This window comes from Stenotrophomonas sp. X, from assembly GCF_055721025.1.
Map to the genome: position 1 here is coordinate 283638 of NZ_CM146756.1, position 56866 is coordinate 340503.

Here is a 56866-nt window from a genome sequence, read left to right on the forward strand (position 1 = left end):
GTCGCTGGTGCTGCTGCCCTGGTACCCGTCCGGGCTGACCTACTTCGTGTTCGGCTGCGTGCTGCTGCGGGTGAGCGGTCGCGGCGGCTGGTGGCAGTATCTGCTGCAGCTCACTGGTCTGAACCTCCTGTTCTGCAGCCTCGCCCTGCTGTTCCAGTACCCGTGGCAGAGCCTGGTCTGGATCCCCGCCGTGTCCTATATCGTCGGCCTGGTCGTGAACGTGGAGGCACTCAACCAGCAGAAGGATGCGGCACTGCAGCTTTCGCAGGACGAGGTGCGGCGGCTCGCAGCCACCGCCGAGCGCGAACGCATCGGCCGCGACCTGCACGACCTGCTCGGCCACACCCTGTCGCTGATCACGTTGAAGCTGGAACTGGCGCGCAAGCTGCACGACCGCGGTGATGCACGCGCGCGGCAGGAGATCGGCGAGGCCGAGGCCATCGCCCGCGAGGCGCTGGCGCAGGTCCGAAGTGCGGTCACCGGTATCCGCGCCAGCGACCTGGCCGGCGAGCTGGCATCGGCGCGGCTGCTGCTGGAGTGCCAGCAGGTCCACCTTCAGTACGCACCACCACCGGCGATGCCGGTGGATGTCGAACGCGGGCTGGCGCTGGTGCTGCGCGAGGCCGCGACCAATATCGTGCGCCATGCACAGGCGACGCAGGCACGGGTGGAGTTCATGCTGGAGGGACGCATGCTGGCGATGCAGATCCGCGACGATGGTCGTGGCGGCGTGCAGGCGGAGGGCAATGGGTTGTGCGGCATGCGCGAACGCGTGGCCGCCCTGGGTGGAAGCCTGCAGGTGCAGTCCGCAAAGGGCGAGGGCACGGTGCTGACCGTGCGCGTGCCACTGGCCGCTGCGACCACACCGCTGCCGCCAGGCGTGCCGCCGTCGCTGGTGCAGGACGGTGCCGCATGATCCGCATCCTGCTGGCTGAAGACCAGGCGATGGTACGCGGCGCACTGTCGGCGCTGCTGGGCCTGGAAGCGGATATCGAAGTGCTGGGCAGCGCCGCCGACGGCGAAACCGCGTGGCGCATGCTGCAGCAGCTGCAGCCGGACATCCTGGTGACCGACATCGAGATGCCGGGCCTGTCCGGGTTGGAGCTTGCACAGCGCATCGCGCGTCACGAGCTGCCGATCAAGGTGGTGATCGTGACCACCTTCGCCCGCGCAGGTTTCCTGCGCCGCGCGCTGGAAGCCGGCGTGCTGGGCTACCTGCTGAAGGACGCACCGGCCGAGAACCTGGCCGAGGCACTGCGCAAGGTGAAGCAGGGCATCCGCGCGATCGACCCGCAGCTGGCACTGGATGCGTGGTCGCAGGCCGACCCGCTGACCGACCGCGAGCGTCGCGTGCTGCGGCTGGCGGGTGAGGGCCGCACCGCCAGCGAGATCGCCGAGCAGTTGGGGCTGTCGCACGGCACGGTGCGCAACTATCTGTCCGAGTGCATCGGCAAGCTGGGCGTAGCCAATCGCATTGAGGCGTACCGGCTGGCGCGGCAGAAAGGGTGGTTGTAGCGGCGCCTTGCGTTTCCCGGTGATGTCATTTCCGCGACCGCGGAGGGGTGTCACTTTCTTTGCGCGCAAAGAAAGTAACCAAAGAAACGCTCCGCCGGCCGCGAGCCGCCGCTACGCGACGGTTCCCTGTGCTCCTCGGTCCGTCGAGGTACGGCGCGGGAACTCGCTGCGCTCAGACACCCGCGCCTCTTCGCCCTCGCCGGACCTGCGGTGCTCGGCTCGCTCAAGGCGGACTTGAAGGTCAAGATCAACAGCAAGAGCATCCACGCATGGCGTGGATCTACTGGGTGCAGCTTCCGCCTTTGACGTTGGTTCCGCCTTTTAGCGAGCCGAGCATCGCAGGGGAATCAGGGGCGCAGAGGCGCCGATGTCTGAGCGCAGCGAGTTCGGCGCCGGCCCCTGATTCACCGAGAAGCGCAGGGTACCGGCGCATAGCGCCGGCTCGCGTTCTGGCGGCGTGTTTCTTTGGTTACTTTCTTTGCGCGCAAAGAAAGTGACACCCCTCCGCGGTTGCGGAAACGATCCGCCGGGAACTCCCGGCGAACCCGCTCAATCCTTCCCGCGCGCCATCGCCTGGAACACCCCGTCCCGCCGCACCCACAGGTGGAACAACGCCGCACCCACATGCATCAGCACCGTGGCGAACAACACATAGGCCAACAGGCTGTGCGCATTGCGCAGCGCGGCATACAGCGCCGGGGTATGCGGCACGATCGGCGGCAGGTGCAGCCCTCCCCACAGCACGATCGGGTATCCGCCAGCCGACAGCATCGCCCAGCCGATCAACGGCATCGCCAGCATCAGCGCGTACAGCATCCAGTGCGAGGCCTTGGCCGCTACCCCCTGCCAGACCGGCAGGTCGGCAGGCAGCGCCGGTGGGCGATGGCGCAGCCGGTTGTACAGGCGCAGCAGCGCCAGCAACAGGATCGCGATGCCCAGTGGGCGGTGCAGGTCGATCAGCGCGGGACGCAGGTGCAGCGAGGCGACCATGGTCACGCCGATGAACAGCATGGCGACGATCATCAGTGCCATGGACCAGTGCAGCACCCGCGCCAGCAGGTTGAAGTGGCCGTTGCCGGTGCTCATCGTGCGGCCTCCTTCGGTTGTTCGACGTTGCCGCTGGCGCGCTCGCGTTCACGGCGGTTGAAGGACTGCGAGTACACCGCCGAGCGGGCCGCCAGGATCGGATCATTACTGCCGCGCACCCCACTGGGCAGGATCAGCGGATCGAAGTTGATCTGGCCGCAGGCGCCTTCTTCCTGCGACTGCATGCGGTCCAGGCTGAGTACGCCCGCCACTACCTGGTCACGCGACTCGGGCCACGGCACCGACGGATCATCGATGGCGTCGCCGGGCTCGGCAGTGGTCACGACCAGGTTCCAGCGTACCGGGCCGCGGGCCAGGCGCTGCTGCAGTTCCTGGCTGAGGAAATCGACGCTGGCCTGCTTGCGCGCTTCCGCATCCATCTCCACCACCGGCGCCAGCGGCTGCCAGCGCCAGCGCACCGCACGCTTCTGGCCCTGCGCATTGGTGAACCAGAAACTGTTGACGCTGTTGAAAGTGGTGTCGGCCCAGCTGCTGGTCCATGGCGCTGTCTTCGCCCACTGCTGGAACGCCTGCGCACTGGGGTATTTCGCCAGCACTGCCGCCATCTTCTGCGGGTCCGGCTTGCCGGTGGCCGGGTCGGGAATCGAGGCGCGCGTCTGCTCGTAGAACGCCTCGGCCGTGGGTACCGCGAAGAACGGGAAGCTGTTCATCGCCATGCGCCATTCCTGGCCATCATCGCTGACCATCTGCACCGCCAGGCTGCGCACGCGTGCGGTGTTGTCGGCGCCGTAGGGGTCGCCGCCACCGATTGACAGGCGGCCCATCACCGGCACCCGCGTCTGCGAGAACACCCGGGCACTGGACAGGGTAGGGGCCTGCGCGCTGGGTTCGAACCAGCCGCTTACGCAGATGCCCTTGCTGTGTGCACGGCGGAAGCCCGGATGGGCCGGGCCGGTGGCCTCGATGGTGTCGGTGAAGCGCTGCGCGGTGAGGCGGTCGCCCATCCAGCCGGCCAGCCAGGCGAAGGCCAGCACCACGGTTCCCAGGATGAGCGCGATCAGCGCGATCCAGAGCAGGGGGGAATGCTTGCGCGGTGCGCCCGGCGTCTGGCCGGAACGGGTGTAGCCGAAGAGCGACATGGTCGGAGTCCTGCCTTCACGGAGCGTGTGGGTGGTCGACCCACACATCCTCGCAGAACCCGGCCGAGGCCGAAATTCAATTTTTCGTCAGATTTGCCGGGGACGGCGTGCCGACCAAGGTCGGCATCCACCCGATCAGCTGTAACGCGCCTTCAGCATCGCCCAGGCCGAGCGCAGCGCCAGCGCTTCGCCACCGGCCGGACGGCCCGGGCGTTCGCCGTCGTTCCAGGCGTACACGTCCAGGTGCGCCCAGCGCTGGCTGTCTTCCAGGAAGCGCTCCAGGTACAGCGCGGCGGTCACCGAGCCGGCCATGCGCGAACCGGCATTGGCCAGGTCGGCGATGCCGCTGCTCAGATAGCGCAGGTAGGGGCGCCACAGCGGCATGCGCCAGACCGGGTCACGGGTTGCGTCGCCGGCCTGCAGCCACTGCTGCGCCACCGTGTCGTCGTTGCTGAAGAGCGCCGGCAGATCCGGACCCAGCGCGATGCGTGCGGCACCGGTGAGCGTGGCGAAATCCAGCACCAGGTCCGGCTTCTGCTCACCAGCGAAGGTCAGCGCGTCGCACAGGATCACGCGGCCTTCGGCATCGGTGTTGTCGATCTCCACGCTCAGGCCCTTGCGGGTGGCGATCACTTCGCCCGGGCGGAACGCATCCGGACCTATCGCGTTTTCCACCGCCGGCACCAGCAGGGTCAGCCGCACCGGCAGTCCGCGCGCCATCACCAGGCCGGCCAGGGCCAGCGCATGCGCGGCGCCGCCCATGTCCTTCTTCATGTTGCGCATGCCGTCGGCCGGCTTGATGTCCAGGCCGCCGGTATCGAAGCACACGCCCTTGCCGACCAGCACCAGTGCCGGGTCGGTTTCCTTGCCCCAGCGCAGCACCACCAGACGCGGCGCGCGGTGCGACGCGCGGCCCACGGCGTGGATGGCCGGGAAGTTCTGCTTCAGCAGTTCATCGCCGGTGATCGCCTCGACCTGCGCACCATGTGCATCGGCCAGTGCACGCGCGGCGTCTTCCAGCTGCTGCGGCCCCATGTCTTCGGTCGGGGTGTTGACCCAGTCGCGCACGCGCAGGCTGGCGGCGATCAGGTCGGCCACTTCGCCGGACGGTGCGGCCACCAGCTGCGCCGGGGCGCGGTTGCGCTTGCGGTAACGGTCGAAGCGGTAGCTGCCCAAACCCCAGCCCAGCTGCAGCAGCGCCTGTTCGGCAGCAGGCAGTTCATTGGCCAGCTGCCAGACACTGCCTTCCGGCAGCGCGTGCGGCGCATGCGCATAGCTGTAGGCATCGGCGCGATCACCGACACCGATCACCGCGCCGGCCAGGCCCTCACTGCCGGGCAGCAGGGCCACGCTGTGCGCACCGGCAGTGAAACCCTGCGAGGCCAGCCAGGCCTGGGTGGCGGCCGGTTGGCCTTGCTTCCAGGCGGCGAACTGCTCGCGGTCCAGCACGTACAGCGGCAGCGCTGCGGCGGTGTCGGCGGTGAAACCAGTGATCTCGCTCATGCGTCAGGTACTCCGGGATGCGGCGGCGTCGAGGTTGGCGTCCAACCAGTCGGCCAGGCCGGTGAGGGTGTCGAACTGCAGGTCCGGCTGCAGTTTCGGATGGGTCCAGGTGGCTGCTTCGCGGTTGATCCAGCACCCACGCAGGCCGGCGGCGATCGCCCCGGCCACGTCCATTTCGGCGTGGTCGCCGACATGCAGCACCTGTGCCGGCGCCACACCCAGTCGGGTGCAGGCGGCGTGGAAGATGCTTGCCTCCGGCTTGGCCGCGCCGTGTTCGCGCGCGCCCAGCTGGAAGGCGAAATGATGGGCCAGGCCGATCCGCTCCAGATCGGCGTTGCCGTTGCTCAGTGCTGCCACCGGCACCCGCGCGGCAATCCTCGCCAGCGCATCGATCGCATCGGGATAGCACTCGACCTGGTTGCGCGCGGCGTAGAACGCTTCGTACGCTGGCTCCAGCAGATCGAGGCTGGCGCCGCTGGCGTGCAGCGCTTCGTGCAGGGTCAGCCGACGCAGCGCGCTCAGGTCGTGGTGGAGGTGCGGATGGGCGTGGTACAGGCGCTCGCGCAGTTCGCGCATCGCCGCCACCGGATACATCGCGGCGGTGGCGGGGCTGTGTTCACGCATCCACTCGTGCAGGACCAGGTCGATGCGGGCGCCAATCGGAGCGAACGGCCACAGCGTGTCGTCAAGGTCGAGAGTGATGGCTTGGACGGGGAAATTCACCCCTCCATTCTACGCCTGCCCGCGCGGGCTTTCATTCCAGCAGCCGTGCCCAGCCCTGCATGCCGTCCAGCCGTGCCAGTACCAGCTTGATGCAGACCAGCAGCGGCACCGCCAGCAGCAGGCCGATCATGCCCCAGGCCCAGCCGAACACCATCAGCGCCAGGATCAGCACCAGCGGCGACAGCTTCATGCGCCGGCCCAGCACGATCGGGGTCACCATCTGCCCTTCCAGAGTGTGCAGGGCCAGGTACGCGGCCGCCGGCAGCAGCGCCTGCAGCGGGTCGCGGAATTCCACGAAGCCCATCAGCAGCATCAGTGCCACGCCGATCAGCGGACCGACGTACGGGGCAAAGTTCAGCAGCGCGGCCACCGTGCCCCACAGCAGCGCCTCCTGCAGGCCGATGCCGAGCAGCATCAGCACGCCAGCGAACACCAGCCCGACCAGGGTGTTGATCACGCTGATGGTCAGCACATAGCGCGAGACCTCGCGCTCGATCGACCGCAGGATGTCGGCGGTGAAGCGCTGCTGCTGGCGGTTCGGGAACAGCGCGATCGCCGCGCGCTGCAGGCTCTGCCCGTAGATCATGAAGAACAGGGTCAGCAGCACCACGGCCAGCACCGAGGCGGCAAGCCGTGGCGCGCGGGTCAGCATGCGGTACGGGTCGTCGAGCTGGGTGCGGATCACCTGCACCTTATGGTTGCTGTCGCCGCCGGCGACGCGCGCGAAGTTCTCCGCCGCCTGGTTGGCCTGCTGCACCGGCTTGGTCAGGTCCTGCACCTGGCGGGCGACCTTGCGCAGCTGCTGCGGGGCTTCCTGCGCCCATTCCATCGCCGGGCCGATCAATTGCACCGCCAACGAACCGGTCACGCCCAGGCCGGCGCCGAGGACCAGCAGCGCGCCCAGCGCGCGCGGAATCCACAGTTTCTGCAGAAGGCGCAGGATCGGGTTGCCGACCAGCGCGAAGAACATCGCCAGCAGCACCGGCAGGATGATGTCCTGCGCCGCCCACAGCGTGTAGCCCACCGCCAGGGTCGCCAGCACCACCAGCGACATCGGCCCGCGTGGGCGAGACGGAGGCGGCAGCGGTGCCTCCGGGTCCTGCGGATCGGCTGGTGACAGGGACAGGGAGGACTCGCTCATCGACGCATCAGCCGGAAGGGGGAGCGCATTATCCGCCGGCCGCCATCGGCGCGGCGGATTCCATGGATCAACGTTCGGACAGTTCGGTGGCCGCCTCGGCCGGGCGCGGTTCGCGCAGGTCCGGTTCCGGCTCCGGCACAGCTCGCGCTGCCGGTGCGGGCCGTGCTTCAGCGGCGGAGGCCGCCGCCTGTGCCTGTTCACTGGCGTTGTCGGCTTCTTCGGCCGCATCGTCGGCGGTGGCCGCCGCCTGCGCCGCCATCGCCGTGGCGAACGCCGCCTGCGCACTGGCGAACAGGTTCGAGACCGAACCGACCATCTGCAGCCAGCGCGCACCGTTGACCTTGCCCGGCATTTCCAGCTTGCCGGCAATGAAGCCACCGGCAAGGCCCACCACCACGATGCGCAGTGGCGACCAGCCCTGGCGCCAGACCTGGCTGAGCGTGGACCAGTGGTCCTGGGTCTCGACCAGGCGTACGGTCACCACCTGTTCGCAGCGCTTCACCCGCCGCTGCAGCGCACCGAACTTCATGGCTTGCCCTCTGGCAGCTGCACATCGGCATCGGGGTCGTCTTCGCTGGGCTCGTCGAACAGGCCCAGGCGGGACAGCTGGCGCCGGGTGGCGTGCATGCCGGTGTGGTGGAAGAAGTAGGACACCCGCCAGATCGCATAACCGGTGACGGCCAGGCTCAGCAGCGAGGTGATCAGCAGGGCCTGTAGCCAGCTCAGGCCCCAGCTTTGCAGCAGGGCGATGAGGGTGGCGGCCATCAGCAGCCAGGCCGACGCACCGAATACGATCGCTACGCCGGCCCAGGCCAGCGCGCGGCCGAAGGCACTGCGTGCCAGCGCGAAGTCGGCCGAGGCCAACCGGCGCAGCGAACGCAGCGAGTGCTTGGCCGAGTCGGCAGCGGCACGACCGGCCGCGCCGACCTGGCGGATGCTCTCATCCAGCGGCGGGGTAGCCGCCGGATCAGGGGCTTGCGCGTTGTCTTCGCTCACGCCGCGGCTTACTTGTCGCTGCTGCCGCGGGCCAGCTTGGCGATGATCCAGCCGGCAGCGAAGGCCACGCCGAACGAGGCCAGCGGACGCTCACGGATCAACTCGGCGGCGCTGTCGATCAGGTCCTTGCCCTTGTCCATCAGTGCATCGACCTGTTCCTTGGCGGCGGCACCACCAAACTCGGCAGCGGCCAGGCCGGACAGCGCGCTATCGGACAGTTCAGCCTTGACGTTAGCCTTGCCGATGCGCAGTTCGTCGGTGGCGGCACCGGTGGCGCCCTTGATCGCACCGCCGGCGGCGCTGGCGGCCTGCTTCAGGTGGGAACCGGCTTCACCCAGGTGTTCCTTCAGGTTCTCGGTATTGGTGGGGCTCATCGAATCACTCCTGTTGCGATGGGGGAACGGGTGTCGGCGGTGCCGACCTGGACGGACAGCAATAGCATTGCCGGGGTATAGGGGGTGTTACGGCAGGGCGATCAGCGCATCACGAGCTGGCCCTGCTGCTGGCCATTGTTGCGCAGCACGCGCACCACCAAGGTCGGCGGGCGCTGCTGGAAATTGGCACGCCAGCTGGCCAGGTCGGCGAATTCGCCCACGGTGGCGTCGGTGATGATGTCGCCCTGCTGCAGGCCGTTGCTGGCGGCGCGGCTGCCGCGCTTGACCTCGCTGACCAGCACGCCGCCGACCCCCGACTGCCGCAGTGACTCGGGCAGGTCGACGAAGGTGGCGCCGGTCAGCCGCGGGTCCAGGCTCTCGCCGGTGACCGCACGTGCCTGTTCCTTCAGCGTCGCCTTGATCTGTAGTGGCTTGCCTTCGCGGCGTACGTCCAGCGTCATCGCGCTGCCGACGGCCGCCAGGCCTTCCACGTTGTGCAGGGCCTCGGCGCTGTCCACGCGCTGGCCGTTGGCCGACACCACCACGTCGCCCGGTTTCAGCCCGGCTGCGGCGGCGGCCGAACCGGCCAGCACGCGGGTGATCAGCGCACCGCGGGTTTCGCCCAGGCCCAGGCCCTGCGCGATCTGCGCGGTCAGGTTCTGGCTTTCCACGCCCAGCGTGCCGCGCACCACAACGCCGTGCTTGACCAGCTGATCGACCACGCTGCGCGCCAGGTTGGAAGGAATCGCCAGGCCCAGGCCGATGTTGCCGGCCATGCTGCCCTGCGGGTTGAAGCTGGCGGTATTGATGCCGACCAGCTGGCCCTGCAGGTCGACCAGCGCGCCACCGGAGTTGCCCGGATTGATCGACGCATCGGTCTGGATGAAGTTCTGGTAGCCCAGCCCGCGGATGCCGCTGCGGCCCACCGCCGAGACGATGCCGGACGTGACCGTTTGGCTGAAGCCGAACGGGTTGCCGATGGCCACCACGAAGTCGCCTACGCGCAGCTGGTCGCTGTTGCCGAGCTTGATGTCGGTCAGGTTCTGCGCCGGAATGCGGATCAGCGCGATGTCGGTATCGCGGTCCGAACCGAGGAATTCGGCCTTGACCGTGCGCCCGTCCGCCAGTGTCACCTGCACGTCATCGGCGTTGTCGATGACATGGTGGTTGGTCAGCACCAGCCCCTCCTTGGCGTCGATGATCACGCCCGAGCCCAGCGATTCGTTGATGCGTTCCTGCGGGATGTCCGGGAACAGGCGGCGGAAGAACGGGTCGTTGAAGAAGGGGTTGCGCACGCGCACCACTTGCTTGGTATTGACACTGACCACCGCCGGCATTGCCTTTTCCAGCATCGGTGCCAGCGACGGTACCGCCTGACCGGCCACCGAAGCCGGCAAGGCCGCCGTGGTCGGCAACATCGCCGGCAGCGGCGCGGCGTCGGCACGGTTGTCCATGTGGGCATTGATGCCGGTGGCAACGAAGCCACCGAAGGCGGCGGCGATTGCGAGCGTGAGCAGGGTAGGAAGCGGTCGCATGGGAGTCGGTTCGCTGGCGTGGGTGGGGGCGGTACGGCCCTACGGTAGAACAAGCTGAATGAGTGTGTCGCGATCTGGATAAATGCGCCATGAAAACGGGTGCCTCGAAGGGGGGGCGCAGGGGCCAGAACGCGGTTGTGGCGACACCCGGGCAGGTGATGGGTGCGCCACTCAAGGCCAACGCGCGCCGCACTGGCACAGGCGGATACGTGCGCAGTTCCGCGCAGGCGGGCGCCGCAATGCGCCACGACGGATGCCGGACGCTGCCTCCGTGCACGTGCGCGCGACGACGGTCAGACAATGCTGGGTTCGCGTAGCGCAGCACTGAAAAAAAGGGGTTTGCTGCGAACCGAAGGTGGCAACAGGGGCTGCTGCGTACACCATCGGCGTCGCAACAGATGCGATTGCTGGCACATGCCCCGTTCCACGATCGTCAATGTCGGTATAGCATCGCCCCGTTTTGATACTTAAGGCCCGCAGGAGGGCAACATGAGCAACGGTAATGGTGTGTCGGTCGTGACCGACGCTGTCGAGAACGTCAAAGAAACCGCCACCAACGTCGGCGAGACCATCGCCCACGCTGCCGAAGACGCAGTGAAGTCGGTCAAGAAGACCGTCAAGCGCGCCAGCAAGGCTGCCGGTACCCGCGTTGCCAAGGCCAAGAAGGCCGTGGCCAAGGTCGAGAAGACCGTTGCCAAGAAGGCCGAGAAGGCTGCCAAGTCGGTCGGCAAGACGGTTGCCAACGCCAGGAAGAAGCTGGAAGCGGCCAAGAAGAACGCCAAGGCCGAAGCTGCTGCCCTGAAGAAGGAAGTGGCGAAGAAGAAGGCGGCTGCGGGCAAGGCCGTGACCAAGAAGGCCGCCGCTGCCAAGAAGACCACCAAGGCCGCCACCAAGGCTGCCGGCAAGAAGGTCGCCACCGTGAAGAAGGCCGCCACCAAGAAGGCTGCTGTCGCGAAGAAGACCGTTGCCAAGAAGACCGCGGCCGCCAAGAAGGTGGTTGGCAAGAAGGTCGCCACCACCAAGAAGGCTGTGGCCAAGAAGACCGTCGCCGCCAAGAAGGCCGTGGCTGCGAAGAAGGTTGTCGGCAAGAAGGTTGCCGCCACCAGGAAGGTCGCCACCAGGAAGACTGCCGCCGCCAAGAAGGTTGTGGGCAAGAAGGCTGCCGTCGCCAAGAAGGCCGTCGGCAAGAAGACCGCCGCGGCCAAGAAGGTTGTCGGCAAGAAGACCGCTGTTGCCAAGAAGGCAGTTGGCAAGAAGGTTGCCGCCACCCGCAAGACGGTCGCCAAGAAGGCTGCGCCGCTGAAGAAGGTCGCCGCCAAGAAGGCTCCGGCCAAGAAGGCCGTGCGCAAGGTCGCCAAGCGCAAGTAATCGCGCCGTGACCGAAGGCCCTGCCACCCCCGGGGTGGTGGGGCCTTTCGCGTTTCTGGGACGCGGTCTGGGGCAAGATGCAGGTTATTCCCGCCGGAGCCCCGGGCATGCGTGGTATCGACTTCAGTTCCTGGCAGGGCGTGCTGTCTACCTTGGCCGGCCTGGTCCTGATCACCCTGCTGGGCGTGGGCATCCGCTTGCTGGTGATGCAGACCCTGCAGCAGCGTCGCGAGCGCGAGAACCGGCAGATCAACGAGCGGCTGCGCACACTGATGGCGGCCTACAAGACCCTGGGCGGTTCATTCACTGGTGAACTGGGCGTGGATCCTAGCCATCGCCGCGATCTGCGCCAGCGCGAAGCGGCCGAAGGCATCGCCGAACCGCGTTCGGATCGAACGCGCCGCATCCGCGATGCGGTCGAGGCCGCGCTCTCGGACATCCTGTTGCTGGGCACCGACGAACAGGTGCGGCTGGCCGCGCGTGCCGCCAATGAACTGGCACAGGGGCGGCCGGTACATACCCACGAACTGGTGGTCTCGCTGCGCGACTTCGTGCGCGAAGCGCTGGATCTGGCGCCGATTCCGGCCGACCTGCAGATACCGCCGCAGGGGCCGACCCGGCCGGGTGCCGCCAGTGGCGGCGGCAAGGGCCGCAACGAGGGCGATGCCAAGGGCGGTCGTGCGGGTGGAGGAGGTGGCGGTGGCGGAATGGGCGCTGGCATGGGGGGTGTCGGCCTCGGCGCCGGCGCCGCTCTGGGCGCCGGCCATGCGTCTGCCAGCGATGAAACGGACGCGCGCTGAGCACGTCCGCCCGGTTCAGCGCGTCAGCTCGTAGAGCGGCACGAAGCCGCCGTAGATCATCCGCGCGCCGTCGAACGGCATCGGATTCTTCGCAGGATCAAACCGCGGGTCTTCCATCATCTTCTTCATGCCGGCGTCGCGGGTCGGCTTGTCCGGCCATTCGATCCAGGAAAACACCACCGTCTCGTCTGGCGTGGCTTTCACTGCGCCGAAGAAGTCGGTGGTCTTGCCGTGCGGCACGTCATCGCCCCAGCACTCGACCACGCGCAGTGCCCCGTACTCGATGAAGACCGGATTTCCTGTGCGTGCATGGGCGAGGAACTTCTCCTTGTTGGCGGTGGGCACCGCCAGGACGAAACCATCGATGTAGCTCATTGCCAGCCTCCGGATGGACCGTGCCACATGCACGGCCTTCAAGTACACGACGAACCAGGGGATCGGGGATCGACAGCGGTGGATCGTGAAGAAACCTGAAAATGCACGCGCGCCGCGCGCGTATGCCAGAGACAGCCTGAATCAAGCCAAAAAATTCAGCAATGCGAAGAACGCTGTTTTCAGGGAGCGTTGTGGCGAATAACGGAGAATTTACATTCCCGATGCGATGGCGCCTTGGCGCTGCTGCACACCATAAGAAAGTAAAAGGTGTACCCCCATGAAGAATTCGCTGATTGCTCTGGCCCTGGCCGCTGCCCTGCCGTTCACCGCCTCGGCTGCTGAGAACCTGTCGTACAACTACGCCGAAGCCGACTACGCCAAGACCGACATCGACGCGTTCAAGGCCGACGGCTGGGGCGTGAAGGGTTCGTACGGCTTCGTGCCGAACTTCCACGCTTTCGGTGAGTACAGCCGCCAGGAAATCGACCACACCAACATCAAGCTGGACCAGTGGAAGATCGGCGCCGGCTACAACGTTGAAATCGCCCCGACCACCGACTTCGTTGCCCGCGTTGCTTACCAGAAGCGCGACCAGAAGCACGGCCTGGACTTCAACGGCTACAGCGCTGAAGCGGGTATCCGCACCGCCTTCGGTGCCCACGCCGAAGTCTACGGCATGGTCGGCTACGAAGATTTCTCGAAGAAGCACGGCATCAATCCGGAAGGCCAGTGGTACGGTCGCCTGGGTGGCCAGGTCAAGCTGAACCAGAACTGGGGCATCAATGGCGAGCTGAAGATGAACCGCGACGGCGACAAGGAATACACCGTCGGCCCGCGTTTCAGCTGGTAATAGCTTCCTCGGCGCGCCTGCGCGCTGAAGATGCCTCGACAGGCCCGGCGCATGCCGGGCCTGTTGCGTTGTGACGACCCGAAACCGCAGCTGAGCATGTTCCGGGGCCGCTGCTGCGTTGCAATAAATTGGATTCCGCTGCTCCCCGCGCGGGCCTACGGTGGGCACTTCGTACCGTCGGATCCATGTGATGCCGCCTGCCGTTCCCGCTCTGCCCCTCGATCGGCCCCGCCGCCTGGCAATGCTGGCGCCGCATCCCGTGCTGCGCCTGGGGGTGGAGGTGGTGCTTTGCCAGCACGGTGGCGTGCAGGTCTGTGGCAGCTTCACCCGCGAAGGTGATCTGCTCGATCTGCTGCAGCGCCAGCCGGATGGCATCGACCTGTTGCTGATCGACCTGCTGGCGCCGTGCGGACCCGAACAAGGCCTGGCCCTGTTGCGGCTGTTGTCGCGGCGCTGGCCGCTGCTGCCGGTGCTGGTGCTGTCTGCGCACTGCAATGCCAGCACGGTCACCATGGCGATGCAGGCCGGCGCGCGCGGCTTTCTGTCCAAGGGGACCACGCCGGAGATGCTGCGGCGCGCAGTTGACGTACTGGCGCGTGGCGGCCGCTTCGTGCCCCCGGAGTTGCGCACGCAGTTGAGCCGATCGCGCATGCGGCGCACACAGGCGCCGGTGCTCACGCCCTTGAGCCGACGCGAGCGCGAGGTGCTCCGGCTGGTCCTGCAGGGCTGCACCACCGGGGAGGTGGCGCGGCACTTCGGGCGCACAGCCAGCACGGTCAGCACGCAGAAGCGGACGGCCTACCAGAAGCTGGGCATCCACAGCGATGGTGAGCTGTTCCGCATCCGGCACCTGCTCGAATGCGGATAAGCCGGCTTATTCGCCCTGGTACTGCTTTTCTTCCACCAGGGCCGAACCGGCCACGCGGTTGATCTCGTTCTTCACCTGCACGCGCTCGCCATTGGTGCCATAGACACCGCGTGCCAGCTGGATGAATGCATCGTCGAACACCTGGGCCGCTTCCTTGTCGCGCAGCTGGTCCTGGATGTCCCACATGCGCTCGTTGATCGCCTTCAGCTGCTGCTTCAGCGCGTCCAATGCCGGCTGCGCCTGCAGCTGCTGCTGCAGCAACGGCAGCAGGCCGTCCAGCTCGGTTCGCACGTTGCTCAGCTTGGCCGCATCGTCGATGCGCTCGGCCTTGATCTCGAGGATGGTGATCTTGTCGATCAGCTCGCCGATCGATACCGGGGTCAGGATGGCGTCCACGTGGTTGGTTCCTGGAAACGAGGCGCCATGATACCGCGCGGCTGGCGCGTAGCCTCCATCCACGGGATTTACGCCGAATTTGCGCCGCAGGCCGGGCAGCACCCTCGATCCGTTACGGCGGCGCACCCGACACTGCCGTCCCGGCGGCGCGACCGCCTTCGACGAGGAACACAGTGCAGTGAACAGCAAGGGGATGATGGCGGCGCTGGTGGCCGCCCTGGCAGGGCTGCTCGGGATCGGCAGCGCGCAGGCACAGGTGCAGGCCAGTGGCAGTGCCGCATTGACCAGCGACTACGTGTGGCGTGGCAGCTCGCAGAGCGATGGCGACCCGGCGGTGCAGGCCGGCGCGAAGGTCTCGATCCCGTCGGGATGGTACGCCAGCGTGTGGGGGTCCAACGTTTCGTTCAAACCGGACAATGGCGCGCGCAGCGAGTTCGACCTGGTGGCGGGCTGGTCCGGCGCACTGGCACCGGACTGGAGCCTGGATGCCAACCTGACCCGTTACGTGTACCCGGGCACCGGCCGCGCGCTGGACTGGACCGAACTCAATACCACCGTGACCTGGAAGCAGCGCGCCTGGTTGCAGGTCGCCCATTCCAGCGATGCATTGGCCGGCGGCCATCGCGGCACCTATGCCCAGCTCGGCGTACGGGTGCCGCTGCATGAACGCTTGCGCCTGGAAGCGGCGGTCGGCCAGTACTGGCTGGCGACCGCGCAGGGTCCGGATTACCTGCATGGCCAGCTCAGTGCCATCGCCTCGCTGACCCCGGCCTGGGAACTGCGCGCCACCGTGCATGACACGGACAACGCAGCCAAGCGCCTGTTCCCCGGCAACGCCGGTGGGCGATGGGAGCTGGCGCTGCAGGGCAGCTTCTAGTCGGCCAGCGACGCCTGGCGCGCGCGCAGCGCGCCGGGCAGCCACAGCAGCAGGGCCAGCGCAGCCACGGCAGCGCCGGCCACGCAGACGCCGGTCCAGCCGAAGCGCTGGTAGACCTGCGCAGACAGCAGCGAACCCAGCGAACCGCCGATGAAATAGCCGGTCATGTAGCCGGCATTGAGGCGGTTGCGTGCCGCCGGTTGCAGCGCGTAGATCAGGTTCTGGTTGCTGACGTGCAACAGCTGCGCGGCCAGGTCCAGCACCACCACGCCTATCAGCAATGCCAGCAGCGAGTGTGCGGACAGCCCCAGCGGCAGCCACGACAGCAGCAACAGCAGCAGTGCAATGGCGGTGGCACGCCCGGTCTGGCCACGGTCGGACATGCGGCCAGCCAGGCCGGCCGCCAGTGTGCCGGCCGCGCCGACCAGCCCGAACAGGCCGATGGTGGCGTCGCTGTAGGCATACGGCGGCTGTGCCAGCAGGAACGCGAGCGGGGTCCAGAAGATCGCGAACATGGCGAAGCTGCAGGCGCCCAGCAGCGTGCGCTGGCGCAGCACCGGTTCCTGCACGAACAGCACGCCGATCGAGCGCAGCAATGCGAAATAGCCAAGGCCGGCGCTGTGGTGGAATCGCGGCAGGCCGCGCTGCAATGCCAGTGCGGTCAGCACCAGGGTGGCAGCGGCGATCGCATACACCAGGCGCCAGTCGCCCAGGCTGGAAAGCAGGCCGGCCACGGTACGCGCCAGCAGGATGCCCAGCAGCAGGCCACTCATCAATGTTCCGACCACGCGGCCGCGGTGTTCCGGCGCGGCCAGCGTGGCGGCGAACGGCACCAGTACCTGGGCCACCACCGAAAACAGGCCGGTGATCGCAGTGCCCACCAGCAACCAGGTCAGCGACGGTGCGCAGGCACTGATCACCAGTCCGCCCGCCGACAGCAGGCTCATCACCACGATCAGGCGGCGGCGTTCGAACAGGTCACCCAGCGGCACCAGCAGGATCAAGCCGGCGGCATAGCTCAGCTGCGCGGCGGTAACCACCATGCCGACCTGGCCGAACGGCACGCCGAAGGCGTCGGCGATGGTGTGCAGCAGCGGTTGCGCATAGTAGTTGCTGGCCACGGCCACGCCGGTGGCGACCGACGTCAGCAGCACCTGCCAACGGTGCAGAGGGGGAAGGGACGGGCTCACGCGATGTTCCAGGAAGCGGGGGGCACAGTGTCCGCCTGCTGCGAGCATGATGGAAATGAATCATCATCATCCATGCCATCTGAAAACAAGATCGTTGTATGAACCTCAAGCAGCTCGAGTTCGCCGTGGCGCTGGCCGAAGAAAGCAATTTCACCCGTGCCGCCGAGCGCTGCCACGTGGTGCAGTCTGCGCTCAGCCACCAGATCGCCCACCTGGAACAGGAACTGGGTGCCACGCTGTTCGAGCGCCTGCCGCGCCAGGTGCGGGCCACCGCCGCCGGCGAGGCGTTGCTGGTGCACGCACGCCAGGTGCTGGCCAGCCTGCGCCACCTGCGCGCCGACGTGGCCGCCGTCAGTGGCGAAGTGCGTGGGTTGCTGGCCATCGGGCAGATTTCCTCGCTGACCGGAATCGACGTTGTGGCGATGCTGGCGGCCTTCCAGCGCGTGCACCCGCAGGTGGAGTTCCAGTTGCGCGTGGACAAGAGCGAGGACCTGATCGCGCAGGTACAGTCGCGCGCGCTGGATGTGGCACTGGTCGGCCTGGCGCCTTCGGCAGCGCTGGACGGTGTCTGCCATCAGGTGCTGCGGGAGGAGAATCTGGTAGCGGTACTGGCGCCATCGCACCGGCTGGCCGGACGCAAGCGGCTGCCATTGGCCGCACTGCAGGATGAAGCACTGGTCGACTTCCCGCGCGGCACCGGCGCACGCCGGCAGACCGATGATGCTTTTGCCGCAGCCGGACTGCCGCACACGGTCCGTTTCGAGGTCAACCTGATGGAACTGGTCGAGCGCTTCGTCCGCCATGGGTTGGCGGTCGGCATCGTGCCGGCATTGATCGCCGATGGGTTCCAGGGTGTGGTGCAGATTCCGCTGCAGCCGACCCCGACCCGCCGCGTGCACCTGGTCTGGCAGCGCCTGCCGACACCAGCGGCGCGGGCGTTCGTCGACGCCGTGCTCAGCCGCGCAGGCGCAGGCTCAGGCCCTTGAGGAAGTTGCGCAGCATCTGGTCCAGGCAACGCCGGTAATTGGCGTGCCCGGGTTGACGGAACAGCGCGCCCACTTCTGACTTGGAGACATTGAAACCTGCGCTGGCAAAGATCTCCATCAGGTCCACGTCGCGCAGCTGGAACGCCACGCGCAGCTTCTTCAGCACCAGGTTGTTGTCGATGCGGGTTTCCACTGCGCGCTGCGGCTGGCTCTCGTCGCGGCCACGCAGGTGCACGATCAGGCCGTCGAGGAAGTGCGCCAGCGCGCTGTCGTTCATCGCCTCGAAACCGGCTTCGTCCTCGCGGCGCAGCCAGGCCTTCACCTGCCCGGTATCCACGGCAAAGGCCGGGTCGGCCATCTGGCACAGGGCGACCACGTGCTGGTCACCCAGGTCCAGGGAATAGCGCACGCTGCGCAGGACATCATTGTTGATCATGGCCCATTGTACCGGCCCCTGGCGTGTCACCGGACTGTCATCGAACTGCAGCATCGTGAGCACTCGTTCGCTGGGACCCTTGCATGCGCCGGTATCTGTTTTCCGCACTACTGCTCACCGGCAGCTTCGCTGCCTTTGCCCAGGACCGCTTCGTACCCGTCGAGCGGCGCCTCAGTGCATCCCAACTGGCCGAGGTCGGGCTCAGTCCAGCGCAGTTGCAGGCGTTGAACCGGGTACTGCGCGAGGCAGAGAGCACGGCCGCCGCGTCGACGGCAGCGGTGGCCCCGGTCGCTGCGCCGCTGCCTGCCAATGTGCCGGCACCGGCAGCAATGCATCTGGGCCTGGATGACGAACCGGTCAGTGCCCGTGTGGTCGGAGAGGTCGCAGGCTGGCAGCCCGGCACGCTGTTCACCCTTGATAACGGCCAGCAATGGCAGGTGATGAAGGGACAGATGAAGCTGCGCACGGTGTTGCAGTCGCCGCAGATCGCCGTTGTTCCAGGAATTGCCGGGCGCTGGTTCCTGCAGGTCGACGAAGACCTGCCCAAGGCCAGAGTGTTTCGCGTGCGTTGAGCCGGGGGGACGACTGGACGGCGGGCAACTCAGGACGGGCCGGGAATGCCAGAATGGGCGTCCGGTTTTTCCCCCTGGAGTTGCCTGATGACCCGCACTGTCCTGATTACCGGCGCCACGTCCGGCTTCGGCGCCGCCGCCGTCCACCGCTTCGCCCAGGCCGGCTGGAAAGTGATCGCCACGGGCCGCCGCAGCGAACGCCTGCAGCCGCTGGTCGAGCGCTACGGCAAGGACGTGGTGCACGCCGCCGCCTTCGACATCCGCGACGCGGTGGCGATGGAGGCGGCCCTGCTGGCGCTGCCGCCGGCCTTTGGCGAGATCGACCTGCTGGTCAACAACGCCGGCCTGGCGCAGGGCACCGCGCCGGCACAGAGCGCCACGCTGTCGGACTGGACCACGATGATCGACACCAACATCACCGCGCTGGTGACCCTGACCCATCGCCTGCTGCCGCAGCTGGTGGAGCGCAAGGGCGCGATCATCAACATCTCGTCGGTGGCCGGCGTCTACCCGTACCCGGGTGGCAACGCCTACGGTGGCACCAAGGCTTTCGTCAGCCAGTTCTCGCTGGGCCTGCGTTCGGACCTGCACGGCACCGGCGTGCGCGTGACCACGATCGAGCCGGGCATGGCCGAAACCGAATTCACCGTGGTACGCACCCATGGCGACCAGAACGCCTCGGACAAGCTGTACAGCGGCGCCAACCCGATGACCGCCGAAGACATCGCCGAGCAGATCTTCTGGGTAGCCAGCCTGCCGCCGCACCTGAACATCAATCGCCTTGAACTGATGCCGGTCAGCCAGTCGTTTGCCGGCTTCCAGGTGGCCCGCGAGGGCTGACCTGCTTCGCGGGTCCTGTAGAGCCGAGCCTATGCTCGGCTTCGTCTGGATTCAGCCGAGCATGGCTCGACTCTACAGAAACAAGAAAGCCGGGCACTGCCCGGCTTTTTCATTCACATCGGCAGGCTTACTGCGCCTTGATCGCCATCGCCTGCAGGCCGGTGCCATCCAGCTTCTGCTTGGCTTCGGACAACTCGCCGGCACTGCCATACGGGCCCATGCGCACGCGGTACACGGTCTTGCCGTTGATCTGCGCCGACTCCACGCGTGCCGCCAGGCCCATCATGGCCAGCTTGGCCTTGGTGGCTTCGGCGTCACCGGAAGCACCGAAGGCTCCTGCCTGCAGGATGTAGCGGGCGTTGTCGGCGGCCGCCGGTGCAGCTGCGGATGCCGGCGGTGCAGACGCGGCGGGCGCGCTTTCCGCGCGCGGCGCCGGAGTGGCGGCCGCCGTGCTGGCCGACGGGGTTGCCGCAGCCGGGCGCTCGTTCAGCGGTGCCGGCAGCGGACGGTTGGTCGCGGTTACCGGCGCGGTGCTTGCGACGCTGGCCGTTGCGGTCGGTGCCGGCGTGGCCGTGCTCGCCGGAGGTACCGGCTTGCCCTCCAGCGCGGCCTGCGCGCGCGACGCTTCGGCCTTGGCCCGGCGCTGGTCTTCGGCACGCGCGCTGGCGGCCAGTTCGGCGTCGGACATTTCCACTTCCTTGCCTGGCAGCAGGGTGTAGAAGTCGTACTGCGTCGCGGCGGGCTTCTCCGGTTCGGCCGGCTTCGGCGTGGCCGGCTGCGCGGCCGGCTGGCTGCCGACATCGCTGTCGGCATCAGCGACCGGGGCCGGCTGCGCATTCGGGTTCGGCTGCGGACCGGCACGCAGGAAGCCATCGCCTTCGCCCTTGAACAGGTTCGGCGCCGCCAGGAACACCACGGCGGCGATCGCCACACCGGCCACCAGCCACACCCATCCGGGGGTGCCCTGGCTGCTGCTGTTGCGTCGTGCCTGGGTTTTGCCGCGTCGTGCTGCCATGTGTACTGCGTCTCCTGATGCTTACATTTTTTCCGGGGCACTCACGCCCAGGAGTTCGAGGCCGTTGGCCAGCACCTGGCGCGCCGCGCAGGCCAGGGTCAGCTTGGCGTTGCGATCGGTGGCGTCGTCCACCAGCACCGGCGTCCCGTGATACCACGTGTGGAAGGCATGCGCCAATTCACGCAGGTACTGCGCCACCAGGTGCGGCTCCAGCGCCACGCCGGCCGCTTCCACCACTTCCGGATACCGCGAGATCTCGTTCATCAGCCCCAGCGAGGCATCGTCGGCCAGGCGGCCCAGATTGGCCAGGCCATTGCCCTGCTCGTACACCAGGCCCTTTTCCTGGGCCTGGCGCAGCAGGCTGCAGACGCGGGCGTGCGCGTACTGCACGTAGAACACCGGATTGTCGTTGCTCTGCTGGCGGGCCAGGTCGATGTCGAAGGTCAGTTGCGAATCGGGCTTGCGCGCGATCAGGAACCAGCGGGTCGCATCGCGGCCGGCCTCGTCGATCAGGTCGCGCAGGGTGAAATAGCTGCCGGCACGCTTGGACAGCTTCACTTCCTCGCCGCCGCGCATGACGGTGACCATCTGGTGCAGCACGTATTCCGGCCAGCCCTGCGGGATGCCCACTTCCAGCGCCTGCAGGCCGGCGCGCACGCGCGCCAGCGAGCCGTGGTGGTCGGCGCCCAGTTCGGTGATCGCGCGCTCGTAGCCGCGCTGCCACTTGGACAGGTGGTAGGCCACGTCCGGTACGAAGTAGGTGAAGGTGCCGTCGGACTTGCGCATCACGCGGTCCTTGTCGTCACCGAAATCGGTGCTGCGCAGCCACAGCGCGCCGCCTTCCTCGTAGGTGTGCCCGGAGGCCTGCAGCTTGGCCACGGCCTCGGCGACCTTGCCATCGGCGTACAGCGAGCTTTCCAGGAAGTAGATGTCGAAGTCGACGCCGAAGGCGGCCAGGTCCAGGTTCTGCTCGTTGCGCAGGTAGGCCACGGCGAAGCGACGGATCGCCTGCATGTCGTCCGGGTCCTTGGCGCCGACCACCAGCGTGCCTTCCAGGTCAACGCTGGCGCCGGCCATGTAGGCGCGGGCAACATCGGCGATGTATTCGCCGCGGTAGCCGCCTTCCGGCCAGCCGTCCTGGTCCGGCGCAATGCCCTTCACGCGGGCCTGCACCGACAGCGCCAGGTTCTCGATCTGCACGCCGGCGTCGTTGTAGTAGAACTCGCGCTTGGCGTTCCAGCCGTTGGCATCGAGCACGCGGGCCACGCAGTCGCCGATCGCCGCCGCGCGGCCATGGCCGACATGCAGCGGGCCGGTCGGGTTGGCCGACACGTACTCCACGCCCACCGTGCGGCCGTTGCCGGACAGGTTGCGGCCGTAGTCGTGGGCTTCCTTGATGACCGACGCGGCTTCGCGCTGGTACGCAGCCGGAGCCAGGTGGAAGTTGATGAAGCCGGGGCCGGCGATCTCGACCTTGCTGACGTCCTCGCTGCGCGGCAGCGCCTCGACCAGCGCCTGAGCCAGTGCGCGCGGATTGCTGCGCGCGGCCTTGGCCAGCAGCATCGCGGCGTTGGTGGCGAAGTCGCCATGGTCACGGGTCTTCGGGCGCTCGACCACGAAGTCCGGCGGCAGGGAGTCGGCGGGCAGGGTGCCATTGGCGCGCAAGGCTTCGATGCCTTGGCTGATCAGGGCGCGGAGGAGATTTTTCACGAGGCCTGCTGTGAGAATGAGCGGCGGAATCGCCCATTTTAGCGCAGATGCCCGCGCCCACGCTGACCAGAACATGCCTGCGGGGGGTCCTGCCCGGCCCTGGTCAGGCCCGCTCAGCCGAACAGGCGTGGCTGGGGCGGGGACAGCAGGCCCCGTTCAGCAAACGAAACGGGGCGGCCTTCGCCGACCACGAAGTGGTCCAGCAGGCGTACGTCCACCAGTGCCAGCGCCTGCTGCAGTTCATCGGTGATCCGGGTATCGGCGCCGGAGGGTTCCGGGTCGCCGGAGGGGTGGTTGTGGCTGAGGATCACCGCTGCCGCGTTGTGCAGCAGGGCTCGCCGCACCACCTCGCGGGGGTAGACCGGGGCGGCATTGATGGTGCCGGCGCACACATTAGAACGAGAGGTATGGACGTTCGGTATGCAATTGATTTATATGGGAATTTTTTCTTTTTGATCTTGTCCATCCCTGTCCTTCGCAGTCAGCCCAGAATGGTCGCTAGCGCGCGCTTGGAGCCCCTGTCGCGCAGAGAGGCACCTGTAGGGGGTTCATCTGTGAACATAGTTGCCATTCAAATAGGATGTTCCCATGTCTGAGGAACTCTATCGAACCGGTGGGATCTTCACTGCCTTTACAGTCTTACGGACCAGTTCTGCAGCTTCTGCAGAGGTGATCCCTAGCGCTGACGCGATAAGGCAGAACTCGAGGATATCCAAGCGGCGAGAGCCGGACTCAATTGAGGAAATCCGTTGCTGTGGCCAACTCAGATGCGCAGCGAGAGCGGTTTGACTGATACCCATCAACTCGCGTCGCTCACGAAGCTTACCGACCAAGCGAAGGTACGGGCTTTGATAGATCGTCTTCGTAGCCATCCAGTCCGCCTCAGGAAGCGGAAGGCAATCTATGTCCGACACTCGATCTACATGAAAATCATGTAGACGGCAGCTCCCCGCCTTGCTAGCATTCCGGCTGGTTCATATGCCGGGGATCGAGTGATCTATGGCCGTAGCCAACAGACCCTCCTTCCCTCGTGGCCCGAGCTCGACAATCTTGTCGTTTCGCTCGGTCCTTTCTATACCTGCGCCTGGTGCGCGCTTGAACGATCCACGACGGCTTGTGCCCCGGTCGCAGCGGACCCAGAGGTAGCTCACCAGCTGTTGCTCTTTCTAAAAAGCGCAGGGGTGATTTCTGAAAAGTCAGCGGACTCGGCTGTAAACCGTTCTCTCTATGATCCTGTGGGTTGGACTTACAGCGAGAGCTGGAGGCGGCCCGCAAACCTCGAGAGCACTCTCACGCAAACGCTTCATGCTTGGCGTTCCAATCTCGACTCTCAAGACCTGCTATGGGTATGGCGGCAGCTATCTGCTCATGAAGCAAGAGCATATCTGTGCTCTCAGCTACGCCGACACCGAATCGGAACTCAACTCGTCGATGAAGTGTTGAATGCCCTGGGTCAGGATTGGAGCCGACTTAGCTTGGGACGTAGAAGGTATGTGATCTGGTCGTCCGTTCGAGGAGCGGCAAGTAAGCTTCTGCGCTCGGGAGGCAACGAAGCCGCTGCTATTCAAGTGCTGTCTCGAGAAGTTCAGAGCAGAGCCCGCTGGCTTGAGCAGAGGGAATCTACAGGTGCTCTGAGCAGAACTGACTACTGCTTTCTTCCGAGTAGCGCTTGGCGAAGGCCACTAATCGTTGAGGTGGCGCTGGAGACCATCCTCAGGATCGGGGATACCTACTGGTTGGATCCACCTTCGTCACCAGCCTGTAGAGCTAAAGAACAGCGAGGCATTTTGAATGCGTCCGACCATCCTGGCACTTGATCTAGAAGGAACCCTGATCTCCAACGCGGTCAGCCAAATTCCTAGGCCAGGGCTGTGGAACTTCCTTGAACGAGCACAAGCAAGCTTCCAGCAACTTGTGATGTTCACGGCCGTGGCCCGTCCCGTTGCCAGAAGGGTCGCTGCACTGCTTTCCGATGAAGGCTTTGCGCCCGTTTGGTTCAGAGATATTCCCTGTATCGATTGGACGGGTAGTACCAAGGATCTTCGTTTCGTGTCCCCAATTCTCGGCGAAACACTTCTGCTGGATGACCAAATCTCCTACGTGCGAGAGGATCAACGGGCCTTCTGGATAGAGGTCCCAGAGTTTGAGCCCCCATATCCGCCCAGCGACGCTGGGCTAGAGATAGCGTTGAGCCGAATAGAAGCGAGAGTCCTGCAGCTTGTAAGCCCGGCTGATCAACGTACCCACGATGGGCCAAACAAGGATATCTAGCCGTGCAGAGGACCAGCCTGTCTCATCCACTGCAGATAGCGGAGCTATCCGTTGGAACCGCTGGAGGAGCAATTGGAGTGACGTTCGCGCCGGGAAAGTGCCAGCAGATGGCAATGACCGGTTCATGGGACAGAGATCTAGACATAGATCTTCGCTCAATCGTGGTTTGGGGAGCAGAGTACCTACTTAGCCTCCTGGAACCCTGGGAGTTCGAGGAACTCCATATACAAGAGTTGCCGCAGCGGGCCAAGGCTCTCGGCCTTATCTGGCATGGCCTTCCAATTATCGACGGCGCTGCACCAGACTCTCGCTTCATGTCGGCATGGGAGAGTACTGGGTCGTTTCTTTCCAATGAGCTCCTGCAGGGGCGAAAAGCTGTTGTTCACTGCAAAGGAGGCCTTGGCAGGGCCGGGACTGTGGCAGCGATGTTGCTTCTGCAGACTGGCTCAGCATCGAGTGCGGAGCAAGCGATTGCTAGAGTGCGACAGGCTCGTCCTGGGGCGGTGGAAACAATGGAGCAGGAGGACTTTGTCGTGAAGTGGTCAACCTGTGCCCGCGCGGGCCACAACTAACTGGCGGGCTGGCTGCTTCGAAGCGATGGTCAAGCAGCGCCACTCCGTTGCATACCATGCGCTCTGATCCTTGAGTATCTCACCTAAGCGGTTTGGCGAAGTACAGGAGCGCGATCGGCCGGCCATCGCTCGTCTTCACCACCATCAACTCCCTGTGTATTCGCAAAGCGCCCGACGATTCCGCATCACCCACCCCAAGAACATACCGAAGAGGTTCGCTGATGCTAAGAACACGATCGACACAGCAATACCGAAGAAGGTAGGCCACTGCTGTGCCAGACTGAATTCCGACACCAGTTTCAACAAGAGATTTCCTTCAATTGTCCTCGCATTGGGGTAGAGAGCAGCCTGTCATAAGAACCGGGAAGAGCTTCACGCCGCGATACCGGCCAGCACTGCGACGCCTTCCGTCGAGTAATACTCACCTTCGTTGGGAACGGCTATTCTGCAGCTCTGGCCTGAACCGAGGGATCGGCGGTGATTACCAACAATGTGTACTCCAGGGTGTTCCAGTTGAAGGTGGGCCACTCCACAGGCACGATCTTTGTCATGGAGCATGAAGATCGACAGTATTGGGTTACGGCCAAGCATGTCATCTCGGACTGGGACCGAGAACAGCCTTTAGATGTCATGCGATCAGATGGGTGGTGGCAGATTAGGTTGCGACTGGTTGGTGAGCACCAGTCTGCCGACGTGGCGGTGTTGGCGGCGAACTTCGCCGTCAAGGTGTACGAAGCCGAGGCATCCATGAAGAACTTCGCGATATCTCAGGAAGTATTCTTCCTTGGCTTCCCCTTCGGGTGGTCTGCTCACGTTCCCGCACACGTCAATCGCGAGTTTCCACTACCATTCATTAAGCGGGCGATCGTGTCGGCAGTGTGCCCTGCCGTTGCTGGAGAGCGGGAGATGCTGATACTTGACGGGCACAATAACCCCGGCTTCTCGGGAGGTCCGGTGGTCTTTGAAGACAAGTGGCAACCTGGAAGTGGGCTTCGCATTGCTGGCGTCGTTTCCGGCTACCGATTCGAGCCCGAGGATGTATTTGCAGGAGAAGAACCGATCGGCGCATACGTGAAAGCGAACACGGGACTGATGTTCTGCGAGACGATCAAGCGCGTGCACGAAGTAATCGAAGAGAATCCAATTGGAGTTCCATTCGTATAGGCGCTCGGCGGTCCAAGCCGGACGTCAGGGGTTGCATGCCAGGGGGGGGGGCTGTTCCTAAGCCCCGCCCGCGGACCTAGATCCTGGGAAAGTCGAGGTTATCGGATGTTTGAGGTCGTTGGCTCGGATATCGAGCGTCTTTCTGATGCAGAACTTACGCTCCCTTGTACTGCGCTTGGCGAGCAGTGAGCTGCGCAAGCAAGGATTGCCAATCTCCGCGGTCACTGCCGGCGGGCATCAAGATGCACCTGACGGCGGCTTGGACGTGCGAGTTGCGTGTTCAGTTGCAATGGCCCGGGCTGACTTTGTCCCGGGGGCGAACACTGGCTTCCAAGTAATGAAGCCCGATATGGCGGCAGGTGCCATCCGCAAGGAGATGTGCCCAAAGGGCGCGCTAAGACCAGTAATAGCGGAGCTGGCACAGCTGCAGGGTGCATACATAATTGTCAGTGCTCAGGGTTCAGTCGCCGACAAGCCTCTTCAAGAGCGTCGAGAGGCCATGCGTGGCTCCAGGTGATGCCATGGATCGCATCAGCGAAGCTGTGCAGATCTATCCTGAGATCGCCGATTGCGGATCACGAAAACGCTGGGAATGGATTGGAAGCCAGCAGCGCTGAGGCTGACGATGAGAGTGGCATGCACGCCTGGAAGAGAGCATCTCTGATGGCGCAAGGTGTCGGTATGCACGTCCAAAATTGTTGTCGCCCATGACAAACATTCATCACTTACTCGCAGTTTATGTCGCTAAATTCCCATACGTCATTGATCCATAAAGCTCACGCGTACCGCGCCAAGTAAGAGACAGAAACACTTGTTATCCCAGAACGCCCTCTGCTCTCGATCCTTGAACTGCTGAGGTTTGATCGCCGCCTCCAGAGCGTGATGGCGGCGTTCCCCCACTTTTGAGTATCAGGCCGATCTATACATAAAAGCGGACGGTCTCCACCGTCCACTGACCACCGTTGGCGCGGCGAGGCCGCAGTATGGGGTTGGAAGGGTTTGTGGCGAATGGTGGAGTGAAGCCGAAGCTCTAAGGCGCGGTCCAACGCGGGAGAGTACGAGCGGAAGGTTTTGTAGAAGACGACGACCGTACTCGATCCACAGAGCATCAGGTCGCCGCTGTGCATCTTCCCGGGGCGATTTACATCGGCTGGAGTCGCTTGCGAGAGATCGGCGTGCTTTTTCGTGGGGTCGTCGCCCCGGCCCGAATATCGGTGAGCGTACACTCTGCCCATTTGCCGCTTCTGCCCGAGACCGCGTAAAGGGCGCCAAGCTCGTTCCCAAGGCCGCTGCACCATACGCTACGCTAAGGGCGATGGTGGCTGGCGGTTCGATCGTCAAGTTGTCTATCAACAAATCCGATTCCGCTCCGGCCATGGCGCGGGATATGGCGGCGTCACGCAATAGACTGGCCTGGGAGGCAAGGAAACGCGTCCGAGTTGCCGGGCGTCTCCGCTCAGGGATAGATCAGCACCACCTGCGTGACCGCGATGACCGTGCCACTGCCTGCCGGGCGAGTGCCCAGGCGCCAATAGGCCACGCTCAGATCCAGTTCGGCACGGTTGGAGGTCACGGGCACGGTGCGCGCGCTGTCGCTACCGTCTGCGCGCAGCGTGCGGCCGTCGGCCGATTGCAGCTCGATGGCTATGCCGGGCGCGTTGCCCAGGTTGAGGTAACGGTAGGGATCGTCCGGGTCGCCGTTTCCACTGAAGGAAAAGCTCACTTGGGTGACTCCGGGCGAGCAGTTTTCCAGACGCAGCTGGAAAGGTGTTTGGCCGGCCGCGCCGCTGGCCGGCAGATCGCGCAGCTCGATGGCGTTCAACTGGACGTTGTGCTGGCCATCGCCTACGGCCCAGGCGCAGGTCGGGGGCAGGATCTCACCAGTCATGGCGAAATCGATCGACTGCGCGCACACCGACGGAACCGCCAGCAGGGCGACAGCGATCAGCGCTGCGATTGACGGGGGGCGATTCATGGCGAGACTCAGTTGTAGGTGACCTGGATCGTCACCGGCGAACGCACGGTGCCGGCGGCGACCACAGCCGCGGTTTGGCGGAAACGCGCGCGCAGCATGTAGTTGGCCGCGCCGCTGGCCGCGGTGAAGTTGATGTTGGTGCCGGCAGGGCGAATGGCCGTGCCCGTGCCACTTTGCAGTTCGATGCCGATACCGGCGACGCCGCGGAACTGGCTTGCATCAGCGACATCGGCCGTGCCGGAAATACCCATGTGGATGACCGTCACCAGCGGGTCGCATCCGCTGGAAGCAACTGGCACGTTCACCCACGCCTTGGTCGTGCCCACCGCGGTGAACTCGGTGGCATAGAACGTGCCCAGATCTACGTCGGAGACGGAAAACCGGCACACACCCGGCAGGATGTTGCCGGTCAGGTTGAAGGTGAGGGTCTGCGCGCCGACATTGCCGGCGGCCAGCGACAGGCCCAGCAATGCCAGCAGTTTGATCGAGACGGAACGCATGAGCATATCCTCAGTTGTAGGTGAAACTGATGGTGATGGGAGTGGTGACCGAACCAGAGGTGAGGGTCGGACGGGTCTGGACGAAACGGGCGAACAGGTTGTAGCTGGGACCGATGCCGGAGCGGGACCAGGTGAACGTGGTGACGTTTGGCGTCACCCGCTGGCTGGCGCCGTTGACCAGCTCGATCGCCACGCCGCTTGCGGTGGTGTTGCGCACAGCAAAGTAGGCACTGTTGTTGCCATCGGCCACGCCGCTGAAGCGCATGTGGATGTGGGTGATGTCCGAGCTGCAATTGCTGGACGTCACCGTTACTTGGCGCCAGGGTGTGACCGTATTGCCGGTGAAAGTGTTGGCCTGGTAGCTGCCCAGATCCACGTTGGGAACGGAGAAGTTGCACGTGCCCGGCTGGAAGCGGCCGGTGAAACGCACGGTCAGGTCTTGGCCCAATGCAGGCAGGGCAAGGGCTCCCAGCAACAGGACGCCGCACAGCTTTCCGAAGTGGGTGATGGCACGCATCGCGGACTCCGTCCTATTCGTAGATGAGGGTCACGGTGGCCGCGCCGTTGGCCTGTCCGGAGGTCGGTGTGGCGCCGGTCTGGTAGTAGCGCGCGCGCAGATTGAAGGTGTAGCTGGCGTTTTCGGTCTGGGTCAGCGTCAGTCCCGAGGCCCGGTTGCTGCCGTAGGTAATCGGATTGCTGTTGGCGTCGCCCATCTGGATGCCGATGCCGGTCGCGGTCTGGTTGACGCCGTCCGGTTGCAGCGCCATCACGCCCTGCGATGGAACCACAATGGAGGTGATCGGGTCGACGCGGTAGCGGATCTGGTTTGCGATCCTTCTTGGCGCCGTTACACCGTCATCGTTGGTGAGGTTGTTGCGGAACGCATCGTAGAAGCCAGGGCAATTGTTGAGCCGGATCGGCACGTTCACCCAGTTGGTGCCGGTGCCGACGCCCGACAACGCGCTCATCTGGTGGGTGCCCAGATTCACCGATACATCCGGCGTCGAGCAGGTGCGCGAGACGATGTTGAGCGAGCCGGTAAAGCTCCCAAGCAACATGCGAATGGTGTTGTCGCCGATTTCCACGTACTCGAACGTAGGTAGATCGGAGCCACGGATCGTTCCCGCGCCGACATCTCCAATCTTGATCAAGCTGATGTCAAAAGCGGTCGCTGCGGTAAGTTCCGTATGGACATTGAATACGTCGGTCGTGGTGGTCGGCAACGCGTTGCCGGCTACCCAGACCACCGCACCCACACCCGGAACCGAGGTACGGTAAACCCGGCTTCCGTATGTGGGATGCACGTAGCTGGAGAGCGGATAGGGATTGTTGATGTATCGACGCGTACGGGTGTACGTGCCTGGCTGGCAAGTGACGCGTGCCAGTCGGTTGGTATTGAAGGTGGCCCGATAGATCTCCGAGCCGACGGGAAGGTCGCGCCCCACGGTGATCGAACCGGTGATGCTGGTCACTGCCTGCAAGAAGGTGGGAGCCTCCGGAACATAGCTGCAGGTACCAGCACGAACTGCCGGGCTCTGGAAACACATGAATCCGAGCAAGGCGGCGCCCAGCCAGGTGACCTTTCTGCCAAGCTGGTGTTGTGTCCGAAGCATCATGATGCTCTCCGCATGGGGGTATTGGCCTCTTCGCCGTCAGGCGTCGCGCCGTGGTTGTCAATCACGCAAGGCAGGTCGAACTTCTCGTGTTCCACCTGCCTGCCTTTTCCGGTATCGGGCAGATGAACATCCAACCGGCAGGACTCCGCTGACGCCTCGCCCCAGCGCACGAACAACTGCCCTGAGCCCTTCAGCCCATTGACGAACAGACGGCTGGCTTGCCCAGCGACGCCGACCGGATTGCCCTGCGCATCCAGTACCTCCGCGCCGAACGGCACGGGACGGCCATCGGGCAGGCGGGTCTGGATGATCAGGGCGCGACCGGCGGTGGTGTCGTACTTCAGCAGCACGACCGCGCCGGCGCGGGGCGCCACGTGGCGCGTGGTCTCGGCGATTTCAACGCCGGCATCGGTACCCTTGGGGTCCAGCGTGATAGTGTTGAGTTCATAGGGCATCAGGTTCGGCACCACCGCGTAGCCGCGCCGGTCCACCCGCGCGCCCTGGCCGTTCTCGATATGCGCGCCCGCCGCGTCCGGCGCGTGCACCAGGCCGATGGTTTCGCCCAGCGGCGGCGACAGGGTCGCGCCGCCGCGATGCAGCACCAGGCCACCGGACACGCCCGCGCTGAACTGCTGGTAGCCGTCGCCGCGGCTGTAGCCGGCGGCCAGGTGCGAACTGCGGCCGTTGTACTGCGCGGTCAGATCGAGTGCGCGGTTGCCGTTGGTTTCACCCAATGCGGCGCCGTAGGCGAGGCGGTTGTCGCGGCCGCCGGCGCCGGCAATCGACAGGCTGCGGTTGTCGCCGCCGCCGCGCGAGCGGTTGAACATGCCGGTCGCGGTGGGGGCGCCGGAAGTGCGGCCCAGCGGCAGCGAGACCGTGAACGACAGGTGGGTGTCGCGGCGGGTCGCGGTCGGCGTGGTGGCCGGGAGCGGATTGAAGGGCAGGCCGAATCCGTCCTTCTCGCGCAGCGACAGCACGTCGTCGCGGGTGCGCTGAACCGACAGGCTGTAGCTGATTCCGCGCCAGCTGTTGTTGTAGCCGGCGGAGAACTCGGTCTCGTGGCCGCGACTGTTCCAGAAGTCGCGGGTGGAGCCGGTGACGAACAGCAGGCCCAGGCCTTCGCCCAGCCGCTGGTTGACGCTCAGGTCCATGCGGCTGCGCTGGCGGCGCACGTCGTCCGGGTGGTAGCCGCGCGCGATGCTGTCGCGCAGCGCCGCCGAGTCGGCGAGGCTGACGAAGCCGCTGGTGGAATAGCGGTACGCCGCGACCGAGAAATCGGTGCCGCTATCGATGAAGTTGCGGCTGTAGCCCAGGCGCGCGCTGACGCCCTGGGTGCCGGCCAGGCCAGGCGCGTGGTTGCGCGCCTGGGTCAGGTCGGCGGAGATGGCGCCGATGGGCGTGTTCCAGGCGCCGCCCAGCAGCGCGGAACGATAGCCGTCGCCGAGAATCGCGCCGCCGTAGCCGGTGGTGCGGTTGGTCAGGCCACGTTCGTAGGTGCCTTGCAACAGGCGCGGCGCATCGCGAAGTTCAAGCTCGTCCAGGCGGCCGGCGGTCAGGCTCCAGCGCACCGCGCCGGGACGCAGCAACTGGGTGACGCTGGAGAAGGGCATGGAAAAACGCTTCACCCGGCCATCGGCCTCGGTGATCTCCACGTCCAGATCGCCGCCGTAGCCGGTCGGGTACAGGTCGTCGATGGCGAACGGACCGGGCGCCACCGGCGTGTCGTACACCACATAACCGCGCTGGCGGATGATCACCCGCGCATTGGTTTCGGCGACGCCGCGCACGACCGGCGCATAGCCGCGCCGCGATTGCGGATCCATGCGGGTGTCGCTGGCCAGGCGGAGGCCGCGCACGCGCACGCTGTCGAACAGCTCGCCGGAGGTGAAGGTATCGCCCAGCGACAGCTGCGCGCGCCAGGCCGGAATGTCGTGTTGCAGGAACGAGCGGGTGGCCTGGTAGCGGCTGCCCTGATCCGGGCTCCAGCTCATCGAACCGGCATGGAACGCGCGCCACGCACCGACGCTGAAAGCCGCCTGCACACCGAAGTAGCCGCTGGTGCCCTGCTGTTGGCCGAGGGTGCGGTACAGATTGGCGCCGTAGCCGATGGACGCGGCGGCGACGCCGGCATCCCATTGCGAGGGATCGACGTAGCCGCGCGCGTTGCGCGAGGTGTAGATCTGCGGCACGGTGAGGGTCAGCACCTGGGTGCTGGTATCGAACACGACGGTGGCGCCGGGCACGTGATCACCAAGCGCGCCGCAGAAGCGACCCGTCGGAGTGGCGAATCCGGCCGCGGCTAGCTTGGCCCAGTCCACGCCGTAGGCGGCCAGGGTGTCCGCATCGAAGCAGGGCTGCGGCTGATCGCCGCCTTCCACGTCCTGGAACACGATGTCGGTGCGCGCGCGCCATTGCCCGTTGAACACCACGTCGCCGCGATAGGCACCGGGCGCGACGTAGCCACTGCGCGCGAAGCGGGACAGATCCATCTTGGGCGCGGTGCCAGCCGGGAAGAAATCCATGTCGAAACTGGCGGTGTCATCCGACGTGTCGGCCGTACGCGCCTGGCCCGCCAGCGCCAGCGCCACCAGCAGGGGCAGCGTGGCCAGCCGGGGCAGGCGTGCGGAACGGGCCGTCGATGGAAAACGCGACACGGACATGTGGAAATTCCTGGAAGACACGCAAGAGCCACCCGCCGCCGGGCGGTGCACGGCGGGGACGACGGACGAAAGGCGAATCAGGGCGCCAGCGGCGCGGTCAGCGGATTGAGTGCGCCGTAGTCGTTGATGACCGTGAACTCGGCCATCGCGCCGCCGGCCGGACGGCTGACGTCCTTGAGCGGGAATACCGCGGTCGCCTGTGGTGCGACCATGCCGCCGCCCTGGCCACCGATGCTGCGCTCACCGACCTTCAGCCCGACCTGGGCGAAGTTGACGTGGTAGGCGGTTGGGTTGGTCACCTGCAAAGCGACGCCCTGGCCGCCTTCGCCGGCTATCAGCTTCCAATTCAACTTGGACGGAGCGGTCGCCGCGTCACCGGCCAATCCGGACGGGCGGTAGAACAGCTTGATGCGGGTGCGGAAGGCGAATTGCAGTAGGTTGCGCTCATCGCTGTTGTCCGCCTTGGGCGGTACTTCCAGTAGGTTGATCCAGAACAGCGATTCGCGATCGGCCGGCAGCGGTTCGCGGGTGTAGACGATGCGCACGGCCTGCCCTTTTTCGGCATCCATGCGAAAAATGGGGGGCGATACTGTGAATGGTACCTGGGCGGTGTCGGGTGTGGACCGTTCGTCACCGTCGTCCAGCCACACTTGCACCAGCGTGGGACGATCGCCTTCGTTGGTGAGCTTGACGGTGATTTCTCGTTCTTCGGCGGGGTACACCATCCGAGTGCCACCAATGACCACGCTGGCTTCGCTGCGCGCAGCGACGAGCGCGGACATCGTGGCGGCGGCCAGCAGCAGGCCTCGCAGCAGCTTGTTCATGATTCACCTCCTGACGGCGCGGCGGCAGGCGCCGCCGCGCGCGATGATCCGATACGGATCAGTTGTAGACGACCGAATACACCACGTTGGTGTTGACCAGCCCCGGGGTGGCGGCGCCGTTGACGGCCAAGTAGTGCGCCTGGAACTGCAGCTTGCCGGTGTTCGGGGCGACGCTGCCGATGGTGGCGTCCCATGACTGGCCGGGGACCGACAGGTCGATCAGCTGGGCGGCGTCATCGGCCAGTTCGATCTGCACGTTGGTGGCTTCGCCAACCAGCACGTTCTTCAGCGCGCCGGTGACCGGATCGATTTGGGTGCTGGAGGGCAGGAACGACATGCTGGCGATCTTGCCGTCTTCGCAGGTGCCCTGGCCCGGGCCGCCGATGATCACATCGAACACCTTCGGATTGGCGGTGTTGCCGGCGGCACCCAGCAGGTTCGCATTGACCGGATCCAGCGCAACCGAGAAGTTGCCGGTGCCACCGTCGGTGCCCGAACCGCCGGAGACGGTGCAGGTCGCGTCATTTACCACGCCGGTGAAGGTGATGGTGCCACCGGTAGTCGACGCGGCCTGGGCCGAAGAAGCGAACGCCAGCGCGGCGGCCACGGCGGAAGCGAGGGTGAAATACTTCATTTGCATGTTTCCTATGGACAGGTTGAAGAATCTCCGCCAGAGCGGACGCCTCTTCGCCGTTCTTCGTTGAAACGGCGAGGAAGGTGATGCGTGTGCGTGGATGAAGCCATAATCCGGGGGATTCGCGCACACGGCCGCACGGTGCTCGCGGCATGAGGTAAGGATAGGAAGCGAAGTCGACCGCCGATATACAAGAAGTTGCAAATGCAAGTTTGAAAGTCGTTCCAATGTGTCGGACGCGCGGCGTGGAATGCGACGCTGGTGATGGGTACCGAGGAGATGAGCATCGCGCCCCCCTTCTTTCCCCCTTCTTTCAAAGGCGGGAATGTGGCGAGTTGGGTGAAGGGGAATGTTCTTCTTGCCGGAAGAGTCGAGACAAAAAAAGGCCCCGCCGGTGCAGGCGGGGCCACTTCCAAGAGACAGGGAAGGAATACGGGAACGAACGCGAGTTCCTTGCTCTCGAGTAATGAAGAGCCGCAGCGGCGTGCGGTCGCCGTCGCGGTAAGGGCGTCAGTCGCCCAGTACCACGCCCACGCCGACGCGGAAGATCGGCCTGTCGCCCTGCGCGACGGACACACCGGCGTTGAGGTTCACCCGGCCGTTGTCGCTCCAGCGCGATATGCCGACACCCAGCGCGGTTTCACCGCGATAGCTCGCCATGCCGGCGTTGAGCACGGTCTTGCCCGGCATATACGGGGTCACCGGAATCATCGCCGAGGCACTGGCGATGCCACGGTTGGCCTGGCGGCTGGCGTGGTCGATGCGGTCGTTGACGCCCTGCCACACATCGTCGATGCGCTGATCGGTGTAGGCATTGGCTTCAGCCATGCGCTGGTTCAGCTGTGACACGTTAACCGCGTCGGTATCGCGCACACCGGCCTTCACATTGGTAATCTGGCGCTCGTAACCACTGCGTCCCACCGACACGGTGTCGTCGCGATCGGCTACCGATCCGGCCCCCAAGGCCACCGCGTTGTCGGCTTCGGCCTTGGCACCGGCACCGACCGCGACGCTGGCGTTACCCGAAGCGACCGCGCCATTGCCCGCAGCGACCGCGCTGGCGCCTCCGGCCTGCGCACCACTCGACGGCAGGCCCGGCGCGCTGCTGTTGTCCGGCACGTCGCTGACCGGATTGCCGTTGGCGTCGAAGTACGGGTCGTCGCCACCGGAACCGCCACCGTTCTGTTCGATATGCGTCACGCGATTGTCGATGTTGCTGATCTGGCTATGCAGCTGGTCCTGCAGCGCGGCGATCTGACCGCCGTTGACCGCGTCGCGGCTGCCGGCGGTGATGCGACCGTCGGCCACGTTGGTCAGCAGGGTGCCGTTGACGCCAGCGAAGGTCACCTGGCCACGGTTGCTGTCGGCATCATAGGTCACCGCGTCCAGGGTCTGGCCGCCTTCGCCCACCAGGCCGGCGTCCTTCAGCTGGCGCAGGTTGACCGCTTCGTCGTCCTCGGTCGCGTCGGCCACGTTCTTGATCTTGACTGCGGCTGTTGAATCCTTGCCACCCAAGGTGATGCTGTCGAGCGCGTCGCTGTCGTACACCACCGCGTTCATGGCGGTGCCGTCCTCGCCGATCAGGCCGGTGGCCTTCAGCTGCGAGACGTTGACCGCATCATTGTCGGCCACGCCGACGGCGACGCCGCTAACCACGCGATCGCCTTCGGTGCCGGCCAGATTGACCCGGGTGCCGTCGGTATGCGCGGCCACGGTGATGTCACGGCTGTCGGCGTCCTGGCGAACCAGACCGATGCTGCCGTCATCGAAGCCGTCTTCGAGCTGGGTGACGCGGTTGTCGATATGGGTGACGCGGCCGTCCAGTTCGGTGATCAGGGTGGTGTTCTGCTCGACCTGCTGGTTGGTGGCATGCAGCTGCGAGCCGTTCACGGCGTCACGGCTGTCTTCCGAGACCTCACCAGCGGCGACGTTCTTCAGCACGGTTCCGTCGGCGCCGCCGAAGCTGACCGAGCCCTTGTCGGCGCCGTCGTACATCACCGCGCCTTCCAGCGAATCGCCAATCAGGCCGGTCATGTCGTCGCGGATGCCCTGCTCCGTGGACTTCAGCTGCGAGACGTTGACCGCGTCGCTGTCGGCCACGCCACCGGCCACGCCGCTGACCACGCGATTGCCTTCGGTGCCGGCCAGGTTGACCCGGGTGCCGTCGGTATGCGCGGCAACGGTAATGTCGCGGTTGTCCGCGTCCTGGCGGACCAAACCGATGCTGCCGTCGTTGAAGCCGTCTTCCAGCTGGGTGACGCGGTTGTCGATGTGGGTGACTCGACCGTCCAGGTCAGTGATCAGGGTGGTGTTCTGCTCGACCTGCTGGTTGGTAGAGTGCAGCTGCGCGCCGTTCACGGCGTCGCGACTGTCTTCTGAGACCTCACCGGCAGCGATGTTCTTCAGCGTGGTGCCGTCGGCGCCGCCGAAGCTGACCGTACCCTTGTCGGCGCCGTCGTACATCACGGCATTGTCCACGGTGTCGGACAGATCACCAATCGTGGTGTTAACCGTGGTGAACTGGTTCTGCACGTTGGTGGTCAGGGTGCTCACGTCGCCCTGCAGTGTGGTGAGATTGGTCGTGTTACTGGTGGTGCGGCCGTCGAGATTGCCCAATGCGCTGCCAACATTGTTGTGGTTAACACCGCCGACCGTGTAGTTCGGGGCCGTGATCTGGCCGGCCGCGTCCACGGCCGCGCCGCCGCCCAGCGCGGCGGCCACGCTGCCGGCCGTTGCCTTCAGCTGGGAGAGATTGACTGCGTCGGTGTCCAGGGTGGCCGCGGCGACATTCACGATCTGGCGTTCGGCGCCGACGGCACCGACGGAAAGGGTGTTCGCGCGATCGGCGACCGAGGCCTGGCCGATGGCGATTGCGTTGACGCCGCTGGCTGTCACCCGGGCCGTGCGGCCGATGGCAGTGCCGTACTGCGCATTCACGTCCACCGTGGCGCCAGCGCCGAGCGCGACGGAGCTATCCGCCGCCGCGTTGGCGCTGCTGCCGAGCGCGATCTGGTTGGCACCCAGCGGATTTCCGTCCGCATCGGCGGCGCCGGCAGTCGCGTTGAAACCGAGCGCCACGGAGCTGGAGGTCAAGGCGCGGGCCTGGGTGCCGGTCGCGATGGTGTACGACTGATTCGCCTGCGCGGCGTAGCCCGTGGCGATGGAATAAAGCGCGCTCGCCTGAGCGTCGCGGCCCGTGGCGATCGCATCCTGCGCGGTCGCCTTCGCCCCATTGCCCAGGGCCGTGGCGAATAGCGCGCTTGCCTGTGATCCGTTGCCCAGCGCGGTCGCGTTGGAGCCGGTGGCGGCGGCGTCGGTTCCTACGGCGGTGGCACGGGAACCCACGGCGCTGGAGCCGCCGCCCAGGCTCAGGGTGTAGTTGCCGTTAGCGGTGGCGTTGTAGCCCATAGACACCGCATTGGAACCGGCGGTGTTGGCGCGATCACCGATGGCGACGTTGGCGATGTTGGTGGCCTTGGCGCCACTGCCGATCGCGACTGCGCGTGCCCCCGCAGCCTCCGACGACGGGCCTACCGCGACCGCGTCGGTGCCGGTGGCGATACCGCCGTCCAAGCCACCCATCAGGCCGATGCCCGACGGCGACGCGACGGTCTCCTCGATCACGCACACGCCCCGCTCGTCGCGGGTGCCGGCTTCGCCTTCCGGGGTGGTGCAGGCGTCAGCCGCCAGCGCGCCTGCGGCCGGGAGTGCCAACGTGACGGCCAGCGCGGACAGACGCAAAGCGGCCTTCTTCTTGCGGCCCTTAGCAAGCTCGGAGACGACCATCCAGCGGCCTGTAGCGGCATTCCACACGATGCGATAGATCCTGTTCATGACAATTCCTCGTGGTTGATTCAATCGAGGCCCGGCCGCTTTGGTGATAGGGCGGCCACAAACACGGGAACGAGCCCGGTTTCGTGTCCTCGGCGAACCGCATCGGGAATCAATGCGACGCTCCGGAGGGCGTTCCGGAATCGCGACCATCGCGGTTCCGGGTCAGCCAGGGCCGTGCAATGCATGGCGTTTCTGGCACGAGGAGAATTTTCCACATGGGGGCGGACGCTTGAATGCAATAACTACGAAATCTAGGACGGCCTGAAAGTTCGTTCAGCCAGCAGGCGAAGAATGGTCGTGCGAGAGTGGAAAAATACAACTTGTTGTATTGCGCTGATCTGCCGGCACGGTGCAACGATCGTTGGCGAAAGACCGCGGGCACGGTGCCGCGCGCAATCATCCGGAGGAACCGGCATGCAGGGGCGATACGGGGAAGCCGGCGGCGGGACCGCCCCGGACGGGGCTTATCCGGACAAGCCCTCGTTGCGCAGGAAATCGAAAAGCTCGGCGTCGTTTCCGATACCCAGCTTGCGCATGGCGTCGCCCTTCTGGCGACTTATGGTGGTGACGCTACGGTTCAACTGCGCAGCAATCTGGGTGACCGACAGGCCGGTGGCGAGGAGGCGAAGCACTTCCAACTCGCGCGGCGAAGGTGGCTTGCCGGTGCCGCCGGACACCGCTTCGCTGCCCAGTTCGGCGATGCGTTCCTTCAGCGCCTTGCTCACGTAGGGCTGGCCGCGATGCACGGTCTGCAAGGCCAGCGGCAGTTCGTCCAGCGACGACGCCTTGTCGATCAGGCCCAGTACGCCGGCCGAGGCAACCGTACGCAGGATGCCCACGTTGTTGGCCATGCTCAGCATCAGGATCGGCAGTTTCGGATAGCGGCGGCGGATCAGACCGAGCATGGCGAAGCCGTCGGGCTGCTGTCCGCCGGGCATCGCGAAATCGGTAACCAGCACGTCGCAGGGCTGGCCTTCCAGCGCCTGCATCAGTTCGTCGGTGCCGTTGGCCTCGGCGACTACCTCGCCAATGCCGCTGCTTTCGATGAGCGCGCGCGCGCCGATTCGCACGACGGGATGATCATCGGCAAGAATGATGCGAAGACGCATGGGCTGTAGTCGCGTGGGCTAGAATCCGGCGTACGGGCCGGAACCGGAATCGGGCAGTCCAGCATGAGGAGTATCTGTCGCGTGCGTACGCATTCCATTCTCCATTGGTTGCTGTCTGGGATGTTGGTATTGCTATGGCTGCCGCTGCCAGCGCTCGCCGAGGAAGGCGGTTTGCTATTGTCTCCCACGCAGGCGGCTTGGTTGCGCGCCCATCCGACGGTGACGGTCGGATTGTACGACAACGATTGGCCGCCCTTCGAGCGGGTGCGCGACGGCAAGGCCGAGGGCCTGGCGCACGATTATCTGACCGAGGCGGCGGCCCGCTTGGGCGTCACACTGACCTCACGCCGCTATTCCAGCTGGACCGAAGTGCTACGCGCTGCCTGCGCGGGCGAGATCGATGTGGTGATGGATGTGGTGCTGACCGCCGAACGCACCCGTTGCCTGGTGTTCAGCCGGCAATACGCCGAGGCACCCGTCGCCCTGGTCACCCGCCTGCAGGACGGACGAGCATCGCGCGAGCCGGAGCTGGCCGGGTTGCGGGTGGTGACCGAGCGAGATTTCGCGCTGTCGGCGGTGACGCGCGAACGCTATCCGGAGGCGACCCATCTGGAAGCAGACGGCACGCTGGCCGCGCTGCGGATGGTGTCCGATGGCCAGGCCGATGTGTACGTCGGCAATGCCTATGTTGCCTCGGCACTTATTGCCGAAGCCGAGATCGCCCGAGTCGGCCTACTACGCCAGACCGATCTGCCGCTGGATTCACTGCATTTCGGCGTGCCCAACGCCAAGCAGCCACTAGCCGAAGCGCTGGACGCCGCGCTGGCTGCGATTCCGGAAGCCAACGACCACGCGATCCGTAACCGCTGGTTGGCGCCGCTGCACTGGCAAGGCAGCGGTACGATGGTGTTCACCGCCGACGAGCAGGCAGTGCTGGCGCAGCAGCTGAAACTGGGTTTCGCGCCATCTTGGGCACCAATTTCTTTCTTAGACGAGGAAGGCCAGCCCTCCGGCGTGGCCGGTGACTATCTGAATAGGTTCCGCACCGCCGGCGCCGGCAAACTCCAGACGGTGCGGCTGGAGAGTTGGCAGGCAATCCGCAACGCGATGCGCGACGGCCAATTGGATGCGGTGTTGGGTGTACCCAATGACACCAGCGTGCTGGGCGCCGGCTGGGTCTTCAGTCAGCCGTTCCTAACCATGTCCAATGTCATTGTGGTGGGCGATGGTGCCGGGCGTGTCTTGGACATGGGAGATCTTAGGGGGCATCGGGTTGCTCTGTCGGATCCGGAGCGGCTCGGCCCGCTGCTGCGCGCGCAGGCGCCCGACGCCATTCAGGTGCCGGTGGCCGCCGCGCTGGATGGATTGGAACAAGTACGCAGCGGCAAGGCGTACGCGTACATCGGAAACTTGGCGGTAGTGGATCGCTATCTACGCGATCGCTATTCCGGGGAGTTGCACGTGGCGGCGCCGGCCGGAGTGGAGGACAGGCTGTCGCTGGCCGTGCGCAAACAGCACGCGGCGCTCGCCATGGCCTTCGACCGCATGCTGCTCAGCATGACCCCGCGCGAGCGCGAGGCCATCCGCACCGACTGGCTGGCGGTGGAATACCGCGCGGACTTCGACTGGGGCGAGTTCCTCAAATGGGCGTTGCCACTTGCGCTGATTCTTCTAACCGCCGGACTCATGCACGCCATCGGGCATGTGCGCCTGCGACGTGAAGTGGAGCAGCGCCGACGGGTGGAACGGCGATTGGAGGAAGTAACAGGCAACTTGCCGGCGGTGGTCTACCAGGCACGCCGTGCGCCGGACGGCAGTTTCTCGTTCCCGTTCATCGCTGGCGACATGCCGTCGCTATTCGGCATCAGCGTCGAACAGGCCACCGACAACGAGCGGGCTTTGTTCGACCGGGTGCACCCGGAGGACCAGTCGCGGCTGGCTGAAGAACTGGAACGCGCGGCGGCTGTGTTTGACGGCATCGCCATCGACTTCCGGGCGATGGCCGGCGAAGACTGGCGCTGGATCCGTTCGCGCGGGCAACCGAGTCGCGCAGACGACGGCTACGTGCAATGGAGCGGCTACTGGATCGACGTGACCGATACCCGGGCGCAGAAGGAAGCCTTGGTGGCGGCCAAGGCTGCGGCCGAGCAGGCTGCCGAGACCAAGGCCAACTTCCTGGCGACGATGAGCCACGAGATCCGTACCCCGATGAGCGGTGTGCTTGGAATGCTAGAAATGCTTTCGCACACGCGTCTGGACGGAGAACAGCGGCGAGTGCTTGCGATCATTGGGGATTCGGCACAAATGCTGCGGCAAATCCTCGACGACATCTTGGACTTCTCCAAGATGGAAGCCGGCGCGCTGCAGCTGGAAGCGACACCGGTCAGCTTGCACCGGGTGGTAGACAATATCCAGCGGATGCTGTCGACGCAGGCTACTGCCAAGGGCCTGCGGCTGGGCAACCGCATCGACCCCCGCATCGCCTTGCGCTATGCCGCCGACGGCGTACGCCTGCGGCAGATCCTGTTCAATCTGCTGAGCAACGCGATCAAGTTTACTCCTCAGGGTGAGGTCGCCATCGAACTGGACCTGCTGGATTCGCGCGCAGACGCGCAGCGGATCCGGCTGGCAGTGCGCGACACCGGCGTAGGCATCGCCGAGGACCAGCACGAGCGGCTGTTCAGTCCCTTCATCCAGGCTGAAGCCTCGACCACACGGCGTTACGGCGGCACCGGCCTGGGCCTGAGCATCTGCCGGAAACTGGCCGAGCTAATGGGCGGCGAATTGACCCTGCACAGCGCGCCGGGGCAAGGCACGCGGGTGGAACTGGATGTCTGGCTACCGGTGTCGGACGAAGACGACGAGGCTCCCGACGACATGGCCCTGACGAATGCGGCGGACGGCGCTGCCGATGCGGTGCCTCTGCCGCCAGCTTGGCGCGGCCGACGCGTGCTTATCGTCGAGGATCATCCGACCAACCAGGATCTGATGCGCTGGCGGATGCAGCAGCTGGGCTTGAGCCATGAAGTGGTGGAGGACGGGCAGGCCGCGCTGGACGCGTTAGCGCAATCCCTGTTCGATCTGGTCATCACCGACTGCCGCATGCCGGGGATGGACGGCTACACTTTTACCCGTGAACTGCGCCGCCGCGAGGCCGCAAAGCCGACGGCCAAGCGTATGCCGATCATCGCGTTGACTGCGAGCGCGCTGGAGGAGGAAGCGCGGCGTTGCCGGGAGGCCGGCATGGACGACTTCCTGGCCAAGCCGGTACCGTTGTCGGTCCTGCGTGAGACGCTGCTGCGTTGGCTGCCGGCTACCGGGGGAGGGAGCACTGCGGACGATGCTCCGTCGGCCAAACCTACGGAATCGGCGGAACTCACATCGCAGGTCGACGATGCGCCTGCCAATGCTGGCGCGCCGCCATCGCCGACTCGCTCGGACCTGATCGCGCGCTTCGGATCGACGGATCTGGTCGAGCGCATGGTGGACAGCCTGCAAGCGGCGACTCGCGGTGATCTTGCGGCGCTGGATGCGGCCATCGCCGCAGGCGACCCGGCTGGCTGTGGTGATGGTCTGCATCGCATCGCCGGAGGACTGGGCGCGATCGGCGCCGGCGAACTGGCGCGGGCGGGGCGAACGTTGCAGGAAGCGGTAGAGCGCGATGGCGTCACCGCTCACCTCGAAGACCTGCGCGCTTTCCGCACGGCGCTGGAAACCTGTCTCACGCGCCTGTTGGCTTAATTCACTTTCGTATTTGTTGCATAGGAACCGCCCGCAGCCACAGGCAAGGTAGCGCGTGTCGCCACTGACTGCGCATACGCGCCGACGAGGTTTCCTATGCATCACGGATTCACACAGGCCCCATCCCGCCCCGCGTCGCCGCCCGGGGCGGACCTGACGCTCGACTGCCTCCGCCAGGCCGCACTCGCCGGGCTGTTGCGTGAAGCGGGTGTCAGCGATAGCGATGCTTTGTATCCGCTGCTGGCCCGCGTCTTGGGCACACATATGGACAGCGGCCACGACAACCCGTTGGCCAACGCGTGCATCCGCGACGACCTGGACCAGCTCGAACTGCTGTTGGCGCTGGAAATCGAACGCCACGGTCTGCGCATGCAGTCGAAAGCGCCCACGTGCGCGGATACCACCGCGCACCAGCGCATCGGCTGAGCGCGGACCGCCCTTCCGCCTGGAGCCGGTTCGCGCGGGCCTTGCTTCCCTCTATGACCGGTGGCCGCGACTCGGTCGCCGGGCCCACCCCGCCCCCGGAACCTTCGATGTCTCGATTCCTCTTCTCCCTGCTCCCACGTGCGCGCCGTTGGCGCAGCCACGACATCATCGGCAGCGTCGATCACGACGCCATCGTTGCCTACATGCTCGATTCCGGCGTGGCGACCCCCCGCTATCTGTTCATGACGGTGATGTCGTGCGGCATTGCCATCCTTGGCCTGCTGCAATCGTCGGCAGCGGTGGTGATCGGCGCTATGTTGATCTCGCCCCTGATGGGGCCAATCATGCAGCTCGGCTTCTCGCTGTGCGTGGTCGATTTCCGGATGATGCGACGCGCACTGACGGCTCTTGTAATCGGAACCGCGCTGGCGCTGCTGGTGTCTTTCCTGATCGTTCGGGCATCGCCGCTGCGCGAGGCCACCAACGAGATCCTGGCGCGCACCCAACCCAATCTATTCGATCTGATGGTGGCGGTGTTCTCCGGTCTGGCCGGCGCGTACGCGGCAATCACTCGCAAAGGCGAGACCATCGTCGGTGTCGCCATCGCCACCGCGCTGATGCCGCCCTTGGCGGTGGTCGGTTACGGGCTGGCGGTGGGCAGTACGCCGATTGCTGGCAATGCCTTCTTTCTGTTCATGACCAACTTGTTGGCGATCGCGCTCAGCGTCACCCTGGTAGCAAAGTGGTACGGCTTCGGCGTGCGCAATTCACCACAGCACACCGCTTGGCAGGCTGGGCTGATCGCGCTGACCTTCGTGGTGCTGGCGGTGCCGCTGGGTCTGGCGCTGCGTGACATCGCCGCCTCGACTTGGGCCGGCAATGCCGCGCGGGTGGAAGTGGAGGACTATTTGAAGAACCATAAGGGCGCGATCGACGGCTTCCACGTGGACAACCGCAGCGAGAAGCCACAGTTCAATGTCGTGGCCATCGTTCCGCACTACCTACCCGGCGCCAGCATCGAATTGGAGCGGAACATCCGCGCGCGGCTGGGACGCGAGGTGAAAGTAGCGTTGCATCAGACCCTAGAAGCCAGCGACAGCTTACTCAACCAGCGGGCAGAAATGGACCGCCTGCGTGCGCAGGTGGAATCGCTGGACACGAGGCTGAGCAGCGGTGTTGAGGCGGCGCATGCGCAGGTGGCCGCGATTGACTCGGCACGCGAACAGGTCACCGCGCAACTGCTGAGTGTGGAGATCGCCGAGCGGGAGCGCATTGCGGTGGTGTACCTGCGCGATCCGGCAATGCTGGCGGGCGGCGAAGCCGAACGTATTGAGCGGCGCCTAGCCGCGACGATGCCCGACTGGACCGTGCTGGTGCGCGGACCGAAGCCGGATAGCACCACGGCGGACCGGGCCGCAGACGCCGGCTTGGCCGGTCGCGGCGCGCCGTACTGACGATTCGTATTTGTTGTATTCACCGGCGTTCAAGTGGCCGGAACAATAGCATCGCACGCGCTCAGCCGGCGCACGGAGCGAGACCATGCAGACAATGACCGAAGTACTGACGAGTGGAATTATTCTGGCCAGTAATCCTGTGGCGTATGCCCTGGTCCAGTTGGAGACCACACACGTAGTCGCCCTGGGTGGGCTGCTGTCCGCACTCCTGTGCCTGTCGCTGGTGTTCGCGCTGTGGCTGCGCCAGAACCCGCGCCCTCAGCATGCATGGCTGGCGGCGATCAGTGCGGAATCCAACCTTCCGGGACCGGGAAGTAGCTCGCCGGCGTTGCAGGACGCGCTGACCGGCCTGCCCGTACGGATGATGCTGGAACAGAGCCTGCGCCTGCCCAAATCCCGGCACGGCCGCATCGCAGTATTGGTAATCGGCATGGATGGCTTCCGCGCGATCAATCAAATCCACGGACACGCCTTCGGCGACGATCTGCTACGGCAGGCGGCATTGCGCATCCAGTCGTGCATCCGTCAGCAGGATCTGATTGTGCGCCTGGCCGGCGACGAATTCGCTCTGATGATGCGAGTGGAGGAATCCAGCCACGCCAAAGTCGTTGCCAAGCGTCTGCTGCAGGGTATGCACCACCCCTTCATGGTGCGCCACACCGAGATCGATGTCTCGGCCAGCATCGGTATCGCGGTGGACACCGCTACCGGCACGCAGCGCAACCGCCTGCTCACTCAGGCGTCGACCGCGTTACGTGAGGCCAAGGATCTCGGCCGCAACCGCTTTTCGGTATTCGACGCCTCGATGGGCGCTAGCGTATCCGAAATCGAACTGATGGTTGGCGACCTGCGCAAGGCGCTGCGCGAGGACGAACTTTTCTTGCTGTACCAGCCCAAGCTGGATTTGCAGGCGGGGCGCATGGTGGGCGTGGAGGCGCTGCTACGCTGGAACCATCCCGAGCATGGCCAGATTGTGCCGGACTACTTTATTCCCCTGGCGGAGAAGACCGGCATGATTGTGGAAATCGGCCGCTGGGCGCTGCACGCGGCTTGCCGGCAGATGCGTCTGTGGCGCGACGAGCAGGCGTTGGACTGGAGCGTGGCGGTCAACGCCTCGATGTTCCAGATCAATTCTCCCGCCTTCTTCACCGATGTATGCGAGGCGCTGGAGCGCCACGACATCAATCCGGAGCACTTGACCATCGAAGTCACCGAATCCGGAGCGATGCGCAATGCCGAGTTCAGCCTGATGGTGTTGCGCAAGCTGGCCTCGATTGGCGTGCGTATCTCGCTGGACGACTTCGGTGTCGGCCATTCCAGCCTGACCCATCTCAAGCGCTTCCCGATCCACGAGCTGAAGATCGACCGCAGTTTCGTTAGTGGGGTTGCCGAGAACACTGAAGATGCCGCCATCGTCAAAGCCATCATCGCGCTGGCCAAGGCAGTGGGCTTGTGGGTGGTGGCCGAGGGCGTGGAGACCACCGCGCAACAGGCGGCGCTGGCGGAAATGGGCTGCGACGCGATCCAGGGCTATCTGATCAGTCGGCCGGTGGAGGCCGGCGAGATCACGAGCATCATGTCCAGCTACAACCGCCGCCAGCGCGAAATCGATGATCTCCTGTTCGGAGCGTGAGGTCGGTCCGGCCCGTTACAACGCTTCGGGCCGCCCATGTTCAGTTGCATTATAGGTCAGCAAAGGCGATGGTATCACTGGACCGGCCAGCCTTTCGTAGATTCTTGTGAAACCAAAATGAATGGCAATGAATAGTAGAGACGTCTACTAGCAACAATCGCTACTCGGATGAGTTCAAGTCCGAGGCAATTAAGCAGATGGTCGTACGCGCCTTCACTGTGGTGAATGTGGCGCCTTCTTCTCTTACCACCACATGGTTCCGAGAATGAGCCGACGGGGGAACTGTCACGACAATGCGGTGGCAGCGAATTCTGACATTAGCCGGATTGCCGCAAACGACCTAGATCTCTCCAAGATCCTTGAGTACGGCTTGCCCCTTCTGCAAGAACCCGGCCAGCAGCCGCCCCCCGGCCACGCTCCGGCCCAGCTGCTCGTTGAGGTGGCTGGCCTGCAGGCGCGCATGGGTCAGCAGATCCTTCTGGGCCATGCTAGGAATCACAGCCTGGAGCGGCTCGCCTGGCGAAGCCAGCTGGCCCCCGACCGGCTGAACCACGCAAGGGCGCCGGCTGCCGCTCTTGGCATATGCCGTAGCCATCATCCGGCCGTTCTTCGACGACCACCCACCAAGCACCAACTCGGTCCCGAGCTGCTCGATCGACAATCCTGCCTCGACTGCCGCCTTCTCGTAGTTCAGCCACAGCTGGTCCACCACCATCCCCAGCTCGGCAGATAGTTGTTCCATTGTGAAATCTGCGCGGAAGCTGGCCTGCAGAGCCAGCTCATAAACCCGAAGGAAGAACTGCGTAGAACCTCGCGTAGCAAACACCAAGTTGTGCTGAGGGATCAACAGCAGCTTTGCCCCTGCGGAATGTTCCCCTGTGAGAGCATCCTCTGCCAAGGTATCCACGGCAACGACAAGGTGATCACGAGTGAGCAGAACGTTGAGGATGCTCATGGCGGACTCTTCCAGACGTCTACAAACTATCGCCTTCCCACCCCTTGCCTGTCCAGACTGCCATGACCTCCGAGATCGCAGAAATCCTTGAGCGCCTCCACGCTTGCGAGGCCGCACTTGAGATGCACCGCGGCTACCTCAAAGCAATGGAGAATGGGTTGTGGGTTTCGTTTCTAACGCACCAAGGCCCAGGGGTTCTGCTCGACACATGGACCAGACTGCTCCCCTCGATCGCCCATAGCCACTAGAGAGAGGGCGGCCAGCAATTTGCAGCCGCATTCCAGCAATCCCTGATAGTTCTGACTGAGCAGATCGGCGCCGAGTGCAATAGACCCTAAGCAGCCAAAGCGTACGGCTCAGTGAAGTGGACAATGTCTGCTCTCGGCCAGGAAGCGGTCATCCACGCCGCACAATCGTGCCCAGAGCGCGCTTCAATTGCTCTGCGGGTTCGCTGCCGCGCGCCACGCCGGCCACGCCTCGCCGATCACGCCCAGCGCGGATTTGAGGAACAGCAGCGCGATCACCGCGCCTGCTGCGATATCTGGCCAGCGGCTTCCGGTCAGCGCAACGCCACCGGCGGCCATCAGCACACCGATGTTGGCGGCGACATCTTTGCGGGAACACTCGAAGGTGCTTTTCATGTTGATGTTGAGTGCGCGGAACCATCAGGGTTCGTACGGCACTTGGGGGCTGCGGTCTCTCTCGGATAGAGGTGGGACGAGATCCCACGACCCAGCTACCGTTGGTCGAGAATGAAGGGAGGTTTCGGGCCCGTTAAGTAGGCTCAACGACGAGCCAGCTCGGCGAGCTTCATCTCAGCGCTAAGTAGAAGCGAGCGCAGGTGGTCACGCTCCGATTTCAGCTCGCTGATTCGCGCAACCGCGTCCGCCAGCTTGAGCTCGAGCGAAGTAGACTTGGCTCGCTCGCTGAGTAGTGCTCCGTCTCTTTGGGCAACATGGGCTTGAACTTCCGCAATCAAAGGCCCGAAGCGAGACTTCTTAAAGTGGGCAGGAGGGATGCCCGCTTCTCTCGCAACGTTGTTCTGACTGACGAGCGCCCCAGGTGGCAATACTTCTGGCTGACCCGATTTCAGCCTATCGAATGCGGCTTTCAATCTGTCGAGCAGGGGAGGTTCATTGCTCATTAGATCTCACTCTGATGACGAAGTCCTTAAGCGCTGAAACTTGGCCCTCAAGCGCACGCATCCTCGGGCTATCTCCAGAAGGGCGCAATGCTTCCAATAGAGGCTCGCTGTGGGCAATCAACTTCTCCGCACGTACTACATTTCCCTTGTCCAGCAGTGCTTCGGGACACGTTACGCAATGGGACAGCGTGTCATAGCCACCATACTCACAGTCCCCCTTCTTTAGGCAGACACCCAGCAGGGTAGGTCTCACGGAAAGTGTGCCCTGGCTAGCGAGCTTCGCAAGCCCCTTTAGATCTGAGGTGCTGATCAACTCCAGAAGGCGATCCTTGTGGGCTGAGCCATGGGGAGAGAAGTGCTTCGAGTCAGCAAGCCCCTTCGCGACTCGGGCCGCCTCATTGGCAAGCTCCTCCGCAAGCTCAATGCGCATCGACTCGTTGAGCGAGAGGCTGTGGTATCCGCGCACATAGTACTCGGTCATTCCAAGGTGAAGATGTTTCAGCTGAAGCTGGATCGAGCCGAGCGCGACTCGGCCAGAGCGCACGGCATTCACTACCAATGTCCGCCTCAGCTGATGGAAGGAAAACGGCCAAACCTTCCCGAGTACAACACGTCCCCCAGAGCTACCGTTGATGAGTTCGGATACTCTAAGGTCGTCTTCAGTGACCTTCAGAGTCTCAGGATCAAATAGCCACGGATAGTTAATTCTTTCGATCATTGAAACCCGCGGTGGATCGATACTGTACCGCTTCTTCTTCCAGCCTAGTACGGACGTAAAGAGCCAGTTGCTGAAGCTCCCTGAGACCAGTTTGGTGTCGCGCATCTCATGATGTACCGAGGAAATGGCTTCCAGCACCTGGACTGCCTTTGCAGCCAAGTCGCTACATATCCAAGTAGATTCCGTTATAGGCTGTATCTTTGCGGGTACTCCGACTATCAAATTTGCCGGTCCGATGGCGGCGTCTTGGTGCTGACGGAGGCACCCTCGCTTGAGCTCGCGAGCCTCTGAGATGCGCATGCCGCTATGCGCACACAGCAAAATCAGGGCGGCATCTCGTATCGCCGTGATGTAAGTCAGGAATGGGTGGCGGTGCTCCAGCGTGCCGTATGCGGTGTCGAAGATGCCCACTAGTCTCGCAGGTAACGCGGAAAGGTCTTCCGTAGCAAGTTGGCAGTCTGGTGCCGGGACAAGGTTGAACGCCTCGTGCAGTTGGCTACGTATCGCATTCTTAAGTAGGTCGATATGAGTGATTGCGAGCGATACAATCGCATCGCATTGATTCAAGACGTAAGAATGGATCCGATTAGGGATGTAGAGTGTTTGATTGGCTGAATATCCTGTTGGGTAGAAGCTTGGGATAAGTGCCGGTGGGCAAAGCGTAAAGCCTATTTCTTCACTCAGCAGGGCCAGTTCATGCATAAGCAGAGGTGCGGATCCAAGTGAACTTGGGCGGATTCGCTTTCGAAGTTCTGCCTGGCATTTTTTGGAATTTCCGAACTCCGAGATCAGAGTTTGTGTGGAGTTGCAGGCCTTGAGGATGTCCTTTAGGCGGCAGAGTTTGGTGTGGAAGCTGCCGGCCCCGAGGGGGTGGTGGCCAATGTAGAGTAGTGCAAGTACTACGACTTTCGCCGCAGCTGCGTTGCTCTGCTCTAGATCATCCGTGTTCTCATCATTGGCGAACCGCATGGAGATCGATGACGTGTGGTATGCGGAGAATATCCAACAGTTGTCTTCGTATCGACTGCAAGGTGATCCATCTGATTTGTAGGAGACTACGAAATCGGGGGGTACGTCGTGGATGCTGGCAAGGCCGCTAGGAAGAGGGACGTCTGGGTGTTTCGATTTAAGTCGGGAAGTGAGCATCAAGCATCTCCCTGCGCGAACCTAATGAGGAGGTCCCAGGATGGATGGAACTGTCCGTCATTCACTTTGCGATCTGCGATCTGTGCCCATGCCTCGTGTTGCTTGTTCTTCTGCGAGAAGGCGCGGATGATTGATCGGATGCGGCGCATGGTTTCAAGTATCGGCCGCGAATGTTCTCTGTTTGGGTGGAGGTGACTTTTGAGTTCGAGTCGCTTCAGCTGAAGGTAGCTCCTCAATCTCCAAATGTAGTCTAGGCTCGACACTCCCTTGTAGTTTTCACAGAAGAGGCATCCTGCCATCGTGTCGCAGTTGGGAGTGGGTGCATCGGGCGAAGCTATCGTCAATGCCTTGGGGTTGTCCTTCTGAGTGCATGGCGCACCATCGACTGCACGCGACACCCGAAGCGCGGCTACTTCTGACTTGAAGAACGCAGTGAATTCACTCGCCGCTCGTTGTGGGCTTCTACGCACATAGTTCTTGGCGTACGTTTCACGGCTATGTTGGAGAATCAGTGACTCCGTGCCCGGATCTCCGCTTATCTCCATGATGCTATTGGACTTGATCTTTCTGAGTTCGATGGTCGTAATGAACGGAACGCCAAGCTCATTGAAGATATTTCTTAGGTTGCCACTGTGAAATTTTCGACTTGCAGGACCGCCTCGCTGATAGATTGGGAAGAGCAGGCTTGACTTGAATTCGGTCAAATGGGTTTCGCGAAATTTCAGATATGCAGAGAAGATGGGCAGGTATGGCTTGGGGATGGTGAACAACACGTCATGCCCGGCGCGAGCCTTGAATTCCCTAAATTCGTAGTGATCTCCTGCGGACCGTCTGCTGTACTGTTCGACCTTCATCTTTTGAACTTCGGCAAGATTCATTCCGGTCATTGCTATGAATAGGAATGCCTCTGCAGTTACCCTAAGGTTAAGCAGAGGGAACCTGCGATGTAGGCTTGTGCCCTTAAGGGTATTTTGCCGTCTTGCGACATCGTAGCCGTACTTGGTCGACGTCGACCTCCACGTCCCAGAGTAGTGGTAGTAGATCGGGCCGCTCTTCCTGACCTGGATTGGCAATGGTAGGGGCGCGTAGAGCTTATCTGGTTGGAGGCAGTCGATAAGCGAGATGAGGTCCGCGATGTACTGCTGAACGACTTCGCTTCTCGCATCGTTAGTCTTCAACGCCAATGATGCTCCGCGCTTGGAGATCCCAAATGACTTCAACAGCAGTGTTGAGTCTTGCCCGGTTACGCCGGCTAAAATTCTAACGACGTACTGCTGCTGTGCGAGATCGTGCGGGGAAGCTGTTTTGAACGATCTGGTCCAACCTTGGACCGCGATGAAGAATGTTTTCGCAGAGACTTGGACTGACTCTCGGTCGCAGTAGTTAAAGAACGTCCTGAGCGTGTTAAATATTGTTTCGCGAGTCGAGTCAGCCAGTTCGCCGAGCACGTGCCTCTCTACTATGTGTTTGTGAATGGATTTGAGAAGTTCGTATCGCAGTAGATCGTATTTCCCAAACTTCCCCGAGCGTATCTCTGTATCAACCGTCATGGTCGGGCGCTTGGCGGCACCGATGAAGGCTAGCCTGGAGAGATCCCATGGCAAAGATCTGCCAGTCTTGGGGCGGGGAATAATGAGAGGCTCAGGGAGTCTCATGAGTGAGCTCAAGGAGCCATTGCCCATAGACGTCGTTGTACTTGCCGACGATTCGCCTCTTCTGCGCGTGCTGGACATAGCGGAGAGCGGTCCGCTCATCTGATTGGCCCAGGAACTCCGTAATGATTGAAAGCGCGGATGTTACAGGGATCCCTATGGCCATCGCGGCATCTAGCAAGTTGCATGCGAATGTCGCTCGGGAGTCGTGAAATCGAAAGTCTTCGATCGGGACGTCGCTGGCTTGTGCGATCGTCCTTATCCTATGCATGGCTACGCCAATGGCGCTGCTCGGAATGCCGTCGTCATCATGATAGGGACGACCCTGCGGGGTTAGGAAGAGGTACTGAGAGTACCGACCTTCATGCTTGATGGCGCGTTTTAGGCGCCGGACCGAAGTTATGTAGCTCGTAAGGCGTTGGATGAGCGCGTCTGGTACGACGGGGGAGTAGTTCGTTGAGAACTTCGTCATCACCCCGTGCGCGGGACCGATCTTGATGGACTTGTGGCCTTTCAGGTTCGTCGACGCAGCCTTTTCGATGGTTTCGCATTTGAGGTCTGTGATGCTGCCCAAGCGAATTCCAGAAGAAAAGCCAATGGCGAGCATCAATGTCACTTCTGTGCCCGCATGTGCCTCGGATAGCGTCAGGATTCGCTTCTGAAGTTCTGCCGGAACTGGCTTCAGTCCACCTTCCAAGGTCGATCTAGGCGCGGTCCTTCGTCGTTTCAGGGGCATGCTCGAGACTGTCTTCTCGACTGTCTTTGATCCGAACCTTGTAAAGACTTGGACCTGGGTCGTTCGAGTCAAGAACGGCTTGCATTCGTCTGCAAGTTGGCCGGTAGAGGTGCACCAGATGTAGAAGTTGGCGACTGCTCGTAATTCTGTTTGAGCGGTCGAGTATGCACCCGTACCCTCTTTTACATTGAGGTTCCTGTGCGACTTGTACAGGTAGGTAGGCTTTTCTGAATCCGGCTTGTCCAAGTCGTTCCACGCCAATCCATTGGCTTCCAGAAAGTTGGCGTAGCTGACTAGGCCGCGAGCGTCTCTAATGATTGTCTTTGCGCTTAGATCTTCGGCAGGATCGCAAGCGCGACTGGCAAGCCAAGTATTCGCTTCCGTCCAAGGTAGCCCGGAAGCCAGGCGAATGTATGGCAACTGCCGCTTGGGTTCAGGGACGTCATTGATGGACATGGAGACTGACCAAAGATGCTGGCCGTCAGCCTCTCCATGGTCGAATCGCTGAAACTGAAACAGCTCGAGCGTTGCCATTGGCCGATCCTGAATTCTGCCTGTACTGCATTGCCCGACACTACTGCATTGGAGTCAAGCAGTCCATTGCATGGAAGTAAGGTGTACCCTGGAACAGTTCCTCGCAGGCGATCAGCCGGTGGCGGTTGTCCAGGAACAGCGCCATGAAGATCTCGCGGGCCTGGCCGCGCAGGCGGTGCTGCAGGTAGCGGCCGACCGCGGCCGGGTTGTTGCCGACCGCCTCGCCCTGCTGAAGCTCGGCGGCCAGGTAGCGATGGGCCAGTTCCAGGCCGGCGGCCAGTGCACAGCTTCGTGCCGGCCCCAGCCCCGGCAACCGGGCCAGCTCGCGGGCCGGGCGGTCCAGCAGCACGCGCAGGGGGCCATGCGCCTGCAGCAGGTCGCGGGCGGTCTGCACCGCGTCGCGTCCACCGAAGCCGGAGCCGAGAAACAGCGCCAGCAGCTCTGCGTCGGACAACGTGGCGGGGCCGCGGGCGATCAGCTTCTCGCGGGGACGTTCCTGCTCGGGCCAGTCATGGATGGGCATGCCTGCATCATCGCCAGCGCGGGTGATGCGTCCCATCAGGGCAGGGCGCACGCCCGGGTAGGCTGTTGCCTCAGTCGCGTCGCGACTGCAGATAGGCGAACAGCTCCTGGTTGTTCTGCAGCCCCAGCTTGCGCTTGGCTTCGGCCTTCTGCCGGCTGATCGTTTTCGGGCTGCGGCCGCAGTGGACGGCGATGGCGTTCACTTTCAGCCCGGCGGCCAACAGGTCCAGCACTTCCTGTTCGCGGGCCGACAGCGCCGCCGGCTCACGCGCGAACATCAGGTCGCGCGCCTGCAGGTGGTCGCGCAGCTGCTGCGAGACGAACACCTGCCCGGCCATGGCCGCGTTCAGGGCCTGCGGCAACTCGCCGAAATCGGCGCACTTGTCGACCAAGCCACTGACACCTTCACGCAGCAGGCCATCGAGCAGGCCGGGGTGACGGGCGCCGGTAAGCACCACCACGGGCATGCCCGGGTGGCGTGCGCGCAGCTCAGCGATCAGTTCCGGGCCATCCGGGCCGGTGCCCGGCATGGAGAGGTCGGTCAGCACCGCGTCGCAGCCGTGGTGCTCGACCAGCTGCAGCAGCTGGGCGCCGTCACGCGCGCTGCCGACGACCTCCATCAGATGGGTCTGCAGCACGATGCGGATGCCGTGCAGGACGACGGGATGGTCGTCGGCGATGATGATGCGCGGGTGCACGCGGAATCCTCGAAAAGCGAAGCGGCACACCTGCGGTGGCCACTGACGATTCTGCAAACGTGGCCGGCCAACAGGTATAGGAAAGTTCCGAATCGCAGTGTCTTGAACCCCGGAAGCGTTGTGGCGCAAGTCCCATCTGCTGATAGCCGCCCGCTATGTGTGCCGTGTACCGGGACATTACCGACCATCGGGTAAGCTAATGCCCTCGTTTGCACAGGAATTCCAGGTGGCTGACTCCCCCAACGCTTCCCCCGCGCCGGCCCGCGCGCTGGAAGGCCAGAAACTGCTGTTGTGCGTCGGAGGCGGGATCGCGGCCTACAAGGCCCTGGAGCTGGTGCGGCGCCTGCGCGATGCCGGTGCCCAGGTGCAGGTGGCGATGACCGCCGGTGCCCAGCAGTTCGTCACTCCGCTCAGCTTCCAGGCCCTGTCCGGGCAGCCGACCCGCACCACGCTGTGGGACAGCGCCGCCGAGCAGGCCATGGGCCACATCGAGCTGGCCCGCTGGGCCGACCGCATCGTGGTCGCGCCGGGTACCGCCGATCTGCTGGCGCGGCTGGCCCAGGGCCATGCCGATGACCTGGTCAGCACCCTGTGCCTGGCCAGCACCGCACCGCTGACGATCTGCCCGGCAATGAACCACCGGATGTGGCTGCATCCGGCTACCCAGGCCAACATCGCCCTGCTGCGCCAGCGCGGTGCGCAGGTGATCGGCCCGGTCGATGGCCCGCTGGCCGAAGGTGAATCCGGTCCCGGCCGGCTGGCTGAACCGGGCGACATCGTGGCCGCGCTGGTGGCCAATGGCGGTACCGCTGCGACGGTTGCCGCGCCGGAAACCCGTGCCCTGCAGGGCTTGCGCCTGCTGATCAGTGCCGGCCCGACCTACGAAGACATCGATCCGGTGCGCTACGTCGGCAACCGCAGCAGCGGCAAGATGGGCTTTGCCCTGGCCGCTGCCGCCGCCGCGCTGGGTGCGCACGTGGTGCTGGTCAGTGGCCCGGTCCAGCTGCCGACGCCACCGGGCGTGCAGCGCATCGACGTGCGCTCGGCCGCGCAGATGCGCGATGCCGTACTGAAGTCGCTGCCCGCCGACATCTATATCGGTGCCGCCGCAGTGTCCGACTACACCCCGCGCCAGGTCGCCGCGCAGAAGCTGAAGAAGACCGCCGACAGCCAGTCGCTGGTGATCGAGCTGGTGCGCACGCCGGACATCCTGGCCGAAGTCGCCGCGCAGACGCAGTCGCTGAAGCTGGTGGTCGGCTTTGCCGCCGAGACCCACGACGTGGAGAAATATGCACGCGGCAAGCTGATCGACAAGCGCCTGGACCTGGTGATCGCCAACCAGGTCGGCATCAGTGGCGGTGGTTTCGAGAGCGACAACAATGCCGCCACGGCCTTCTGGCAGGACGGTGAACAGGTATTCCCGGCCACCTCCAAGCGCGAACTGGCCGAACAACTGCTGGCGCTGATCGCGCGGAGACTCCAGGCATGACCCAGGCATCCCTTTCCCGACCGCTGCAGGTCAAGCTGCTCGATCCGCGCTTCGGCGACAGCTGGCCGCTGCCGGCCTACGCCACCGAAGCCAGCGCCGGCATGGACCTGCGCGCGGCGCTGGATACCGCACTGACCCTGCAGCCGGGCGACACCGCGCTGGTGCCCAGCGGCCTGGCCATCCACATTGCCGACCCGAACCTGTGCGCGGTGATCCTGCCGCGTTCGGGGCTGGGCCATCGGCACGGCATCGTGCTGGGCAATGGCACCGGCCTGATCGATGCCGACTACCAGGGGCCGCTGCTGATCAGCGTCTGGAACCGTGGCCGCGAGGCCTTCACCATCGAGCCCGGCGATCGCATCGCGCAGCTGGTGGTGGTTCCGATTGCCCGCGTCAGCCTGCAGGTGGTGGATACTTTCACCGACAGCGTGCGGGGCACGGGTGGATTCGGCCATACCGGGGTGCGTTGACAGGGGACATCGATGAGCGGCATCGGGGAAGGACAGCGGGGACGGTCGTTGGGTCGCAGTGCGCCACTACTGGGGGTGCTGCTGATCCTGCTGGCCGGCTGGTTCGGATGGAGCGCGGTGCAGCAATGGCGGC

52 protein-coding genes and 2 pseudogenes (2 of these 54 only partly in view) are annotated in these 56866 nt (G+C 64.4%); 20 read left to right on the forward strand and 34 right to left on the reverse strand.

Features of this window, described 5'->3' with window-relative positions; genetic code table 11:
* On the forward strand, positions 1–916 hold the 3' portion of the coding sequence (locus tag ACZ75I_RS01255) for a sensor histidine kinase (protein ID WP_154350080.1). 308 nt of this gene lie to the left of the window's left edge; 916 of the gene's 1224 nt are visible here — the last part of the coding sequence; the start codon falls outside the window, past its left edge; the stop codon is at positions 914–916.
* Positions 913–1515 carry a response regulator transcription factor gene (locus ACZ75I_RS01260; RefSeq protein WP_005420563.1) on the forward strand — a complete coding sequence of 201 codons (603 nt, stop codon included), beginning with the start codon at positions 913–915 and terminating at the stop codon, positions 1513–1515. Before ACZ75I_RS01255 ends, ACZ75I_RS01260 begins: the two co-directional genes overlap by 4 nt.
* A 549-nt stretch (positions 1516–2064) precedes the next feature.
* Here ACZ75I_RS01260 and ACZ75I_RS01265 read toward each other — a convergent pair.
* The 9 genes from ACZ75I_RS01265 to ACZ75I_RS01305 form a co-directional block, all read right to left on the reverse strand.
* The gene (locus tag ACZ75I_RS01265; protein WP_111201148.1) at positions 2065–2601 is read right to left on the reverse strand and encodes a cytochrome b; all 537 of its coding nucleotides are present in this window, start codon (positions 2599–2601) and stop codon (positions 2065–2067) included.
* Positions 2598–3701, reverse strand: a complete 1104-nt coding sequence (locus tag ACZ75I_RS01270; protein ID WP_061478762.1) for a catalase family peroxidase — start codon at positions 3699–3701, stop codon at positions 2598–2600. Before ACZ75I_RS01270 ends, ACZ75I_RS01265 begins: the two co-directional genes overlap by 4 nt.
* Positions 3702–3836: 135 nt before the next feature.
* Positions 3837–5204, reverse strand: a complete 1368-nt coding sequence (locus tag ACZ75I_RS01275; protein WP_242892262.1) for a leucyl aminopeptidase family protein — start codon at positions 5202–5204, stop codon at positions 3837–3839.
* A 3-nt stretch (positions 5205–5207) separates the two neighbouring features.
* Positions 5208–5927 (reverse strand): HAD family hydrolase, encoded by a 720-nt coding sequence (locus tag ACZ75I_RS01280; protein WP_053499497.1) that lies wholly within the window; start codon positions 5925–5927, stop codon positions 5208–5210.
* A 31-nt stretch (positions 5928–5958) separates the two neighbouring features.
* Positions 5959–7068 carry an AI-2E family transporter gene (locus ACZ75I_RS01285; RefSeq protein ID WP_061478760.1) on the reverse strand — a complete coding sequence of 370 codons (1110 nt, stop codon included), beginning with the start codon at positions 7066–7068 and terminating at the stop codon, positions 5959–5961.
* 67 nt (positions 7069–7135) lie between these two features.
* Complete coding sequence (locus tag ACZ75I_RS01290) at positions 7136–7597, reverse strand: hypothetical protein (protein WP_061478759.1); 462 nt, start codon at positions 7595–7597, stop codon at positions 7136–7138.
* On the reverse strand, positions 7594–8064 hold the full coding sequence (locus ACZ75I_RS01295) for a phage holin family protein (protein ID WP_004153834.1): 471 nt from the start codon (positions 8062–8064) through the stop codon (positions 7594–7596). Before ACZ75I_RS01295 ends, ACZ75I_RS01290 begins: the two co-directional genes overlap by 4 nt.
* A gap of 8 nt (positions 8065–8072) precedes the next feature.
* Positions 8073–8438 (reverse strand): hypothetical protein, encoded by a 366-nt coding sequence (locus ACZ75I_RS01300; protein ID WP_010486932.1) that lies wholly within the window; start codon positions 8436–8438, stop codon positions 8073–8075.
* Positions 8439–8539: 101 nt separating this feature from the next.
* Positions 8540–9973, reverse strand: coding sequence for a Do family serine endopeptidase (locus ACZ75I_RS01305; RefSeq protein WP_180868078.1), 1434 nt, complete (start codon positions 9971–9973; stop codon positions 8540–8542).
* Between the two features lie 489 nt (positions 9974–10462).
* Here ACZ75I_RS01305 and ACZ75I_RS01310 point away from each other — a divergent pair, with 489 nt between their 5' ends.
* Together ACZ75I_RS01310 and ACZ75I_RS01315 are read left to right on the forward strand one after the other, a co-directional pair.
* On the forward strand, positions 10463–11341 hold the full coding sequence (locus ACZ75I_RS01310) for a histone (protein ID WP_180868076.1): 879 nt from the start codon (positions 10463–10465) through the stop codon (positions 11339–11341).
* A 107-nt stretch (positions 11342–11448) separates the two neighbouring features.
* On the forward strand, positions 11449–12141 hold the full coding sequence (locus ACZ75I_RS01315) for a hypothetical protein (RefSeq protein WP_061478756.1): 693 nt from the start codon (positions 11449–11451) through the stop codon (positions 12139–12141).
* A 15-nt stretch (positions 12142–12156) separates the two neighbouring features.
* On the opposite strand, the gene ACZ75I_RS01320 is transcribed toward ACZ75I_RS01315, so the two are convergent.
* Complete coding sequence (locus tag ACZ75I_RS01320) at positions 12157–12516, reverse strand: DUF1428 domain-containing protein (protein WP_134968598.1); 360 nt, start codon at positions 12514–12516, stop codon at positions 12157–12159.
* A 277-nt stretch (positions 12517–12793) separates the two neighbouring features.
* Here ACZ75I_RS01320 and ACZ75I_RS01325 point away from each other — a divergent pair, with 277 nt between their 5' ends.
* Complete coding sequence (locus tag ACZ75I_RS01325) at positions 12794–13366, forward strand: OmpO family porin (RefSeq protein WP_180868072.1); 573 nt, start codon at positions 12794–12796, stop codon at positions 13364–13366.
* 190 nt (positions 13367–13556) lie between these two features.
* Positions 13557–14234: a response regulator transcription factor gene (locus ACZ75I_RS01330; protein ID WP_061478755.1), complete on the forward strand. Its 678-nt coding sequence runs from the start codon at positions 13557–13559 to the stop codon at positions 14232–14234.
* 6 nt (positions 14235–14240) lie between these two features.
* Here ACZ75I_RS01330 and ACZ75I_RS01335 read toward each other — a convergent pair whose 3' ends face one another.
* Positions 14241–14630 (reverse strand): DUF6165 family protein, encoded by a 390-nt coding sequence (locus ACZ75I_RS01335; RefSeq protein WP_154350087.1) that lies wholly within the window; start codon positions 14628–14630, stop codon positions 14241–14243.
* A gap of 178 nt (positions 14631–14808) precedes the next feature.
* Here ACZ75I_RS01335 and ACZ75I_RS01340 point away from each other — a divergent pair, with 178 nt between their 5' ends.
* Positions 14809–15507 carry a TorF family putative porin gene (locus ACZ75I_RS01340; protein WP_154350088.1) on the forward strand — a complete coding sequence of 233 codons (699 nt, stop codon included), beginning with the start codon at positions 14809–14811 and terminating at the stop codon, positions 15505–15507.
* Here ACZ75I_RS01340 and ACZ75I_RS01345 read toward each other — a convergent pair.
* Positions 15504–16697 carry an MFS transporter gene (locus ACZ75I_RS01345; RefSeq protein WP_428986723.1) on the reverse strand — a complete coding sequence of 398 codons (1194 nt, stop codon included), beginning with the start codon at positions 16695–16697 and terminating at the stop codon, positions 15504–15506. The genes ACZ75I_RS01340 and ACZ75I_RS01345 overlap by 4 nt on opposite strands.
* Positions 16698–16795: 98 nt before the next feature.
* On the opposite strand from ACZ75I_RS01345, the gene ACZ75I_RS01350 reads away from it, so the two are divergent.
* The gene (locus tag ACZ75I_RS01350; protein WP_180868070.1) at positions 16796–17683 is read left to right on the forward strand and encodes a LysR substrate-binding domain-containing protein; all 888 of its coding nucleotides are present in this window, start codon (positions 16796–16798) and stop codon (positions 17681–17683) included.
* Here the strand turns inward: ACZ75I_RS01350 and ACZ75I_RS01355 are convergent.
* Positions 17652–18119, reverse strand: a complete 468-nt coding sequence (locus tag ACZ75I_RS01355; RefSeq protein ID WP_005420526.1) for a YehS family protein — start codon at positions 18117–18119, stop codon at positions 17652–17654. The genes ACZ75I_RS01350 and ACZ75I_RS01355 overlap by 32 nt on opposite strands.
* Before the next feature lie 83 nt (positions 18120–18202).
* Between ACZ75I_RS01355 and ACZ75I_RS01360 the strand changes: the two genes are divergently transcribed.
* Positions 18203–18691, forward strand: coding sequence for a hypothetical protein (locus ACZ75I_RS01360; RefSeq protein ID WP_180868068.1), 489 nt, complete (start codon positions 18203–18205; stop codon positions 18689–18691).
* Between the two features lie 87 nt (positions 18692–18778).
* Positions 18779–19531: an SDR family NAD(P)-dependent oxidoreductase gene (locus tag ACZ75I_RS01365; protein WP_005420523.1), complete on the forward strand. Its 753-nt coding sequence runs from the start codon at positions 18779–18781 to the stop codon at positions 19529–19531.
* 127 nt (positions 19532–19658) lie between these two features.
* Here ACZ75I_RS01365 and ACZ75I_RS01370 read toward each other — a convergent pair whose 3' ends face one another.
* The 4 genes and pseudogenes from ACZ75I_RS01370 to ACZ75I_RS01385 form a co-directional block, all read right to left on the reverse strand.
* Positions 19659–20546, reverse strand: a complete 888-nt coding sequence (locus ACZ75I_RS01370) for an SPOR domain-containing protein (protein WP_065179000.1) — start codon at positions 20544–20546, stop codon at positions 19659–19661.
* 21 nt (positions 20547–20567) lie between these two features.
* On the reverse strand, positions 20568–22256 hold the full coding sequence (gene argS, locus ACZ75I_RS01375; protein ID WP_061478748.1) for an arginine--tRNA ligase: 1689 nt from the start codon (positions 22254–22256) through the stop codon (positions 20568–20570).
* 113 nt (positions 22257–22369) lie between these two features.
* Positions 22370–22639, reverse strand: a pseudogene (locus tag ACZ75I_RS01380) (JAB domain-containing protein); the annotation flags it as partial.
* 219 nt (positions 22640–22858) lie between these two features.
* Positions 22859–23128: a helix-turn-helix domain-containing protein gene (locus tag ACZ75I_RS01385; RefSeq protein ID WP_100051430.1), complete on the reverse strand. Its 270-nt coding sequence runs from the start codon at positions 23126–23128 to the stop codon at positions 22859–22861.
* Positions 23129–24047: 919 nt separating this feature from the next.
* Here ACZ75I_RS01385 and ACZ75I_RS01390 point away from each other — a divergent pair.
* The 3 genes from ACZ75I_RS01390 (at position 24048) to ACZ75I_RS01400 (ending at position 26263) form a co-directional block, all read left to right on the forward strand.
* Positions 24048–24527 carry an NIF family HAD-type phosphatase gene (locus tag ACZ75I_RS01390; RefSeq protein WP_180868066.1) on the forward strand — a complete coding sequence of 160 codons (480 nt, stop codon included), beginning with the start codon at positions 24048–24050 and terminating at the stop codon, positions 24525–24527.
* A gap of 113 nt (positions 24528–24640) precedes the next feature.
* The gene (locus ACZ75I_RS01395; RefSeq protein WP_258009416.1) at positions 24641–25099 is read left to right on the forward strand and encodes a cyclin-dependent kinase inhibitor 3 family protein; all 459 of its coding nucleotides are present in this window, start codon (positions 24641–24643) and stop codon (positions 25097–25099) included.
* A gap of 477 nt (positions 25100–25576) precedes the next feature.
* Positions 25577–26263 carry a S1 family peptidase gene (locus ACZ75I_RS01400; protein WP_049455500.1) on the forward strand — a complete coding sequence of 229 codons (687 nt, stop codon included), beginning with the start codon at positions 25577–25579 and terminating at the stop codon, positions 26261–26263.
* Positions 26264–27719: 1456 nt separating this feature from the next.
* Here ACZ75I_RS01400 and ACZ75I_RS01405 read toward each other — a convergent pair.
* The 9 genes from ACZ75I_RS01405 to ACZ75I_RS01445 all read right to left on the reverse strand — a co-directional run bounded on the left by ACZ75I_RS01405 (position 27720) and on the right by ACZ75I_RS01445 (position 39415).
* On the reverse strand, positions 27720–28238 hold the full coding sequence (locus ACZ75I_RS01405) for a fimbrial protein (protein ID WP_180868064.1): 519 nt from the start codon (positions 28236–28238) through the stop codon (positions 27720–27722).
* An 8-nt stretch (positions 28239–28246) separates the two neighbouring features.
* Positions 28247–28738: a fimbrial protein gene (locus ACZ75I_RS01410; RefSeq protein ID WP_180868062.1), complete on the reverse strand. Its 492-nt coding sequence runs from the start codon at positions 28736–28738 to the stop codon at positions 28247–28249.
* Positions 28739–28748: 10 nt separating this feature from the next.
* Entirely contained in the window at positions 28749–29255 is a 507-nt protein-coding gene (locus tag ACZ75I_RS01415) for a fimbrial protein (RefSeq protein ID WP_180868060.1), read from the reverse strand.
* Positions 29256–29268: 13 nt separating this feature from the next.
* The gene (locus tag ACZ75I_RS01420; RefSeq protein ID WP_180868057.1) at positions 29269–30354 is read right to left on the reverse strand and encodes a fimbrial protein; all 1086 of its coding nucleotides are present in this window, start codon (positions 30352–30354) and stop codon (positions 29269–29271) included.
* Entirely contained in the window at positions 30351–33014 is a 2664-nt protein-coding gene (locus ACZ75I_RS01425; protein WP_180868054.1) for a fimbria/pilus outer membrane usher protein, read from the reverse strand. The genes ACZ75I_RS01420 and ACZ75I_RS01425 overlap by 4 nt, the downstream gene beginning before the upstream one ends.
* Before the next feature lie 77 nt (positions 33015–33091).
* Complete coding sequence (locus ACZ75I_RS01430) at positions 33092–33838, reverse strand: fimbrial biogenesis chaperone (protein WP_180868052.1); 747 nt, start codon at positions 33836–33838, stop codon at positions 33092–33094.
* A 58-nt stretch (positions 33839–33896) separates the two neighbouring features.
* Positions 33897–34472 (reverse strand): fimbrial protein, encoded by a 576-nt coding sequence (locus ACZ75I_RS01435; RefSeq protein WP_180868050.1) that lies wholly within the window; start codon positions 34470–34472, stop codon positions 33897–33899.
* A gap of 510 nt (positions 34473–34982) precedes the next feature.
* Complete coding sequence (locus ACZ75I_RS01440; RefSeq protein WP_219626891.1) at positions 34983–38306, reverse strand: ESPR-type extended signal peptide-containing protein; 3324 nt, start codon at positions 38304–38306, stop codon at positions 34983–34985.
* A 464-nt stretch (positions 38307–38770) separates the two neighbouring features.
* Positions 38771–39415: a response regulator gene (locus ACZ75I_RS01445; RefSeq protein WP_180868048.1), complete on the reverse strand. Its 645-nt coding sequence runs from the start codon at positions 39413–39415 to the stop codon at positions 38771–38773.
* 81 nt (positions 39416–39496) lie between these two features.
* Here ACZ75I_RS01445 and ACZ75I_RS01450 point away from each other — a divergent pair, with 81 nt between their 5' ends.
* The 4 genes from ACZ75I_RS01450 (at position 39497) to ACZ75I_RS01465 (ending at position 46669) form a co-directional block, all read left to right on the forward strand.
* The gene (locus ACZ75I_RS01450; RefSeq protein ID WP_180868046.1) at positions 39497–43156 is read left to right on the forward strand and encodes an ATP-binding protein; all 3660 of its coding nucleotides are present in this window, start codon (positions 39497–39499) and stop codon (positions 43154–43156) included.
* Between the two features lie 96 nt (positions 43157–43252).
* A complete protein-coding gene (locus ACZ75I_RS01455) occupies positions 43253–43582 on the forward strand; it encodes a hypothetical protein (protein ID WP_258009407.1) in 330 nt (109 codons plus the stop codon).
* A gap of 107 nt (positions 43583–43689) precedes the next feature.
* Complete coding sequence (locus ACZ75I_RS01460) at positions 43690–45036, forward strand: TIGR00341 family protein (RefSeq protein WP_180868044.1); 1347 nt, start codon at positions 43690–43692, stop codon at positions 45034–45036.
* A gap of 85 nt (positions 45037–45121) precedes the next feature.
* The gene (locus ACZ75I_RS01465) at positions 45122–46669 is read left to right on the forward strand and encodes a putative bifunctional diguanylate cyclase/phosphodiesterase (protein WP_180868042.1); all 1548 of its coding nucleotides are present in this window, start codon (positions 45122–45124) and stop codon (positions 46667–46669) included.
* Positions 46670–47009: 340 nt separating this feature from the next.
* Here the strand turns inward: ACZ75I_RS01465 and ACZ75I_RS01470 are convergent, their stop codons facing one another.
* The 8 genes and pseudogenes from ACZ75I_RS01470 to ACZ75I_RS01505 all read right to left on the reverse strand — a co-directional run bounded on the left by ACZ75I_RS01470 (position 47010) and on the right by ACZ75I_RS01505 (position 54774).
* The gene (locus ACZ75I_RS01470; RefSeq protein WP_180868040.1) at positions 47010–47624 is read right to left on the reverse strand and encodes a hypothetical protein; all 615 of its coding nucleotides are present in this window, start codon (positions 47622–47624) and stop codon (positions 47010–47012) included.
* Between the two features lie 431 nt (positions 47625–48055).
* A complete protein-coding gene (locus tag ACZ75I_RS01475) occupies positions 48056–48265 on the reverse strand; it encodes a hypothetical protein (RefSeq protein ID WP_258009406.1) in 210 nt (69 codons plus the stop codon).
* A 143-nt stretch (positions 48266–48408) separates the two neighbouring features.
* Entirely contained in the window at positions 48409–48768 is a 360-nt protein-coding gene (locus ACZ75I_RS01480) for a hypothetical protein (RefSeq protein WP_180868038.1), read from the reverse strand.
* A complete protein-coding gene (locus ACZ75I_RS01485) occupies positions 48758–50455 on the reverse strand; it encodes a site-specific integrase (RefSeq protein ID WP_180868036.1) in 1698 nt (565 codons plus the stop codon). The genes ACZ75I_RS01480 and ACZ75I_RS01485 overlap by 11 nt, the downstream gene beginning before the upstream one ends.
* Positions 50456–50631: 176 nt before the next feature.
* Complete coding sequence (locus ACZ75I_RS01490; RefSeq protein WP_472958595.1) at positions 50632–52287, reverse strand: hypothetical protein; 1656 nt, start codon at positions 52285–52287, stop codon at positions 50632–50634.
* Positions 52274–53554, reverse strand: a complete 1281-nt coding sequence (locus ACZ75I_RS01495) for a site-specific integrase (RefSeq protein WP_180868032.1) — start codon at positions 53552–53554, stop codon at positions 52274–52276. The genes ACZ75I_RS01490 and ACZ75I_RS01495 overlap by 14 nt, the downstream gene beginning before the upstream one ends.
* An 82-nt stretch (positions 53555–53636) precedes the next feature.
* Positions 53637–54077: pseudogene (locus ACZ75I_RS01500) on the reverse strand (UPF0758 domain-containing protein); the annotation flags it as partial.
* A 70-nt stretch (positions 54078–54147) separates the two neighbouring features.
* Positions 54148–54774, reverse strand: coding sequence for a response regulator (locus ACZ75I_RS01505; RefSeq protein ID WP_061478747.1), 627 nt, complete (start codon positions 54772–54774; stop codon positions 54148–54150).
* A gap of 199 nt (positions 54775–54973) precedes the next feature.
* Between ACZ75I_RS01505 and coaBC the strand changes: the two genes are divergently transcribed.
* The 3 genes in view from coaBC to ACZ75I_RS01520 are tightly spaced (at most 12 nt apart) and all read left to right on the forward strand, a layout consistent with a single transcriptional unit that may run on beyond the window.
* The gene (coaBC, locus tag ACZ75I_RS01510; protein WP_061478746.1) at positions 54974–56263 is read left to right on the forward strand and encodes a bifunctional phosphopantothenoylcysteine decarboxylase/phosphopantothenate--cysteine ligase CoaBC; all 1290 of its coding nucleotides are present in this window, start codon (positions 54974–54976) and stop codon (positions 56261–56263) included.
* Positions 56260–56733, forward strand: a complete 474-nt coding sequence (gene dut / locus ACZ75I_RS01515) for a dUTP diphosphatase (RefSeq protein WP_061478745.1) — start codon at positions 56260–56262, stop codon at positions 56731–56733. The genes coaBC and dut overlap by 4 nt, the downstream gene beginning before the upstream one ends.
* A gap of 12 nt (positions 56734–56745) precedes the next feature.
* On the forward strand, positions 56746–56866 hold the start of the coding sequence (locus ACZ75I_RS01520; protein WP_180868030.1) for a phosphomannomutase/phosphoglucomutase. It continues 2228 nt past the right edge of the window; only the first 121 of its 2349 coding nucleotides appear in the window; the start codon lies at positions 56746–56748; its stop codon lies off the right edge, out of view.

Excerpts from the sequence above, each read along its gene's own strand:
- dut (WP_061478745.1), top strand. The coding sequence starts at position 56,260 with ATGACCCAGGCATCCCTTTCCCGACCGCTGCAGGTCAAGCTGCTCGAT.
- ACZ75I_RS01415 (WP_180868060.1), bottom strand. The coding sequence starts at position 29,255 with ATGCGTGCCATCACCCACTTCGGAAAGCTGTGCGGCGTCCTGTTGCTG.
- ACZ75I_RS01305 (WP_180868078.1), bottom strand. The coding sequence starts at position 9,973 with ATGCGACCGCTTCCTACCCTGCTCACGCTCGCAATCGCCGCCGCCTTC.
- ACZ75I_RS01425 (WP_180868054.1), bottom strand. The coding sequence starts at position 33,014 with ATGTCCGTGTCGCGTTTTCCATCGACGGCCCGTTCCGCACGCCTGCCC.
- coaBC (WP_061478746.1), top strand. The coding sequence starts at position 54,974 with ATGCCCTCGTTTGCACAGGAATTCCAGGTGGCTGACTCCCCCAACGCT.
- ACZ75I_RS01445 (WP_180868048.1), bottom strand. The coding sequence starts at position 39,415 with ATGCGTCTTCGCATCATTCTTGCCGATGATCATCCCGTCGTGCGAATC.
- ACZ75I_RS01420 (WP_180868057.1), bottom strand. The coding sequence starts at position 30,354 with ATGATGCTTCGGACACAACACCAGCTTGGCAGAAAGGTCACCTGGCTG.
- ACZ75I_RS01275 (WP_242892262.1), bottom strand. The coding sequence starts at position 5,204 with ATGAGCGAGATCACTGGTTTCACCGCCGACACCGCCGCAGCGCTGCCG.
- ACZ75I_RS01370 (WP_065179000.1), bottom strand. The coding sequence starts at position 20,546 with ATGGCAGCACGACGCGGCAAAACCCAGGCACGACGCAACAGCAGCAGC.
- ACZ75I_RS01485 (WP_180868036.1), bottom strand. The coding sequence starts at position 50,455 with ATGCGGTTCGCCAATGATGAGAACACGGATGATCTAGAGCAGAGCAAC.
- ACZ75I_RS01270 (WP_061478762.1), bottom strand. The coding sequence starts at position 3,701 with ATGTCGCTCTTCGGCTACACCCGTTCCGGCCAGACGCCGGGCGCACCG.
- ACZ75I_RS01260 (WP_005420563.1), top strand. The coding sequence starts at position 913 with ATGATCCGCATCCTGCTGGCTGAAGACCAGGCGATGGTACGCGGCGCA.
- ACZ75I_RS01495 (WP_180868032.1), bottom strand. The coding sequence starts at position 53,554 with ATGGCAACGCTCGAGCTGTTTCAGTTTCAGCGATTCGACCATGGAGAG.
- ACZ75I_RS01490 (WP_472958595.1), bottom strand. The coding sequence starts at position 52,287 with ATGAGACTCCCTGAGCCTCTCATTATTCCCCGCCCCAAGACTGGCAGA.
- ACZ75I_RS01355 (WP_005420526.1), bottom strand. The coding sequence starts at position 18,119 with ATGATCAACAATGATGTCCTGCGCAGCGTGCGCTATTCCCTGGACCTG.
- ACZ75I_RS01430 (WP_180868052.1), bottom strand. The coding sequence starts at position 33,838 with ATGAACAAGCTGCTGCGAGGCCTGCTGCTGGCCGCCGCCACGATGTCC.
- ACZ75I_RS01440 (WP_219626891.1), bottom strand. The coding sequence starts at position 38,306 with ATGAACAGGATCTATCGCATCGTGTGGAATGCCGCTACAGGCCGCTGG.
- ACZ75I_RS01435 (WP_180868050.1), bottom strand. The coding sequence starts at position 34,472 with ATGAAGTATTTCACCCTCGCTTCCGCCGTGGCCGCCGCGCTGGCGTTC.
- ACZ75I_RS01360 (WP_180868068.1), top strand. The coding sequence starts at position 18,203 with ATGCGCCGGTATCTGTTTTCCGCACTACTGCTCACCGGCAGCTTCGCT.
- ACZ75I_RS01480 (WP_180868038.1), bottom strand. The coding sequence starts at position 48,768 with ATGAGCAATGAACCTCCCCTGCTCGACAGATTGAAAGCCGCATTCGAT.
- ACZ75I_RS01455 (WP_258009407.1), top strand. The coding sequence starts at position 43,253 with ATGCATCACGGATTCACACAGGCCCCATCCCGCCCCGCGTCGCCGCCC.
- ACZ75I_RS01310 (WP_180868076.1), top strand. The coding sequence starts at position 10,463 with ATGAGCAACGGTAATGGTGTGTCGGTCGTGACCGACGCTGTCGAGAAC.
- ACZ75I_RS01390 (WP_180868066.1), top strand. The coding sequence starts at position 24,048 with ATGCGTCCGACCATCCTGGCACTTGATCTAGAAGGAACCCTGATCTCC.
- ACZ75I_RS01385 (WP_100051430.1), bottom strand. The coding sequence starts at position 23,128 with ATGGCTACGAAGACGATCTATCAAAGCCCGTACCTTCGCTTGGTCGGT.
- ACZ75I_RS01265 (WP_111201148.1), bottom strand. The coding sequence starts at position 2,601 with ATGAGCACCGGCAACGGCCACTTCAACCTGCTGGCGCGGGTGCTGCAC.
- ACZ75I_RS01325 (WP_180868072.1), top strand. The coding sequence starts at position 12,794 with ATGAAGAATTCGCTGATTGCTCTGGCCCTGGCCGCTGCCCTGCCGTTC.
- ACZ75I_RS01410 (WP_180868062.1), bottom strand. The coding sequence starts at position 28,738 with ATGCGTTCCGTCTCGATCAAACTGCTGGCATTGCTGGGCCTGTCGCTG.
- ACZ75I_RS01290 (WP_061478759.1), bottom strand. The coding sequence starts at position 7,597 with ATGAAGTTCGGTGCGCTGCAGCGGCGGGTGAAGCGCTGCGAACAGGTG.
- ACZ75I_RS01315 (WP_061478756.1), top strand. The coding sequence starts at position 11,449 with ATGCGTGGTATCGACTTCAGTTCCTGGCAGGGCGTGCTGTCTACCTTG.
- ACZ75I_RS01475 (WP_258009406.1), bottom strand. The coding sequence starts at position 48,265 with ATGAAAAGCACCTTCGAGTGTTCCCGCAAAGATGTCGCCGCCAACATC.
- ACZ75I_RS01350 (WP_180868070.1), top strand. The coding sequence starts at position 16,796 with ATGAACCTCAAGCAGCTCGAGTTCGCCGTGGCGCTGGCCGAAGAAAGC.
- ACZ75I_RS01330 (WP_061478755.1), top strand. The coding sequence starts at position 13,557 with ATGCCGCCTGCCGTTCCCGCTCTGCCCCTCGATCGGCCCCGCCGCCTG.
- ACZ75I_RS01365 (WP_005420523.1), top strand. The coding sequence starts at position 18,779 with ATGACCCGCACTGTCCTGATTACCGGCGCCACGTCCGGCTTCGGCGCC.
- ACZ75I_RS01470 (WP_180868040.1), bottom strand. The coding sequence starts at position 47,624 with ATGAGCATCCTCAACGTTCTGCTCACTCGTGATCACCTTGTCGTTGCC.
- ACZ75I_RS01460 (WP_180868044.1), top strand. The coding sequence starts at position 43,690 with ATGTCTCGATTCCTCTTCTCCCTGCTCCCACGTGCGCGCCGTTGGCGC.
- ACZ75I_RS01465 (WP_180868042.1), top strand. The coding sequence starts at position 45,122 with ATGCAGACAATGACCGAAGTACTGACGAGTGGAATTATTCTGGCCAGT.
- ACZ75I_RS01300 (WP_010486932.1), bottom strand. The coding sequence starts at position 8,438 with ATGAGCCCCACCAATACCGAGAACCTGAAGGAACACCTGGGTGAAGCC.
- ACZ75I_RS01320 (WP_134968598.1), bottom strand. The coding sequence starts at position 12,516 with ATGAGCTACATCGATGGTTTCGTCCTGGCGGTGCCCACCGCCAACAAG.
- ACZ75I_RS01395 (WP_258009416.1), top strand. The coding sequence starts at position 24,641 with ATGACCGGTTCATGGGACAGAGATCTAGACATAGATCTTCGCTCAATC.
- ACZ75I_RS01405 (WP_180868064.1), bottom strand. The coding sequence starts at position 28,238 with ATGAATCGCCCCCCGTCAATCGCAGCGCTGATCGCTGTCGCCCTGCTG.
- ACZ75I_RS01285 (WP_061478760.1), bottom strand. The coding sequence starts at position 7,068 with ATGAGCGAGTCCTCCCTGTCCCTGTCACCAGCCGATCCGCAGGACCCG.